A 55,287-nucleotide genomic window follows, 5' to 3' on the forward strand; every position below is an offset into this window, starting at 1 on the left:
GCCGGAGTCCTTTGGCCCGACGCCGAACGCCACATGGCCGAAGCCGCCTGCCGCCTCCGCATCCCTTACGGCCAGAGCACCGTCGCCGCAGCTTCCCCCGAAGACACAGGCCCCATCATAGGCGACCTCGGATGGTTCCAGCACTACCCCGTCAACGACCCCGAAATTCGCCGCGACATGCTGGCTCGCATCAAGGCGTCCGGCTGGCGCGTGTTGACCGTCACCGTCGACGTTCCGGGCGAAAGCCGTCGCGAACGCCAACGCCGTGCTCATGTATCGATGCCGCCGGTAATGACGCCCCGGATCGTCGCATCAATCATGGCATGCCCTGCATGGGCCTTGGGAATGGCGCGCAAGGGCAAGCCTGAAATGGTCTTCCCCGGCAGTTACACCAAAGGCGAAAAGGGGGCCGACAGTTTCACCCACGCGGGCCGACTCATCCGCGCCTTCCCCGACTGGTCGTATATCGAGGCAATCCGCGCCGAATGGGATGGGCCGCTGGTCGTCAAGGGTGTTCAGGACCCGGACGATGCGGCGCGCCTGATCGACATGGGGGTCGACGCGATCTGGGTGTCGAACCACTCGGGCCGCCAGTTCGAAGGTGGCCCCGCCGCACTGGATGCCTTGCCTCCGGTGGTTGAGCGGGTCGCAGGACGGGTGCCGGTTTATTATTGTTCAGGTGTTGAAAACGGACTGGATATCCTCCGCGCGATCGCCTTGGGCGCAGATTTCGTGTTTCTGGGCAAGGCCTGGTATTTTGCGCTCGCCGCTTTCGGGCCCCGTGGCATCGACCATCTGCACCATATCCTGACGGCAGACATGGTGGCGAACATGACGCAGATCGGAGCGCGGTCGCTCGCCGATCTGAAGGGTCGGCTGGTGACAGGCTAACGCGTCAAGGTGCGGGCGACGGCATCCTGCCAGCCCGCATATTTTTCGGCGCGGTCGGCTTCGTCCATCTTCGCCTCGAACCGTTCGTCCAGCGCCCAGGTCTCGGCGAAGCCAGCCTGATCCGGATAGACGCCCGCGCGCATCCCAGCCAGCCATGCAGCCCCCAGCGCAGTCGTTTCCAATACTTTCGGACGGTCGACCGGCGCGCCCAGGATGTCGGACAGGAATTGCATCGACCAGTCCGACGCGCTCATCCCGCCATCGACCCGCAATACGGTATTACCCAGGTCGCCGCCGACGGTGGCGTAATCCGCTTTCATCGCCTCCAGCAGATCGCGGGTCTGATACCCCACGGATTCGAGCGCGGCACGGGCGAATTCCGCAGGACCGGACCCGCGCGTCAGGCCGAAGATCGCGCCGCGGGCGTCCGGGTCCCAATGCGGGGCGCCAAGACCGGTGAAGGCAGGCACAAGATACAACCGCTGTTGCGGATCGGCCTTGTCGGCAAGCGGTTGTGTGTCTGACGCCTGCCCGATGATGCCCAATCCGTCGCGCAGCCATTGTACGACCGCGCCCGCCACGAAGATCGAACCTTCCAGGGCATAAGTCGGTTTGCCATCCAGTTGATAGGCAATCGTTCCCAGCAGGCGGTTGGTCGAGGTCACCGCAGTTTGACCCGTATTCAGAAGGGCAAAACAGCCCGTGCCATAAGTTGATTTCAGCATTCCCTTGTCGAAACAGGCCTGCCCGACAGTCGCCGCCTGCTGATCGCCCGCGACACCCAGAACCGGGATCGTGGGACCCAGCAGATCGGTTGTGCCGAAGTCGGCGGCGCAATCCTTGACCTCGGGCAGCATGTCCATGGGAATATCCAGAAGTTTGCAGATTTCGGCGTCCCAGCGACCTTCGTGGATATTGTAGAGCATGGTGCGCGCCGCGTTGGTCGCGTCGGTAACATGCGCACGGCCCTCGGTCAGCTTCCAGATCAGATAACTGTCGACGGTACCGAACAGCAGTTTGCCTGCCGCGGCCTTCGCGCGTGCGCCCTCCACATTCTCCAGGATCCAACGCAACTTCGTACCCGAGAAGTACGGGTCCATCAGCAGGCCGGTGCGCGCCGTCACCATCGGCTCGTGGTCTTTCATGTCACGGCAAAAGGCGGCAGTGCGGCGATCCTGCCAGACGATGGCGCGATAGACCGCCTCGCCGGTATCGCGATCCCAGACAACGGTCGTCTCGCGTTGGTTGGTGATCCCGATGGCCGCGATGCTGTCCGCATCGATATCGGCTTTGGCCACGACATCGCGACAGGTCTCGACCACCGTTCGCCATAGATCGGAGACGTCGTGCTCGACCCATCCGCTGTCTGGGAAATGTTGTGGGAATTCCTGTTGAGCGGTCGCGGTAATTTTCATCTGTGCATCGAAAAGTATGGCCCGACTCGATGTTGTGCCTTGGTCGATGGCAAGAATGTGGGTCATGTCGCGGCCTCCCTCTTTGCCAGTTGTTTGGCCGAGGTGGCGACGCGGAGCAAGGCAATCACCGCAGGTGGCACCTCCCGCCCTGTCAGATCGTTACCAAAATCCGGAAATTCTCACAGACCGGAGAGCCAGAAACCCCGTTTCGTGAACCCGGTGCGCAAAGACAATATGATTGTGCACATATGCACCATTACCAGCAAATTATCACGCTTCTGTTCATTGAAAATGAGCATGGCACCCCGCATTTTACCCTCACCAGCAGGGCAGTATCGCCCTTCATCACCACCAGGGCCCGCCGCAATTCACAGGGTCCGCACCATGAATAGGACATTCGTCATGAAAACCGTTTTCGCCTCCGCCCTGATCGCCGTCGCTGCGCTTGCTGTTCCGGCGACCGCAGAAGTTGCTTCCGGCTCAGCCGCCGCCGTCGCGCATTTCAATCAGGATTACGACAGCCAGGACAATCGCCGCACCCTGCGCAATGTCGACAACTCCACGTTTGTCTCGACCCGTTCGGGCAACCTCGATGTGGTCTATGGTAAGTTCAACGCCGACTATGACGGTCAGGATAACGTTCGCGGCCAGAACGGCGTGACCGTGATTTCGAACCAGCCGTCATACGGTGCCGGTATCTTCGCCGATATCCAACGCGCCAACGCGGAAGACGAATAATCCAGAGACCGGGCGTGTCTCTCCTCCCAGGTCGCCCGGTCTGGATTGAACCGCCCCCGTCAGAAATTACTGACGGGGGCGTTTTCAATTCTGCGCTGTCGCCTGCGCCGCAAGTTCCACGACGCGCGGTCCGAATGCCGCAACGATCAGGCCCACGCCTTCACGATTCGGATGAATCCCGTCGGCCTGCAGATACCGTTTCCGCGCCGTCGCAAGATCGACTTCGGCAACGAGGGGCGACAGGAAGCTCCGCTCCAGCAAAACGCCGTATTTCCTGGCCAGGTCAGGATACATCGCATTGAAATCAGATTGATAATCCGGGCCGTAATTTCCCGGTGCCTCCAATCCGATCAGCAGTACTGGCAGATTGGCGTCACCGGCAATTCGGCTCAGGATGGCGTCAAGATTTTTGCGAGAAGACGCGACCGGCAATCCGCGCAACAGATCGTTGCCGCCCAGCGCCACGATCATCGCGTCCGTATCGTCCGACAGTGACCAGTCCAGCCGCGCCAGGCCGCCCGCCGTGGTATCGCCCGATACGCCTGCGTTCACGATTTCGACATCCGCGCCCGCGTCATCCAGCCACGCTTGCAGTTGCGGCACGAAACCCTGACCGTCCGGAAGGCCGTATCCAGCGGTCAGACTGTCGCCCAGAGCCACCACCTGAACCGGCTGGGCCATCGCGGATGTGCCTAAAATCAAGGCAGCGAATGAAAACTGAACCGACTTGTTCATCCGGGTGAATACCCCATATGCCAAGGCACCCAACCGAAGGAGTTTCCCCATGGTCCTGTCACTGCGCGACGTCTCGCTGTCGCTGCAAGGTAACGCCGGTATGGTGGATATCCTGCACAGCATCTCGCTTGAGGTCGCACGCGGTGACACGCTGGGGCTGGTGGGTCCGTCGGGGTCGGGCAAGTCGTCTCTCCTGATGCTGATGGGCGGGCTGGAAAAGGCCACCGGCGGCGAGGTCATGGCACTTGGCAATGACCTGACCGAAATGGACGAAGACCAGCTGGCCCGCTTTCGCCGGTCACATATGGGGGTGGTTTTCCAATCCTTCCACCTGATCCCGACGATGACGGCGCTGGAAAACGTCGCCACGCCGCTGGAACTGGCCGGGGTGGTGGATGCGTTCGACCGTGCGCAGGCCGAATTGCAGGCCGTGGGCCTAGGCCATCGCACCGATCACTATCCCGCGCAATTGTCGGGTGGCGAGCAACAGCGCGTCGCACTGGCCCGTGCCGCCGCACCACGTCCCGATATTCTGTTGGCAGACGAACCGACGGGCAATCTGGATCAGGCGACGGGAGAGGCGATCATGGATCTGCTGTTCGGCCTGCGCGACCGGTATGGTGCCACGCTGGTTCTGGTGACGCATTCGACGGAACTGGCAGCGCGGTGCGACCGCACGATCCGGCTGGTCGATGGACGTCTTGATACAGAAACCGTGAACGCAAAGGCCGCAGAATGAACTGGCTGCGACAGGCCGCGACTATTGCACGGCGGGAATTGCGCGGCGGGCTATCGGGGTTTCGCGTCTTTCTGGCCTGCCTGGCGCTTGGCGTCGCGGCCATTGCCGCCGTCGGGTCTGTCCGGGTGTCAATTACCGACGGGCTGGCGCGCGAAGGCAGCGTCATCCTGGGTGGCGATGCAGAGTTGCAGTTCCACTATCGCCGCGCCAGCGACGAAGAACGTGCCGTTCTGGAGGGTCTGGGATCGGTGTCCGAAATCCTCGATTTCCGATCGATGGCCGCGACGGGCGACGGGCCCGATGCCGACCGCGCACTGACGCAGGTCAAGGCGGTGGATGACCTGTATCCGCTGGTCGGTCGGGTTGAGTTGTCCCCCGACATACCTTTGTCCGATGCGTTGGCCGACAACGGCATTGTGGCCCATCCGGTGCTGATGGATCGGTTGGGCATGGCTATCGGCGACGCGCTTTACCTTGGCACCAAGCGTTTCACCCTGCGCGCCGCGCTGACCCGCGAACCGGATGCTGGCGGTGCGGGCTTTGGCCTCGGGCCGCGCACCCTCGTGTCGCTGGCGGCATTAGACGGGTCCGGTCTGGTCTCCGAAGGCAGCCTGTTCGAAGCGCAATATCGCATCGACATGGGCGACGTGTCGGACGAGGTGCTGGATGCGACCGAAGTTCAGGTTGGAACCGCTTTCGCCGATGCAGGCGCGCGCTGGCGCGACAGGCGCAATGCCGCGCCGCAGGTGGAACGCTTCGTCGACCGCATCGGCAGCTTTCTGGTGCTGGTCGGGCTGGCCGGGCTGGCCGTCGGCGGCGTCGGTGTATCGGCGGCTGTCCGCAGCTACCTGGAGCGCAAGACCGGCGTGATCGCAACGCTCAAGACGCTGGGTGCCGAAGGGCGCGTGATCTTTGCGGCCTACATGATGCAGATCGGCGTACTGGCCGTGCTCGGCATCGCCATCGGTCTGGCACTTGGCGCCGCGATTCCCCTGGCCATCGGCCCGCTGATCAAGGCGCAGCTGCCGGTCCCGGTGGCCCTGGGCGTGCATCTTGGTCCGTTGCTGGAAGCGGCTCTCTATGGTGCGCTGACGGCTCTGGTCTTCACGCTCTGGCCGCTGGCCCGAACCGAACAGGTGCGCGCGGCGTCGCTGTTCCGCGATGTGTCCGGCGCGGTCCGCATCTGGCCGCGCAAACGGTATATCGCCGCTTTGACGCTGGCCGTAGTGGTGTTGATCGCGTCGTCGGCCATCCTGTCGGGCATTCCGACGCTGGCGCTTTATTCCGCGGGCGGAATTATCGTCGCATTGGCCCTGCTGATCGGCGCGGCCTGGGGGGTTCGGCGGCTGTCACGGGCCCTGGCCGGAACGCGCGCGGTGCGCGGGCATCCGGCGCTGCGCCTCGCACTCGGCTCCGTCGGCGGACCGGGGGGCGAGGCGACGGCAGTCGTTCTCTCGCTGGGCCTTGGCCTGACGGTTCTGGCCGCAGTCGGTCAGATCGACGCCAATATGCGCGCCGCCATCGACCGCGACCTGCCGGAAATCGCGCCGAGTTATTTCTTCGTGGACATCCAGCCGGACCAACTGCCCGTCTTTCTGGATCGGGTCGAGAACGATCCTGCCGTCAGCCGCGTCGATACCGCGCCGATGCTGGGCGGCGTTGTGCGGTCGATCGCCGGGAAACCTGCGTCCGAAATCGACCATTGGGTCACGCGTGGCGACCGTCGTATCAGTTTTGCGGACACCCCCGGTGAGGGCACCCGCGTTGTCGAGGGAGAGTTCTGGCCCGAGGGTTACACCGGTCCTCCGCAGATCAGCTTCGCCCGCGAAGAAGCGCAGGAGTTGGGCATCAAGCTGGGTGACGAGATCGTCATGAACGTGCTGGGCCGCGACATTACCGGCACAGTCACCAACTTCCGCGAGGTCGATTTCTCCTCGGGCGGGATTGGCTTTGTCATTATCTTCAATACGGCTGCCTTGCAGGGCGCGCCGCATACCTGGCTGTCGACCGTCTATGCCGAAGAAAGCGCCGAAGCTGCGATCCTGCGCGACGTGGCGGGCGACGCGCCCAATATCACGGCCATCCGTGTGCGTGACGCCATCGCCCTGGTGACCGAAGTCCTGGGTGCGCTGGCCGCGGCGACAAGCTGGGGCGCGGGGGCGACCCTGCTGACCGGCTTCATCGTCCTGATCGGTGCGGCAGCGGCGGGCGAGCGCAGCCGCACCTTCGAGGCCTCGGTCCTCAAGACGCTGGGCGCGACCCGCGCGACGATCCTGACCAGTTTCGCCATCCGGTCCGCTTTGCTGGGGGCAGCGGCGGGGACCGTCGCGATTATCGGCGGTGCGCTGGCCGGCTGGGGCATCCTGACTTTCGTGATGGAAGCGCCTTTTACCTTCGAATGGCGCTCGGCCCTGGCTATCGTGCTGGGCGGGTCCTTGGCCACGCTGCTGGCGGGGCTGGCGTTTGCCTGGCGGCCCTTGGCGGCGCGGCCGGCCGGCGTGCTTCGGGCGCAGGACTGACCGACGCACAATTATCGTGCAAATGCGCGATGGCCGATCTCGGTTGACGGGCACCCCAATTGCGGCGCCTCTCTGATCTGGACGGGGTGTGACGATATGGCATGGCCGCCGAGCAAATCGGCGTCGACGCGGCCAAGGCTTCGGCCTTCCGCTGGATTATGACACTGCCTAACCACCATGACGCTCTTTCCAGCGCCTGCCCGCACGTCTAGCGTCGCGGCGATGATGCACATGATCCTGCTCCGGCTGCTGTCCATGACCCTCTCGCTTCTGGTGGCGAGCGTGGTGATCTTCGTCATGCTGCAGGCCGTGCCGGGTGACCCCGCGGCCTTCATGCTGGGTCTGAATGCCCAGCCGGATACGGTTGCAGCCCTGCGCACGGAACTGGGGTTGGAAGGCGGGCTGATCCAGCGCTACGTCGCTTGGGTCGGCGGCATGGTGACCGGCGATTTCGGCACGTCCTATACATATCGCGTCCCGGTCGCCGGACTTGTGGCAGATCGGATCGTCGTGTCGGGACCGCTGGCGGCCTATGCCTTGATCTTGACCCTGATTATCGCAATTCCTGCGGGCGTGCTGGCCGCCGCACGCCGGAACCGGGTCTCCGACTGGGGCATCATGGGGTTCACCCAACTGGGCATCGCGGTTCCGAACTTCTGGTTCGCCATGCTGTTGGTGGCTTTTTTCGCGGTCTACCTGGGATGGTTCTCGGCAGGTGGCTTTCCAGGCTGGTCGACACCTGTGCAGGCGATCAAAGCGCTGACCCTGCCCGCCATCGCGCTGGCCCTGCCGCAAGCGTCGATCCTGGCCCGCGTATTGCGCGGCGCACTGATTGACACGCTGGATCAGGACTATATCCGTACCGCCCGCGCCAAGGGCCTGTCGCGGCGGGCCACTGTTATCCGCCATGCCCTGCGCAACGCCGCGATTCCGGTGCTGACGATCCTCGGCCTGCAATTCAGCTTCCTGCTGGCGGGCGCGATTATCATCGAGAATGTGTTCTTCCTGCCCGGTCTCGGGCGGCTGATCTTCCAGGGCATCACACAACGCGATCTCATCGTCGTGCAATCGGTGACAATGCTGCTGGTCTTCGCCGTCATCGCCGTCACATTCGCGGTCGAGATCGCATACACTCTTGCCGATCCGCGTCTGCGCCGCCGGTCCGCAACATGACGGCTACCGCATGAGACCGGCGATGGCACTGGGCGCGGCCCTGACTGCGATATTCACGCTGGCCGCTATGATCAGCGTTGTCTGGGTGCCCTACGACACCTCCGTTCTGACGATTGCGAACCGCACCCTGCCCCCGTCGCTAGCACACCCGCTCGGCACCGATCATTTCGGGCGGGACTTGCTCTCGATGCTGATGGCAGGCGCGCGCACCTCGATCGCCGTGGCGCTGGTCGCGGTCGGCATCGGCATTGGCGCGGGCGTGCCGCTGGGTCTTGCGGCAGCGGCCCGGCACGGTGGCTGGCTGGACGAAATCATCATGCGCGGCAACGACCTGATCTTCGCCTTTCCCTCGCTGGTCATCGCCATCCTGATCACCGCTGTCTTCGGCCCCTCTGCCTTCAATGCAATCCTGGCCATCGGCATCTTCAACATCCCGGTTTTCGCCCGTGTGGCGCGGGGCGGGGCGCTGCCGCTCTGGACACTGGATTACATCAAGGCCGCGCGTGTCGCGGGCAAAGGTCGCGGTCTCATCAGCGTGCAGCACATCCTGCCCAACATCGCCAGCCTTCTGATCGTGCAGGCGACGATCCAGTTCTCTCTCGGCATCCTCGCCGAAGCGGCCTTGTCCTACATCGGCCTTGGCGCGCAACCGCCGACGCCGTCCTGGGGCCGGATGCTGGCCGACGCCCAGACGCTGATCTATTCGGAACCGCAACTGGCGATCCTGCCCGGCCTTGCCATTGTCGGCATGGTTCTGGGCCTCAACCTGCTGGGCGACGGGTTACGCGATGCGCTGGATCCGCGTCTGCGGCGGGTGCGCGGATGATCGAGCTTGCCGACCTGTCGCTGTCGATCCACGGCATGCCGATCCTGCGCAACGTGGACCTGACGGTCGCGTCGGGAGAGATCACCGGGCTGGTGGGCGAGAGCGGCTCCGGCAAGTCGATGACCGCGCTCGCCATGATCGGACTGCTGCCGTCCGGGGCGACGACGACCGGGGCCATCACCCTGGACGGGCGCGACCTCACGCATCTGCGCGAACGCGACTGGCTGGGTATTCGCGGCACCGACATCGGCATGATCTTTCAGGAACCCATGACCGCATTGAACCCCGTTCAGACCATCGGCGCGCAGGTGAGCGAGACGCTGCGCCTGCGTGGCACCCCCCGGCCCGAGGCCCTGCGCATCGCTCGTGACCGGCTTGACCGGGTGGGCCTCGCCTCCATTCCCCTCGACCGCTATCCGCACGAATTGTCGGGTGGGCAGCGTCAGCGGGTTTGTATCGCGCTGGCCATCGCGCATCGACCCCGCCTGCTGATCGCGGATGAGCCGACAACCGCGCTCGACGTGACGACGCAGGCCGATATCCTTGATCTTCTTCGCGGCCTGGTCCGCGACGGCTCGGATGATGGGATGGCGCTTCTGCTCATCACCCACGATCTGGGCGTCGTCGCCGGACTGGCTGATCACGTCGCGGTCATGCGCCACGGCGAAATCGTCGAACGGGGCCGGACGGAAACCCTGTTCCGCACCCATGCGCATGCCTATACCCGCGACCTGCTCTCCGCCTCGCGCCCCCTGCCCCGCGCGGCCCGCACCATTGCTCCGTCGCCGGTCCTGCAAGCCACAGACATCACCCGAAGCTATGGCGGCTTTCGCGCCGTCGCCGACGTCAATCTGACGCTGAACCGGGGTGAGTGTCTGGGTTTGGTGGGCGAGTCGGGCTGCGGCAAGTCCACTCTCGCCCGCGCGCTTCTGGGGTTGGAGCCGGTGCAAGGTGGCCGAATCGACCTGCTGGGCAAACCTGGCGGCACCGCGATGACGCGGGCGGATCGCGCGAAGATCAGCGTCGTATTCCAGGACCCCTACGGCAGCTTCAACCCACGCTGGACCGTCCGCAAACTGGTGCAGGAGCCCTTTCACCTTACCGGTTGCCCCAGAGACGCGGAGGCGCGGGCCACCGACGCGCTGAACCAGGTCGGGCTGACGGTCGGAGATCTGGACAAATATCCCCACGAATTCTCCGGCGGCCAAAGGCAGCGTATCGCCATAGCGCGCGCCCTGATCACCGAACCCGAGGTTCTTGTGCTGGACGAGGCGGTTAGCGCGCTTGATGTCCGCGTCCGGGCGCAGGTTCTGGCCTTGCTCGAGAATTTGCAGGAAAGGCTGGGGCTGGCCTATCTGTTCATCACGCATGATCTGACGGTTGTGCGCGCGATTGCCGACCGTATTCTGATCATGCGCGCCGGCCGGATCGTCGAACAGGGGAAGACGGCACAGGTTTTCGACGCTCCGCAACACGATTACACCCGCACATTGATCGCCGCCGCGCCGGTGATCCCGGCAGATTGGCTGGCCGCATGACACTGCTTCGCGTTTCCATCGCCGCCCGCGCCCCTGCCGCAATGGCACAGACGCTGGCCCGCATCCTGGGCGGCGAAGCCCTGCCGTTTCCGCCCTGTCCCGGTGCATGGATCGCCTTCGCCAGGGACGACGGAGGCACCGCGGTCGAGGTCTACCCTGCCGGAACGCGCGTGACGAAAGGCCCGGACGCCGTGGCATTTCAAGGCGGCCCACCACGTCGCGCCGCCAGCGCGACGCATCTGACCGTTGCTTCGCCCCTTGCCGCCACCGAGATCGAGACCCTTGCAGACACCGCCGGATGGACCGCGCGGCCTTGCGAACGTGGCCCATTCACCTGCATCGAAGTCTGGACCGGCGAGGGCCTGCTGATCGAGGTGCTGGACGCCGCCATGCTGTCCGACTACCGCGATGGAATGGCGGCGGCGAATTGGCGCGCGATGTACGGCACGGAGGAATGACATGACGATCTGGTTCGACACCGAGGAAATGCTCATCGGCGGCCGCTGGCTGCGCGCCGCAGATACGCTGACGCTGGAAAATCCGTCGACGGGGCAACCGCTGGCGCAGATCGCGCGCGGCCAGTCGCGTGATATCGACGCCGCCGTCGCCGCCGCCCATCAGGCGCTGTCGGGCGATTGGGGCCGGATGCCGGCGTTGGAACGGGGGCGGGTTCTGACGCGCATGGGACAGATGGTGCTGAACCGCGCCGACGATCTGGCCGTGCTGGAAGCGATGGACGTCGGCAAGCCGCTGAAGCAGGCGCGGGCCGATGCCGTGGCGCTGGCCCGCTATCTGGAATTCTACGGTGGGGCCGCCGACAAGGTGCATGGCGAAACGATCCCTTATCTGGACGGCTATACCGTTTATACCCTGCGGCAGCCGCATGGTGTCACCGGCCATATCGTGCCGTGGAATTATCCGATGCAGATTATCGGGCGCTCCGTCGGCGCGGCGCTGGCGATGGGCAACGCCTGCGTCTTGAAACCCGCCGAGGAAGCATGCCTGACCGCACTGGCCTTCGCGCGTATCGCGACCGAAGCCGGATTGCCCGACGGCGCGCTCAATGTCGTGCCGGGTCTGGGGGGCGAAGCGGGAGCCGCGCTGACCGCGCATCCCGGTGTCCACCATATCAGCTTCACCGGGTCCGTGGCGACCGGCGTAAAGGTTCAGCAATCGGCGGGCGCGAATGTCGTGCCGGTGACGCTGGAACTGGGCGGCAAATCCCCGCAACTGGTCTTCGATGACGCCGACCTGGACGCGGCGCTTCCATTCCTCGTGAACGCGGGCATTCAGAACGCCGGGCAGACCTGTTCGGCGGCTTCGCGCATTCTGGTGCATCGATCGATCCACGATGACGTGGTCGCCCGAATGGCCGAGCGATATGGCGCGCTGAAGGTCGGCCCCGCGATGGACGACCTGGATATGGGGCCGGTCATCTCGGCGCGCCAGAAAGCCATCGTGGATGGATTCCTGGCACAGGCGGGCGACCTGACCGTGGCCGGACAAGGCGAAATCGTCGGGACCGGGGGTCACTACGTCGCGCCGACCCTTCTGACCGGAGCGACCGGGGCTCATGCGTTGGCACAGGCGGAAATCTTCGGCCCGGTGCAGGTCGTCATCCCGTTCGAGACCGAGGCCGAAGCGGTACAGATCGCCAATGGCACCGATTACGGCCTGGTGGCAGGTGTCTGGACCCGCGACGGGGGGCGTCAGATGCGGCTGGCGCGCGACCTGCGCGCCGGTCAGGTGTTTCTGAATAACTACGGCGCCGGCGGCGGGGTCGAATTGCCGTTCGGTGGGGTCGGCAAGTCGGGTCACGGACGCGAAAAAGGGTTCGAAGCCCTGTACGGCTTCAGCCAGTTGAAGACGGTGGCCGCGCATCACGGATGACGCGGAGCGGCCCTGTCATCCGCCGTAGAAGAATTCCTCCCGTACGATCTTGCCATCGGCGACGTGATACAGGCCAACCTCCTTGCCGTGATGCTCCTTGCCGGAATCCTTGTCGCGGGTGTGCATGGTGTAATAGACGGCGAACCGGTCGTCGCCGTGTGGAAACGGCCCTTCGACATCACCACCCAGCCATTCGACGGTATTTTGCCACCAGTCGTGCTTGGCCCTGATGGCGTCAACGCCTTTGACTTCGCGCCCGCCGCCCATATCCAGCGCTTCGACCGAAACGGCATCGGGCGCATAGAGCTTACCGAGATTTTCCTTGGCGCGGTTCTCGCGAACTCCGGCCACCAGTTCGTCAGCGATTTCCTGCAGTGTCATGTCCGATGTCCTTCCTGTGCGATGAAACGTCCCGATTTTATCCTATCACACATCGGGCACGACCACAGGACGGGCTGGCGCTGCAGTCAGGGGTCGGGCATCAAGTAAGAAAGGGAGGCTGCAATGCGATTAAGGGACAAGACGGCCATCGTGACCGGCGGCGCCTCGGGCTTCGGACGCGGCATCGTCGAGAAATTCGCGGCCGAGGGCGCGCGCGTTCTAGTGGCCGACATGAATGCGGCGGGCGCAGCAGAGATCGCGAAGAGCGTCGGCGGGACGTCCGCTCGGATAGACGTGTCGAAAGACGGCGATTGGGTCGCCCTGACGGCCCAGGCGATGGCCGACTGGGGACGGATCGACATTCTGGTGAACAATGCCGGCATCTCGCACCGGCCAATGGCAATGGAAGACGTGACCGAGGAGGATTTCGATCGCGTGCTGGCCGTCAACGCCAAGTCGGTCTACCTGTCGGCCCGCCATATCGTGCCTTTGATGAAGGCAGCGAAATCCGGCGCTATCCTGAATATAGCCTCGACTGCCGGGGTCAGCCCACGGCCCCGCTTGAACTGGTACAATGCCAGCAAGGGCTGGATGATAACCGCGACCAAGACGATGGCAGTGGAGCTTGCGCCCGCAGGGGTGCGCGTCAACTGCCTGAACCCGGTTGCGGGCGACACGCCCCTGCTGGCGACGTTCATGGGCGAGGACACGCCCGAAATGCGCGCGAAGTTCCTGTCGACCATACCGCTGGGCCGCTTTTCCACGCCCCAGGACATGGGCAACGCCGCATGCTTCCTGTGCTCGGACGAGGCTTCGATGATCACCGGCGTCGGCATGGAGGTGGACGGTGGCCGCTGCATCTGACGCAGGCAGGACCGGGGGGCGGGTAGGCGCGACATGAAATTCCGTGTGTCGATTGGCGTGTTTGCTGGCGATTTCCCGGCGCAGCAGCTCGTCTTCGCGCATTTGATGGACGTCTGCCCTGACGCCGACCTGGATCAGGTTGAAGTATTGGCCCGCCCCTTCGCCCCGCGTCTGGGCCACTTCTTCGACGCGGGCACGGTTTCCGACTTGCCGGAAGACACGCTTGTCCTGACGTTTCCCGGCGCGGGCGTGCCGCTGACAGCCACCGACCGATTGCGCGTCGTCGGACGGTTCACCGGCACGATTACCCGTGCCCTTCTGCCCGAGGATTGACCCGATGCGCCCCGGACCCAGAAACCTGATTACCGATGTCGCGGGCCTGCGGGTCGGCAATGCACATGATGTCACTCTGCGATCCGGCTCCACCGTCCTGCTGGGCGACGTGCCCTTCGTCGCGGGCGTTCATGTCATGGGAGGCGCACCGGGCACGCGCGAGACGGATCTGCTGGCACCCGACAAACTGGTGCAGGAAGTCGACGCGCTGGTGCTGTCGGGTGGGTCGGCCTTCGGGCTTGATGCGGCATCAGGTGTGGCGGACGGGTTGCGCGCTGCGGGACGAGGGTTCGCGGTCGGCGAACAACGGGTTCCGATTGTGCCTGCTGCGATCCTGTTCGATCTGCTGAATGGCGGCGACAAGGCCTGGGACCGCAATCCCTATGCGCCGTTGGGTCGGGCCGCGCTGGAGGGGGCTGCGGTGGAGTTCGACCTCGGGTCCGTCGGGGCCGGGTTCGGGGCGACGACAATGGATTTGGCCGGGGGGCTTGGGTCGGCATCGCTCGTTCTCGATTGCGGTATAACCGTCGGGGCACTGGTGGCGGTAAACGCCCTTGGCCGGGTCTGCGACGATAATGGGCGGTTTTTTGCAGCACCGTGGGAAATCGAGGGCGAATTCGGGGGACACGATGTCGGGCGTCTGTCCCCGACATGGGAACCCTATGGCGACACCACCCCCGGCCAATCGACCACCATCGCCATCGTCGCAACCGATGCTGTGCTGACCCAGGCACAAGCCACCCGGCTGGCCGTCGCCGCACATGATGGCATGGCGCGCGCGATCCTGCCCAGTCATACGCCCATGGATGGCGATCTGGTCTTCGCCGCCGCGACGGGCGCGCGCGATCTGCCCGATCCGGTCTGGGACGGATTGCGATTGGGTCATGCCGCCGCGGCCTGTTTGTCACGGGCGATTGCGCGGGGGGCGTTCACCGCACGCTCCGCGGCGTTGTCATCGTGGCAGGAACGGTTCGGGACGCGATAAGGCGAATCGCCTGACGCTAGCGCCGTTGCGCGAAGAATTCCTTAAGAAGTGCGGCACAGGCTTCTGCGTCGATGCCATCGTGAATATCGGGCACATGGTGCGTCTGGCGGTGTGTGAAAATTCGCGCACCGTGCAAAACCCCACCCGACTTGGGGTCGGAGGCACCGAAATGAAGGCGATCCAACCGGGCGTGTGCGATGGCCTGCGCGCACATCGCACAGGGCTCCAGTGTCACCCAGAGGTCGCATCCAATCAGACGATCCTGAGCCAGTGCCGCGCAGGCTGCGCGGATCGCAAGCATCTCGGCATGGGCCGTCGGGTCGTTCAATTCACGGGTCCGATTACCGCCCCGTCCAATGATATCGTTGCCACGCGTCACCACGGCCCCCACCGGCACTTCGCCGCGCAAGGCGGCTGCGCGGGCTTCGGACAGGGCATCGGACATGAAGGAACGGAACATGGCACCGGGATGCCGCGACGACCCGCGCGACGCAAGCCGCTTCCCCCCGTGCCCCAAGAGGCGTAGAGCGCGCCCATGACCGATGAACAGAACAGAGCCGGCGACCGGATCGCCAAGGTAATCGCCCGCGCGGGCCTTGCGTCGCGCCGGGATGCCGAGACTATGGTGACCGACCTTCGCGTCGCCGTGAACGGACGCACCGTGTCGAATGTAGCGACGAACATCGTGCCCGGCGACAAGATCACCGTGGACGGCGTGCCACTGCCCAAGGCGGACGGCGCGCGACTGTGGCTATACCACAAGCCCGCCGGTCTGGTGACGACGGAGCGGGACGAGAAAGATCGCGAGACGGTATTCGAGACGCTGCCCGAAGAATTGGGGCGCGTATTGTCGGTCGGGCGGCTGGATCTGAACTCCGAAGGGTTGCTGCTGCTGACCAACGACGGCGACCTGAAGCGTCAGTTGGAGCTGCCGTCGACAGGCTGGCTGCGCCGATACCGCGTGCGGGTGAACGGCAAACCTGCCGAGGCGGCATTGCAGCGTCTGCGTGACGGTATCACCGTCGAGGGCGAGGACGGCCCTGAGGATTTTGCACCCATGCAGGTCACGCTCGATCGCCAGCAGGGCGCGAATGCCTGGCTGACGGTGGGGCTTCGCGAAGGCCGCAACCGCGAGGTCCGCCGGGCGATGAATGCGGTCGACCTGTATGTGAACCGGCTGATCCGGATCAGCTATGGGCCGTTCCAGCTGGGCGAACTGCCCGCTGGCGAGGTCGAGGAAGTGAAGCCCCGCGTTCTGAAGGAACAGCTTGGCGGCACGTGGGATGGTGAATTGGCCGAAAGCCGGCAGGTTTCGACGGCGGCCGAAGACGAGAAAGCCGACCGACGCGGCATCAAGGGCGATAGCCCGCGCAAACCCCGGTCTTCGGGCGATCGCCTGATCGACAAGGGACGCGGGCGCGAGACGTCGGACGCACCGCGCGGCCCCGCCAAGGCCCGGACTGTCAGCCCCGCCGAGGCCCGGTCCGCGCGCGCCGCACGACCCGACCGTCCCCGCACCGGCAAACCGCCGGTGACACGCAATGACGGCGACGGATCACGCCCCGAGCGCACCGCGCGTCCGACCCGCGATGGGGACCGCAAACCTCGGTCGAAATTCGGCGACAAACCCAATCGGGATGGTACGAAACCGCAGCGGGATGGGGACAGACCCCAACGCGACGGCGGAAAACCTGCCGCCGCGCGCAAGCCCTGGGCAAAAGATGGCGACCGTTCGACCCGACCCGCCCGCGATGGTGATCGTCCGGGACGCAGCGGTCCAGGTTCGCGCAAGCCGTGGGACGGGAACCCCGATCGTCCGTCGCGCGATGGCGACCGCAGCCCGTGGGACAAGGGTGAAGGCCGGCGTGACGACAAGCCGCGCCGCGACGGGGATCGCGCCGGCAAACCCACGCACCGCCCCGGCCATCCGGATCAACCGAAGGAAACCAAGTCGGAACGCACCGCGCGTCTTCGGTCGGACAGTTCGATCAGTCTGCGCAAGGGCGGTCAACGCGGGCGCGGCGTCGCAAAACCCAAGAAGCCCCCTTCGACCAAGCGGATGAAAAAGCCCGACGACGACAGCAAGGACTGAAAGGGCTTCAGGCGGCGGGGATTACTCCTCCTCCACCTTTTCCTCAGGGGTATGTGCCTTGAGCAACCCTGCCTGCGCGATGAAGAATGCGAACATCGCCACCGGCAGGCCGAAGGTCTTGAAACTGACCCAGGCGTCCGTCGACATCGTGCGCCAGATGACTTCGTTCGCGACAGCCAGCCCGACGAAGAACCATGCCATTCGCTTGGTCAGAAGCATCCAGCCTTCATGCGTCAGCGGCAGCGTTTCGGACAGGACCATCGCCAGATAGCTGCGCCCGCGCCATAGCCCGAAAAAGAACACGGCGGCGAACAACAGATAGATCAGCGTCGGCTTCATCTTGAAAAACCGCTCGTCGTTCAGCCAGACCGACAGACCGCCGAAAACCGTCACCAGAACCGCCGTCACGATCTGCATCTGGCTCAGTTTACCGGTCAGCCACCAGAGCGCCGCCGTCGAAGCCAGAATCAGCGGAATGAACAGGGCCGTGACCACGATGAACCCGGCGTATTCGGTGCCGCCGACGGTGAAGGTCTCATCCTTCAGATATATGTACCCCAGGAAGAACAACGCGACCGGTCCAAGCTCCAGTGAGGGCTTGACCCATCCGGGGATCTGGCGGTCGGTCATGGCTGTCCTCATAAATATTGGGTGGCTTAAGTTGGCACATAAGGGCTTCAGCCCGCGAACTCCACCACCACCGCGCCCAGCGCGATCAGCGAGATCAGGATCAGGCGGCGGGGACCCACCGATTCCTTCAGCAGGACCCATCCGATCAGTGCGGCAAACACGGTCGAGGTTTCGCGCAGGATGGCCGCCTCGCCCACACTGTCGAGCCGCGTGGCCAGCATGATCGACCCGAACGACCCGAACGCGATAATCCCTCCGATCAGGCCGAGCCGGATCAGGTGCGGCTCGGGCCTGCGCCATTTTCCGCGGAAGGCTGCAATAAGTGGAAAGTCCCAGGATGTCAGCATGAAGAACCACGCGAGGAAAGTGAACGGATCGGCCACCGACCGGATGCCGAAGGCGTTCCACGTCGTATAGACGGCCACCATCAATCCGGTCAGCACGGCAAGTCCCAGTGCCGGTCCCAGCGTCGCCCGGTCGACGGTGATCTTCGCCAGATTATACGCCGACAGACCGAACAACCCGACAATCAGGATCGCGACGCCCAGCCATTGCGCCGCCGTAAACGTCTCGCCGAAAATCGCGCCTGCGCCCAGCACGGTAAACAATGGCCCTGTCCCGCGCACGACCGGATAGACGACCGTATAGGCGCCCCGCTGATAGGTCGCGCCCTGCAATGCCTTGTAGAGAAACTGGATCGCAACCATCCCGACCAGAACCCACCAAAGGCGCAGGGGTGGCCATGGCACGACGAACAGCGCCACAGGGGTTGCGATGCAGAAAATCGCCACGTCCATCGCAGTGCGCGAGGTCCATGGGTCATAACGCCCCCCCTTTTGCAGTGCACCGAACAACGCATGCAGAAATGCCGCCGCCAGGGCCAGCCAAAGTGCCGCGTTCCTTCCCGCCGGGGTGCCTTCAATGGCAAATATCCATTCAGTCATCGGAAAGCCGCTTCCGTCAGTCCAGGCGCCCGTCCCTCCAACTCTGTCTTGCAGTAGCTGGGGCGCACGACCGGCAGATCGCGGTCATGCGACGGGATGGCGAAATGGCCCATGAACCCGAGGGGACGATCGGCGCAGGCCGAAATGCCAGCAACCGCCAGAAGATCGTTGCGTTCCCTGGCGGTGCGGGGGGCCAGATTTTCCCCAAGGTGCAGGATCATGGGGCTTCGGGCGTGTCAGTCATACGGGCGGCCAAATCCGGGGCCATGCCACCGATCCCGACGTCCTGCAGACTGCGCGGGTGCGGCAGCATGTCTTGCATCGCTATCCCGCGCCCCGGCATTGTCGGCTTCGGCCTGCGTTGCTGCGACAGCCAGGGGGCCGACATCAAAGCGACCGATATGGCGCGGATCACACGTCCAGCCCCACAAGGGCAGAGGCGAATTCCTCGGGGTCGAAAGCGTCCAGATCGTCGATCTGTTCGCCCACGCCGATGGCATGGATCGGCAATCCGAAACGGTCGGCCAGCGCGACAAGAACGCCGCCCTTGGCAGTGCCGTCCAGCTTGGTCATGACAAGGCCGGACACATCCGACAGCTTCTGAAACACGCCCACCTGTGTCAGGGCGTTCTGTCCCGTCGTGGCATCCAGAACCAGCAGCGTGTTGTGTGGCGCGGTCGGGTCTTTCTTGCGGATGACGCGGACGATCTTGGCCAGTTCCTCCATCAGGTCAGCGCGGTTCGACAGGCGTCCGGCGGTGTCGATCAGCAGCAGGTCGGCACCGTCCGCCTCGGCCCTGGTCATCGCCTCGAACGCCAGTGACGCCGGGTCCGAACCCTGAGGCGCGACCATGACAGGCACACCAGCACGCTCGCCCCAGACCTGCAATTGTTCCACCGCAGCAGCGCGGAACGTGTCACCCGCCGCGATCACGACGGACTTGCCCGCGGCGCGAAACTGACTTGCCAGCTTGCCGATTGTCGTCGTCTTGCCCGAGCCATTCACACCGACGACCAGAACCACCTGCGGGCGGTGCGCAGTCAACGGCATGGGACGGGCGACCGGGTCCATGATCCGGGCGATCTCGGTGGCCAGAAGACGTTTGATCTCTTCCGATGACAGGCGCTTGCCCATACGGCCTTCGGCAAGGTTGGCGGTGACGCGCATCGCCGTCTCAACACCCATATCCGAGGCGATCAGCAATTCCTCCAACTGCTCCAGCATGTCATCGTCGAGGGCACGGCGCGGGGCAGACGGCGGCAGCGCGCGTCCCACCAGACGCCCCATCAGACCCGGTTTCGGCGCGTCCTGGCGCGGCGGGTCGGGTTCGTCGTTCGGGGACGCAGGTGCCGGTGCCGGTGCCGGTGGAACAGGCATCGGCACGGGGGTATTGTCCACAAGCGGTACGTGTGGGACGGGCGGCGAGGCTTGCGGTTCGGATGCGGCGGCAGGCTCGGCCGGCGGTTCCGGAGCCGGATCTGGCAATGGCTCGTGCACAGGCCGCGCTTCGACGGCATCGTCAGTCCCCGCATCGACGATCGCGTCCAACCCCTCTTCGAGTTTCGACGACGACCGCGTCAGACGATCTTTCAGCTTCTTGAAGAACGACATGGTACCGACCCTTTCACACCCCACCTAATATGCCTCGCGGTCCGGCGAAAGTGCGTCTGAAAGGCCAGTTGACAGCCCTGTCCCCAGACCCGACCGTTCGTGCATGTTGCGCGCCACTTTCTCTCTGTTTGCCATAACCTTGGCGCTTGCCGTCCCTGTCCAGGCCGACCCTCCGCCCGCCATCACCTGTTCCGAGGGCGCGAGCGGCAAGCGACACTGCATCCGGCCAGTCAGTTTCGAAGCCGACGTCTGCCTCCAGATCGAGGCCGAGGCGCGGCTGAACGGCCTGCCGCCGGGCTATCTCGCGCGCCTGTTGTGGCAGGAAAGCCGGTTCGATCCGAATGCCGTCAGCCCGGCCCGCGCGATGGGAATCGCGCAGTTCATCGCGCCAACCGCCCGGTTGCGGGGGTTGGCCGATGCGTTCAATCCGGCGCAATCCATCGAAAGCTCCGCCTCCTATCTGGCCGAGATGACGCGCCGGTATGGCAACCTCGGATTGGCCGCCATTGGCTACAACGGGGGTGAGCGGAGGGTCGAAGGCTGGATCGCGGGGACCGGCGGGCTGGCCCGCGAAACCGTCGATTATGTCCGCATCGTCACAGGCCATACCGCCGAGAGATGGCGCGACGATCCGCCGATCGGGCTGACCTTCGCCCTGGACGACGACAAACCGTTTCAGGCCGCCTGCATCGCGATGGCCGCCAACCGCAGGGTTACACCCTTGGCCGTCCCCGAACCGCCGTTGTCACCATGGGGGGTGCAGGTTGGATACGGGTTGAACCCCACCCGCGCCCGTTCTGCCTATGATGCGTTGAACCCGTCTTGCCGCCGCGTCGCGCCCGCCTCGCGGTTGCAGCTCGTCCCACAGCCCCGGCGGGGTTCTTTGCCACCGATTATCGCCGCACGGGTCGGAGCGGAGAACCGGTCGCAGGCGCTCGAACTTTGTCGCGCGATCAGCGCGGCGGGCTGCATCTGTCGCGCCTATCGTAACTGACGGGCTGCGGGTCAACCGTCCAGCGCATCGTTCGTATCATATCCGTCGCTGTCGGGCATTGGCGCGACGCCACCTCCGACTTCCTCGGCGAAGTGCCTCATCACCAGTTTGATCGGGTTTGGCGCGGCCTGCCCCAGACCGCAGATCGAGGCGTCGACCATGGCTTGACTGACCTCTTCCAAAAGGCCCGTATCCCAGATCTTGGCCTGCATCAGCTTGACGGCCTTTTCGCAGCCCACGCGGCATGGCGTGCACTGACCGCAGCTTTCCGCCTCGAAGAAGCGCAGCATGTTCAGCGCGGCATCCCGCGCCCGGTCGTGGTCGGACAGAACGACGACGGCCGCCGAACCGATGAAACTGCCCAGCGGTTGCAGCGTGTCGAAGTCCAGTGGCACATCGTCGATCGACGCAGGCAGCAGGCCCGACGACGGTCCCCCTGGTTGATAGGCCTTGAACACGTGGCCGTCGGCCATGCCGCCCGCCGCCGCGATCACGTCGCGGATCGTCGACCCGGCAGGCAGAAGGTGCACGCCCGGATCGGCCACGCGACCGGACACCGAATAGCTGCGCAGACCCTTGCGGCCATTCCTTTCGACCGATGACAGAATCTCCGGTCCTTCGCGCAGGATACGGGCGATCCAGTGGCAGGTCTCGATGTTGTGGACCAGCGTGGGTTGCCCGAACAGCCCGACCTGCGCCACGTAGGGCGGGCGGTGACGGGGAAGGCCGCGCTTGCCCTCGATGCTCTCGATCATCGCGGATTCCTCGCCACAGATGTAGGCACCCGCACCGCGGCGCAGATCGACGTAGCCCGGTTCGATCAGACCCGCCCTTTCGAGGGCCGCGATTTCGGTAGCAAGGATGTGCAGCACTGCCGGATATTCGTCGCGCATATACAGATAGACACGCTCCGCCTCGACCGCCCAGGCCGCGATCAGCATGCCCTCGAGGAAGAGGTGCGGCACACGTTCAAGATAGTAACGGTCCTTGAAGGTGCCCGGCTCGCCCTCGTCGCCATTCACGGCCATGTAGCGCGGGCCCGCATTGCCGCGCACAAAGCCCCATTTCTTTCCCGACGGAAAGCCCGCCCCGCCCAGGCCCCGCAAGCCGCTGTCGGCAATCGTCTGCTGCACGGCCTGCCAGTCGCCACCCGCGCGCAGGTCGGTCAGCCGCACGTACCCGCCCCCGGCGAGATAGGCGGCGAGGTCTTCGTAGTCTGGGATGACGGCGTGCAGATCGCCCGCCTCAAGCGTCTGGGCCACCAACTCCGGCGTCGCGTGGTCGATGTGGCGGTGGCCGATCTCCAGCACCGGCGCGGTATCGCAGCGGCCCATGCAGGGTGCGCGCAGCACACGAACCTTCGCGGGATCATGGCCCGATTCCAGCGCCGCGATCAGTGTCTCCGATCCCGCCAATTCGCACGACAGCGAGTCGCAGACGCGGATCGTCAGGTCAGGCGGCACCGGGTCGTTTTCGCGCAGCGGATCGAAATGGGCATAGAAAGTCGCGACCTCCCAGACTTCGGCCATCGACAGGCGCATGTCCTCGGCCAGCGCGCGAAGGTGGGCTGCAGATTGGTGACCGTATTCGTCCTGGATCAGATGCAGGAACTCGATCAGCAGATCGCGCCGTCGCGGCCGGTCGCCCAGAAGCGCCCGCACTTCGGCGAGTGCAACATCGTCGTATTGCCGCCCCTTCGGCGTCGCCCGCCCCCGACCCTTGCCGGATTTCCAGACGCCTTTTCCGGATTGGCCCGTCCCGTCGCCGTCTGTCTTATCGTGATCCAGCATGCCGCATCCTTCCTGTCGTCACCGCGAGCCTAGAATGGAGACGGCGCGTCCCGGCGCGCGATTGCGACGCCGAGCCTTCTGTTTGCGCTGTTCCCTGATGTGTCGCAAGACGCGTGGCGGCGATGCGCGCCAATCGCTCCGCAGAATACGCGCCTATCATACGCCGATGTCGCTGATCGGAGACTGCCATTTTCAATCGTTCTCAGCGGTGCCCTGCTGACGGTCGAGCCATGACAGTCCCGGAAATCACTCCAAGGCGGGCTGCCTGCGCCACCCTCGGGATGGACACGGCGGTCAGCTGCGGCAAAAGTGTTCACAAAGGAGAAGTCGATGCATTCGTTTCTAACCTATCCATTGCTGGTCAGCCTTACCTTGTTTGCCGCACCCGCTTTTGCGGAACGCACCATGACTGCGGATGAATTCGCCCAGATGGTGACTGGCAAGACATTGTATTTCAATCGCTTCGGGGAAGCATTCGGAGCAGAACAGTATTTCGACGACAAGCGCGTCATCTGGGCATTCGAGAATGGCCAGTGTCAGCGCGGCATCTGGTTCGAGAATGCAGCGGGCGAAATCTGCTTCATCTATGATAATGATCCAGGGTCGCAATGCTGGAACTTTCTGGAGGGCGACGGCGGCGAGTATCGCGCGCGCCTGGCCGGGGCCGATCCGTCGCAGGACCTCGTAACACGGAAGATCGGCACCGACGCGCTGGACTGCCCGCTGCCCGATCTGGGGGTCTGACGCCGCCAGGGACGCAGGTCCACCACGCGTTCAGTCCGGCTGTGCGGGCCGGGCCGCTAGATCTGCCTTTCCGGACGGTCAAGCGCGCCGATCCCCGCTCCCTGCGGAAGCACAGACGGCATCGCCGGTATCATCGGCGGCAGGCCACGGCATCTTTTGCCGCAGCGTTGGACCACAAACCAATTTCGCGCGCGCGGATTGTCCACCCGTCATAGGTTACGGCCAGCATCCGAGACCGGTCGGCGTCCGACAGAACGATTTCCGGTCCCTGCCCACAGTCGCGCAAGCCGCCGTGGATGACTTCATCGCCGATAGCATGACTGGTCAGCCCGGTTGCGGCCGCAACCTCGCGGAAGTCGCCGGCGGCATAACGCCAGATGCGCAGGATCTTGGCCAAATGGGGCCGGTCGACATAGGCGATCTCGACATATCCGTCGCCATCCAGATCGCCCGCTGCGGCTGGAGCCAACCAGCGATTGCTTTGCCCGATATAGGGAGTGGCGGCGATTTCGATCAGGGCGCGATCTCTGTGCTGATAGATGACCAGCTGCGCACCACGATCAAGATTGGACCGGACGGCGATGATTTCCGGGGTTCCGTCGCCCGTCACGTCGACCAGTCGCGGGGCAGTATCCTCGAATACGTGCCCATCGCCTGCTTGTGTTGTGACAATACGGCAGTCCCCATCTTCCGTCGCAATTTTGGCAACCAAATCACGTGCATCCGGGACCGACCCCATAATGCCATGACCATAGATGCCGGTCGGAGTGCTATACCACGCAGCATTGGGCTCTGCTTCTGCGGCCTCGACCAGACTGCCTCTGATGACGTCCGCAGGTGGCGGGGCAAGACATGCGGCGGCGGGCCGGGACAAGGCAAGCGTCGCGAGAACCGCCAGACGGATCAAATCTGCTTTTCCGGCATCTGTACCACCAATCCGTCCAGTGCATCCGTCACCTTTATCTGGCACGTCAGGCGAGACTTTGTGGCGTCAGGCTCGTAGGCGAAATCCAGCATGTCTTCCTCCATCGCGTCCTTGGCAGGCAGCTTCTCGACCCAGTCGGGCGCGATATAAACATGGCAGGTCGAACAGGCGCAGGCCCCGCCGCAATCGGCTTCGATACCGGGAATGTTGTTGTCACGCGCGCCTTCCATCACGGTCAGGCCGGTGGGGACGTCGACGACATGCTCTTTGCCGCCGTGCTCGATGTAGGTGATCTTGGGCATAGGAACTCCTGCGATTTTCATCTTGTGGGTTAGCGGGGTGGTGACGTATGCGCAACAACCCGCAGGGGCGATCCGGCCGATCTGACAACCTCGTATCTGCTAATGTTTGTCCTTGGCGGCACTTAGTTTAAGGTCGCATGAACGCGCGGCGACAGATCGCGCCTCGAGGCCCGTGCATATGCTCCGAACGACCCCCCTTCTCTTGCTGATGACGGCTTGCGGTATTTCCACGGTCGAGCCTGTGACCAGGACGATCGGTCCTAGCAATGCTCTGCCTGGCACTTGCCATGCGCTTGGTGTGACGCCCGCCATTCTGGAAACGGTGACAGAACAGCGGTTGGAGAGTGCCGAAGTTCGGAACTCCGACGGTATAGTGGTGGAGCCTGCGCGGTTCCGTACCTTGACGTCGACACGCATCGTGCAGGAACGGGGCGAAAACTGGTTCGAAATCCCCTGCGCGCTGCGCGACGGCGACCCGGCCTTCATTGCACAGATTCAACGCGCCCTGGCGGCTCGGGAATTATACGCGGGCGATATAAATGGCATGTACGATCCGCCGACCCGAAAGGCCGTGCGGACATTCCAGGCAGCTCGCGGTCTGGAAAGTGGAATGTTATCGAAAACCTCGGCACAGACACTTGGATTGGTCGAACTGGGACGGAACGGCATATGATTATCACCAAAGGGCGTCTGATCGCGGTCGATTGGATGCGGACGCTGGCTTTCGTTGCCATGGCCATCTTTCATTTCGGACGCGACTTCGAGGTGCTGGGACTGGTCCCGCCCGGCACGACCTTCGGCGGTCTATGGGACATCTCGGCCCGCACCATTGCCGGCAGCTTTCTGTTCTTGGTCGGGTTCTCGTTGTGGCTGGCGCATGGGTCGCGCTTCCGGGCCCGGTCCTATTTCAAGCGTCTGGCCGTGTTGATCGTGGCCGCGGCGGGGGTCAGTCTTGCGACCTATTTTGCTGTGCCCGGGGCCTGGGTGCGGTTCGGCATTCTTCATTCCATCGCTCTCACGTCACTTATCGGACTTCTGTTTCTGCGGGCCCACTGGGTCGTCACGCTGGCGGCAGCCGCAGCCGTATTCTGGCTGGCACCGATGTTGCGAACGCCCGCGCTGGACGGAGCATGGTGGATGTGGACCGGCCTGGGCACATGGGTGCCACCGTCAATCGACTATGAACCGTTGGTGCCATGGCTTGCACCTTTGCTGGCGGGGCTGGCCTTCGGACAGGCCGGGGGAGGCAGACTGATGCAGTGGGGGCCCAAGCAGCCGGGTCAATTGGCCGAAGCGCTGGCCTGGCCGGGGCGCCACGCATTGAGCCTGTATCTGATTCATCAACCAATTCTGGTGGCCGTCGTGTTCAGCGGGGCATGGGTCTGGCGCCAGTTGTGAAAACGGGCGCCCAAAGACGCCCGTTTTACACATTGCTTCAAACCCGAAGGCTGAAATTCATGGTATAAGGTTATTCCCCGTCCAGCGGCAGTGCCACGAACCGGGCGTCCTCCCCGCGACGTATCAGCAGAAGGAAAGACTTCTGGCCGGCATCGCGGGCTTCGGCAATCCTGTCTTCCAGATCGGAAAGGGTTCCGACGGCAACCTGTCCCGCCTCCTCGATCACGTCGCCGATGCGGAGGCCTTTTTCGAAGGCTGCCGAATCCTCTTCGATGTTGGATACGACCAGACCTTCGACATCGGCTTCCAGGCCAAGTTGCGACCGCAATTCATCAGTCAGGGTCGAGATGGTCAGACCCATGATCGTGCTTTCGGTTGCCTCATCAGGAGACTGCAGCGAAGCAGGAATCGTCCGTTCCGCATCTTCGCGACGACCCAGCGTAACCAGAAGGGTCTGCGTTTCGCCGTCGCGGAAGATCACGACCCGCACGGCGGTATCGACCGGTGCATTTCCGACGGTGCGAACAAGCTGCTTGGTGTCCACAATGTCGATCCCGTCGAAGGTCAGGATGACATCACGTGGTAATATCCCGGCCTCGGACGCAGGCCCCTCCGGCACATCTGTCACAAGGGCACCGCGCGCGGTTTCAAGACCCAGCGCATCGGCCAGTTCCGTATCCACATCCTGAATGCGCACGCCCAGCCAGCCGCGGCGGGTCTCGCCGAATTCCTGCAACTGGCCCACGACATTGTTGACGACATTTGACGACATCGCAAACCCGATACCGATCGAGCCGCCATTGGGCGACAGGATGGCGGTATTCACCCCGATCACCTGACCGTCCATGTTAAACAGCGGACCGCCCGAGTTGCCGCGGTTGATCGCGGCGTCGGTCTGGATAAAGTCGTCATATGCGCCCTGAAGTTCCCGTCCCAAAGACGATACTATGCCCGCACTGACCGAAAAGCCCTGACCCAGCGGATTGCCCATGGCCATGACCCAGTCGCCTGTCCGCATAGCCTTGCTGTCGCCGAATGAGACGAAAGGCAGCGGTTCGGAGGATTCGACCTTGAGCAGGGCAAGATCGGTGTTGAGGTCGGTGCCGATGATCTCGGCAGGCAGTTCCTGACCCGAGAAGAACTCGATCATGATCTCGTCCGCATTCGCGATCACGTGGTTATTGGTTACGATATAGCCGTCTTCACTGATCACGAACCCGGAACCGAGCGCACTGCCACGACGGCGAGGCATCTCGGGTACATTCCCGTCGGGCGAATTGCGGCGGCGGAATTCCTCGAAGAAATCCTCCAGCGGGCTGCCTGAATTCGGACCCTGATCGGCGGCGGCAATCGAGGTATTCGTAGTGATGTTCACGACCGCGCCAGAAACCTGATCGACAAGATCGGCGAATGTGTCGGGAGCGCGTTGCGCAACAGCCGCTAGGCTGGATGCGACCAGCATCGCTAGCCCCATCACGAGCGTCGTCAGCGCGCGAAGCGCAGCGGTGACTGACAATTGCGGATTCGTGTCTGTAGTCAAGGAAGGTCCCTCCTGAGATACCTGTTCATGCCCTTGGCAGAGCAAATTGGAGTCCCGATTGAACTGACGCTGCCGGGCCCCGGGTCCGTTGCATGTTCGCATCGGTTGCCAAACTTTCAACGCACTCGCCATCACACTCGCGTGAGAGGTCAGGTCCAAACTACAACCTTCGCATCCGCGCGCCAAGGGTGAAGAAAAAACGGCCGCCGCATTACGGAGCCGTGTCTGCCAGGTGGAACGGGCCGACCTGTGAAAGCGGCCCGTTCAGTTTGCCATGGTGACGGACTAGTTGCCGGAGCCAGCCGTGACACCTTCCGCAGGCACGGCAGCGTCGCCTGCGGGTGCAGTGGAATCGTCCGGTGCGATTGCGTTGTCCGCAGGTGCGGTTGCGTCATCTTCGGGCGCAGTGGAATCGTCTGCGGGGGCGGTCGCCTCCTGCGATGATGCTGGGAGAAGCGCGGGCTGAGCCGAACCGATCTCGCGCTGTGCAGCGCCGGAACTGCCCGCAATACCGTCTGTCTGCAGATAGTCGAAAAACTCCGAGTCCGGCGACAGAACGAGCGTCGAGTTCGAACCCTGCAGCGCCCGCGTATACGCCGTCAGCGAACGATAGAACTCAAAGAACTCCGGGTCGCTGCTGAAGGCTTCGGCGAAGATGCTGTTACGACGGGCATCTGCCTCGCCTCGGACGATCTCTGCTTCACGGCCTGCGTCGGACGTCAGCTCGATCACGGTACGGTCGGCCTGGGCGCGGATGCGCTGTGCGGCTTCTTCACCGCGCGCGATCTCGTCAGCAGCTTCGCGTTCGCGTTCAGCCCGCATCCGGGCGAAGGTCGCGTCGAGGTTCTGCGGCGGCAGATCGGTGCGCTTGAGGCGCACATCGATGACCTGCAACCCAAGGTTTGCCGCCCGCGTCCGCGAAGCCGATGCGATCCGCAGCATCAGCGCGGCCCTGTCTTCCGACAGGATCTCGTTCGAGGACACCGAACCCAGGACTTCGCGCATCTGCGACCGGATAATATCGTCCAGACGCTGTTCCGCCTGTTCGGTTCCGCCCGTCGGATTGGCCTCCCGGAACTGGAGCAGATCGGCGATTCGATAGCGCGCGAAAGCGTCGACCACGAGGCGACGATCGTCGCTGGGAGTGACCTCCATCGGGTCAATATCGCGCGACAGAATGCGGTCGTCATAGTAGGCGACGTCCTGGATCAAGGGGATCTTGAAGGCGATCCCCGGATCTTGCTTGACGTCAACGACGCGACCGAATTGCAGCACCAGCGCCTTCTGGCGTTCGTCGACCACGAAGACCGACGAGAAGATCGCCACGAGAATTACTGCTGCGATCGGCAGGAGATATGCTGTCCGTTTCATCAGTTGTTTTCCTCGTTACGCGTACCGCGCAGTTCGTTGAGAGGCAGATAGGGCACGATACCCTGACCGCCGCTGCCGCCGACACTGGTGTCGATGATGATCTTGTCGACGTCGCCCAGCACCTGTTCCATAGTTTCCAGATAGAGACGTTTGCGGGTGACCTCGGGCGCGGCGGAGTACTCCGTCAGAACCGAAGTGAAACGGCTGGCTTCACCGGTGGCTTCATTGACGACGCGGGCGCGGTAGCCTTCAGCCTCTTCGAGAAGCTGTGCGGCTTCACCCCGCGCGCCGGCGAGCACCTGATTGGCATAGCGGTCGGCCTCGGACTGGAGACGGTTGCGCTGCTGCTCGGCGGCCTGCACCTCGCGGAAGGCGTCGATCACCTGCTCGGGCGGGTCGGCCCGGTCGAAGTTGACCCGAAGGACCTGCATGCCCGAATCGTAGCTTTCGAGCGTGGCCTGGATCAGAGTCCGAAGTTCTTCGGCGATGATGCCCCGGTCCCGGTTCAGGACCGGTGCCAGATCCGACCGGGCGATGATTTCACGCATGGCGGATTCGGACACGGCGCGGATCGTCTGCTCCGGGTCGCGCAGATTAAACAGATATTCGGCCGGGTCATTGATGTTCCAGACGACCTGGAAGTCGATGTCGACGACATTCTCGTCGCCAGTCAGCATCAGGCCCTGTTCGTCGCGGTTGCCGCGGTTGACACCGATGGCCACCGTGCGCTCGGACGTGACCGAGAGAACTTCTTTGGTAACAATAGGCCACGGCGCGAAGTTCAGACCGGGTGCGCCCACATCGGAGAACTTGCCCAGGAACAGCTCGACCGAACGCTGATCGGCCTGCACGCGATAGAACGACATGAACAGCCAGATCAGGAGAACCCCCAGCAAGCCGATCACGATAGTCGCGCGGTTCAGTTCGAACCCGCCCCCACCGCTGCCACCGCCGTTGGGGTTGCCGCCACCGCGACCGCCCATGAGAACCCGGAGCTGGTCTTGCCCCTTTTTCATCAGCTGGTCGATTTCCGGCACGCCTTGCGGACCTCGGTTCGGGGGGCGGCGCCCGCCATTCGGACGCTGCGAGGCGTCCCGGTCGTCGCCGTCCCCGCCACCGGATTTCCCGCTGCCCCCCCAGGGGCCTCCGCTACCTGCCATCAGGATCGTCCCTTCATTCCATTTATTCTATCACGTGGTGTTACAGATTGGTCCCGCGACCTAACATATCAAGCAAGGTCCCGCACGGGGTGTGTCATCGTCACCAATTCCTCGGCCATCGTCGGGTGGACGGCGCAGGTCCTGTCGAAGTCCGCCTTGGTCGCTCCCATCTTCAGGGCAATGCCGATGAACTGGATCATCTCTCCCGCACCGGGGCCGACGATGTGGATGCCCAGTACCTTGTCGGTCTTTTTCGAGACCAGCATCTTGAACAGCATCCGCTCCTCTCCGCCGACGAAAGTCGTCTGCATGGGGCGAAAAGCGGTGGCATAGACCAGCGTCGGTTCCTGTTCGCAGGCTTCTTCCTCGGTCAGGCCAATGGTGCCCATCTCGGGCTGGGTAAAGATCGCTGTGGGGACAAGCGCATGATCGACGGGGGTCTTGTTGCCCTGAAACACGGTCTGGTGAAACGCGACACCATCGCGGATCGCCACGGGCGTCAATTCGACGCGGCCTGTCACGTCGCCAATCGCATAGATCGACGGAACGGCGGTCTGGCTGTACTCGTCGACGCAAATTTCACCCCGCCGCTCCAGCTCGACGCCCAACTCTGCCAGACCCAACCCGCCGGTATTCGGATTGCGACCCGTCGCCCAGACCAACAGATCGAACTCCTCTTCGTGGCCGTTGGAACCCTTTACCCAAATCCGGTCGCCGCGCTTTTCGATTTTCATCGGGGCGCAGCCGGTATGAATCCTGACGCCACGCTGCTGCATCGCGTCGCCGATATGGCCCCTCGCCTCCTCGTCGAATCCGCGCAGGATCTGTGCGCTGCGCACGAACATGCTGACCTCTGACCCGAGGCCGTTGAATATGCCCGCGAATTCGCAGCCAATATAGCCTGCGCCCACGATCAGCATCTTTTTCGGAAGCTCGGGCAGATTGAACAGGTCGTCCGACATAACCCCAAGATCGGCGTTCTTTATGTCTGGCAGTATCGGATGACCGCCCACGGCAACAAGAATGTGTTTGGCGGTGTAGGTGGTGCCGTCAGCCAATTCAACGGTATGCGCGTCCATCAGCACGGCACGCTGATCGTGGATCGTGACGCCTGCCTTCTGTAGATTCGTGCGATAGATTTGTTCGAGCCGATCCAGTTCGGCATTGAGATGCGTGATGAAATGCGGCCAGTCGAATTTACCGTTCGAAACATCCCAGCCGTACTCTTTCGCCTGCTGCATCAGTTCGGCATAGCCCGAGGCGAAGACCATGAGCTTCTTCGGAACGCAGCCACGAATGACACAGGTGCCGCCCATGCGGCTTTGTTCCGCCAAGCCGACCTTGTGTCCATCCTGTGCCGTCAGTCGCGCGGCCCGCACACCGCCCGAGCCGCCACCTATAACGAAGAGGTCATAGTCGAAGTTCATTGTAGATCCTTCCGGGAATGTCGCCGTGGTGGGATATCTGCGCGGGCGCGCACCGCACGCGGCCTCGTCGGATTACGGATGCGGCCTTGCCGCACCTCAGTCCGCGATCGCCACGAAGATGTTGTCATCGTCCTGGATATCGACCTTTTCGTAGGTCACGGTTCCATTGTTGATATCGCGCACTTCGACACCGCCATCCGCATCGCCCATGATCACCACGTCGCAGATATCCAGAAACAGCCCATTCTCGACCACACCGGGTATCTGGTTCAGCACAAGCGCAAGTTGCCGCGGATTACCGATACGACGCAGATGAAGATCGAGGATCAGGTTGCCCTCGTCTGTGCGATACGACGCATCGCGGTTCAGGCGCAGGGTGACCGACCGGCCCGCGACGTCCATGCCGATCAGCGATTCCTCGATCAACGCCTTGGTAGTCTGCCAGCCGAAGGGAATGACCTCCACCGGCAGGGGGAAAGCGCCAAGATGATCGACCTGTTTTGACTTATCGGTAATGACGACCATCATATCCGAGGCTGTCGCAACGATCTTTTCCTGCAACAGTGCGCCACCGCCGCCTTTGATCAACGCCAGATCGGGGTCGAATTCGTCGGCACCGTCAATCGTCAGGTCCAACCACTTCACGTCTTCCAGAGTGGCGATCGGAACACCGCATTGACGGGCCAGTTCCGCCGTGCGTGTCGAAGTCGGCACGCCGGTCACGCGCAAACCGTCCTGACGGATCATTTCGCCCAGACAGCGAACCATCCAGGCGGCGGTGGATCCGGTTCCCAGGCCGACCCGCATGCCGTCCTGAACATAGTCCAGCGCGCGGCGGGCCGAAACGTATTTGGCCATGTCGATAGGGTTCGGTGTGGCGGACATCGCTGCGCTCCTTAAGGTCGTCGCTGTCTTATAGACGGGAGATCGCCGCTCTGCGAGGGGTTGCGTCCAGCGATTTGAGCAGGGTTGGCAGTGCATCCGCCGGCAGGATCAGCGCCATCGGTCCATCCAGCCGCAAACGCACGTGCCCGATGACTTCATTCGAGGTTCCGGTACGCATGGTGGGACCGAACTCCAATCCGTCGATCGGCCAGAGCAGCCCCTCGGACGTGCCGCGCACCGGACCCATCGGCCAGAGCGACAGGCGCGTACCGGCCTTCAGTGCCAGATCAAGCGAAGGCGGCGCGATGCATATGCAGTCTTCTTCGCCCAAAAGCACGCAATTCTCACCGCTACGAACCATTTCGGTCAAACACGACAGAAAATGATCGACGCGTGCACCGATGAACCCCACCGCAATGGTTAGGGCTGCGGGACTGATGCGCAGCGCCTTGGCAAAATCTGTGCTATTCTGTTCGGCGATGTGATGCAGGCGGTCCGCAAAAGCAGAACGTGCGGCATCCGAGATCGAATCGAGGTCGCCGATCACTGTTTCGGGAACCATGCCTGCGGCCAGTGCGGCATCTGCACCGCCATCTACGGCAATGAGACGGGGCGCATGTCTTAAAGCTTCTTCAAGGGTTCGGATGGTAACAGGCGCCCCACCGACCAGTGTTTGCCCTTCCAGGGTTGGAGGTATGTCGTCAATGAGACCAATTCGTTTCGAATCTGGCAAGAATCCGCCCTCGGCATCGTCAAATGGTCCCGATCCGGGCACGATTTGAATGGAATCGTTTGTTTATGTGCAAGGTGAAGTGAAACAGGATTCCCTCGCGGGAATAAAGTGGAGGCGCCCCGATGGTCCCCGACAAAAAGATTCTCACTGTTGCCTACGGCACGTTTTCCTGCACCCTGGAAGGGTTTGACGATCCGTTCAGCACGATGACAGGCATCGCGGAATATTTCCGGGATCTTGCTGCGGATGACCGATTCTTCGGTGCGGAACCTCCTACCCCGGATATGGCAATGCTGCGCATGATTGCGGAAACCCGCGCCAAGCAATCGGTCGAGGCCAAGCCCGAAGACGGCGGCATCCTGCTGCGTCCGTCGGCGTTGCCTGCCGCCGATGCGGTTTCTGCCGCCTTCGATGCCCGCGAAGCCCCCGCCGATATCGCCGCGATGGTGTTGGCCGATAAGGCTGAAGCGGTATCCGAAGCTGACGCCACCGAAAAAGACGACGTCGCCACAGAGGACAGGGGCGACGAGATTGACACCGGACAGGACGATGCGCCTGAGGCTGATACCGTATCGGCAGGGCCGGACGAAGATGCAGTTCAAGCCGATGTTGCGGACGCTTCCGACAGTGTTGCTGCGAAACTGGCGCGTATCCGTGGTGTGGTCGAAGCTGATCGCCAGTCATCCGCTGTCTATGCCGAAGATGAACATGCCGACGACATGATGGATGATGCGTCCTACGAGGATGACGGCTACGACGACGCGCCGATGGCAGACGACACGCTTGCCGCTGCGTTTGCCGCCGATGCGCTGGACGATCTGCCGACCGATGCTACCGTGGAGGATGATGGGTCAGAGGAAGCGGACGGCGAGGACACGATGGCCGCTGATCTGGCTGCCATACTGTCGTCCGATCTGGATAAGCCTGCCGAAATCGAACCGACCGAGGAGGCGATTGAACCCGCCGCACCTGAGACAGTCATTACCGAGGACAGCACGCCCGTCGAAGCTGCCGGAAGCGGGACCGAGACCGACGATCAGGAAAACGACGCACAGGTCGAAGACGATACGGACCCCTCCAATGGGGAAGAGGCCGAAGCCGCCGTGCCCCGCCGGATACGGATCCGGAAAATTCGCCGCGCCGAGGCTGCGGCCAAGCGGGCCGCCGAGGAAGATGCCGCCGTCGTGGAAACAACCGAGCTTGAGGCAGAAGATGCGTCTTCCGTACAAGCTGCGCCGCCCGAAGTGGCAGAAGATGTTGCTGCATCCGACGAGGATGAAGGTGACGAGCTGATGGCCGAACTGGCCGCCATCGAAGCCGAACTGACCCTTGATCCGATCAATGCGACGGGCGAAACGGCGATCCCGGCCACGGAAAAAGCTGCCACGCAAAACGCGGCCGATGAAGACGATGACTTGATGGCCGAACTGGCCGCGATCCGTCTGGACGAGGGCGATGACCTGACGGCCGAAGATGAAAATGACGGTATCGTAAGCTCGATTCTCGGGATGGACGACGAGGACGACGACGCAGATCTCGTGGCCGCCCTGCAGGACGACGATGCCGAGCATGATGCCGTCATCAAAGACTCTGCGCCGAAGCATGACGATCCCGTCGTGGAAAATGCCGAGGAAGATCTTGCCCATCCGGTCGCCGAAAACGATCCGAGTTCAGAAAGCGGCGGCGATCTGGTGGAAGATGAAGAAGAACGCGCCGCAGTCCCTTCGGACCCCGACATGGAACGTCTGTTCGCCGCCACAGACAGCCGTCTGTCGGGCGAGGACACGTCGCGCCGCCATGCCAACATCTCGCACCTGAAAGCCGCCGTGGCCGCCCGTCGTGCCGACGGTCCTGTCGAGACACAAGACCAAGACGATACCGGTGCCTATCGCGCCGATCTTGCCAGCACAGTTCGTCCGCGACGCAAGGTCCCCGCCGAAGGCCGCTCCACCCCGCGCCCCGAACGCCCTGCACCGCTGGTCTTGGTGTCGGAACAGCGGGTCGAAGACGCCACACCTGCCGCCGAGCCCGCTCCGGTTCAGCCGCGCCGCGCGCCGCGCACCGCCGAGATGGAAGTTCGTGACGACGCGCTGATGGGAGCTGAAGACTTCGAAGCCTTCGCAGCCGATGTCGGCGCCAGCGATCTGGCCGACATTCTGGAGGCCGCTGCGGTCTACAGCGCCAAGGTCATGGGGCAGGACAATTTCTCGCGCCCCCGTCTGTTGCATCTGGCTGCCGAAGCGGTCGACGACCTGAGCCGCGAAGATGGTCTGCGTGGTTTCGGTCAGCTTCTGCGTGACGGTACGATCCGCAAGGTTAGCCGGGGCACATTCGCCCTGGCCACCGACAGCCGCTATTCCGATCAGGCCGAGCGTCGCGCGGGCTGAACCTGCGGAAATCAACTTCAGAAGGCTCCGTCGTGCAACCGGCGGGGCCTTTTCATTTGTCCTATCGGGTTTCGTAGTTGGTCTTGTCAAAAGGTGGGTGCTGACTTGTGCCGCCCAGTCAAACCGGACTTGCAAACCGGTCTTTCGGATGTGTCAGGTTGACATAATCTCGCGCCAAATCAGCCTAAGGCGGCGACACGGTCTGTTGTCTTGGAAAAAATTCTCCTCGCCAGCCAAAAAACCGGATTGGCATACGACGTCTGGATAGTGTCGACGATTTCCGCATAGCGCCAGTTGCTGCTTGAATGGCCCGGACCCGTCGATCGTGGAGTGAAATCGCCGGACTTCTGGGCTAAAAGCGCCAAACTTCATGCGCGCTGCTCGGGAACTTTGCCTCGAGACGCTCATGATCAACGGGTCATTCGTGCTGTTGGAACACTCGCCATCGGGTATATGGATGCTGCTGAACCCGATCGAGGCTTCGACATGCCGTAGCCGCAAGTCGACAACCGGGCAGAGCCCCTGCGCTGTGGATCTCGGGTGTATCCATCAAATATCCGACTGCTTCGCCCTTGTTGGCCGTCGATCACATCGGTCAGCGGGTTTGCCATGGCAGACAGCCCAGGTGGAGTCGCCCGCAATCAGCAACCGCATCGCGCCCATCAACTCCAGGCCTGCAAACCGGCAAAATCAGCAGTTTAAAGGTGAGGCTCTGGCCTTGATGTCGGGCAAGACACAAGACACCCGGGCCACTGATCGCAGCATAACGGCACATCCATGCAACGGATCAATCGGCATCACCTTCAGACGCATCCGGATCTTCGCGACTTGTGCCCAGAAAGATCGGTTTCAACGGGAAGAACGCCACCACGCCCAGCACGATATAGATTGCCAGCTCGATGAGCAGCGGCGGTTGCCCCCAGCGGTCGTAGATTATCCCCATGATCCCGACGACCAACACGATATACAGCGGCAGCCCGACGACGAGGATGAGAAGCGAAAGACGCTTTCGGGTCTTGTGTGACAAGGCCATGGGTCAGTCCTCGAACGGATCGGTTACCAGGATCGTATCCTCGCGTTCTGGCGAAGTGGAAAGCAGGGCGACGGGGCACTGGATCAACTCTTCCACACGGCGGACGTATTTGATCGCCTCCGCGGGCAGGTCGGCCCAGCTGCGCGCACCTTCGGTCGATTGCGACCAGCCGGGCATTTCCTCGTAGATCGGGTTGCACCGCGCCTGTGCGTCCGCCGCGAACGGCAGATGATCTATGGTCTTGCCGTCCAGCTCGTACCCGGTGCAGATTTTCAGCGTCTCGAACCCGTCGAGCACATCCAGCTTGGTCAGCGCGATCCCATTGACGCCCGATGTGGCGCAGGTCTGCCGCACCAGCACGGCGTCGAACCAGCCGCAACGGCGCTTGCGGCCTGTTACCGTTCCGAATTCGTGCCCGCGCTCGCCCAGACGCTGACCGTCGGCATCGTCCAGTTCTGCCGGAAACGGGCCTTCGCCGACGCGGGTCGTATAGGCCTTGACGATGCCCAGAACGAAGTCGATCGCGCCCGGTCCCATTCCTGTGCCGGTAGCGGCCTGACCCGCGATGACGTTGGAGGATGTCACGAAGGGATAGGTGCCGAAGTCGATGTCGAGCAGCGCCCCCTGCGCGCCCTCGAACAGAATGCGTTTACCAGCGCGGCGCTTCTGGTCCAGCACCTTCCAGACGGGTGCGGCATATTCCAGAACGGCTGGCGCGACATCGCGAAGCGCAGTCAGCAGCGCATCGCGGTCGACGGGCTCCATGCCCAGGCCACGACGGAGCGCATCGTGGTGCGCAAGCGCGCGGTCGACGCGGGTTTCCAGCGTTGTTACATCGGCCAGATCGGCGACACGAATGGCACGGCGACCGACTTTGTCTTCATAAGCCGGGCCGATGCCGCGTCCTGTGGTGCCGATCTTGGTTCCCTTGGCCGAGGCCTCTTCCCGCGCGCGGTCCAACTCGCCATGGATCGGCAGGATCAGCGGCGTGTTTTCGGCGATCATCAGGGTCTCGGGCGTGACAGTGACACCCTGTTCGCGCAGCTGGTCGATTTCTTTGATCAAATGCCAGGGGTCCAGGACCACACCGTTGCCGATGACCGACAGCTTACCGCCCCGCACGATACCCGATGGCAGCAGCGACAGTTTGTAGACCTTGCCATCTATGACCAGCGTGTGGCCCGCGTTATGCCCGCCCTGAAATCGCGCGATCACATCCGCGCGTTCCGACAGCCAGTCGACGATCTTGCCTTTGCCTTCGTCACCCCACTGGGCACCGACCACCACTACGTTCGCCATTGCAGGCCCTCGATCCGGTTGAAACCGTTCCCCCCTAACCCGGCCCGCGGTGACAGGGAAGCCTTGCAAACACCCATCGCCGCGCAGGGCTTGCGGGGCCGCGCCGCAGACAATAGGTAGCCCAGCGAACAAGTCTGAGCGGGCCGCCATGGAAAACGTCATCCTCGTCATTCACCTGATCATCGCATTTTGCCTGATCGGGATCGTGCTTTTGCAGCGGTCCGAGGGTGGCGGCATGGGTATGGGCGGGGGCGGAGGCGGCGCGATGACCGGGCGTCAGGCAGCCACGGCGATGACCAAACTGACCTGGGTTCTTGCGATTTCGTTTCTGGTTACATCGGTGACGCTGACGATTGTGGCGGCACAGAACGCGGCCGGCGGATCGGTGGTCGATATTTTGCCGTCGACCCCCGAGAATAGTGTGTTGGCCCCGGCGCCGCCCTCGGGTGACAGCCTGCTGCCACCGACGGCGGGGGATTCTCCGGCAGTGCCCCCGCGTTCTGAATAAGACCCGACGGGCATATCTAGACAGGACGGGACGAAAACTCTCAGGATATAGCGGGCGGCGGTTGCGGCCCGGCATATTGTCCTGTTATTCTCAAATCCCGTGATTGACGATTTTGGGCCGTGATTCTCGGCCCCGGATTCAGGCGTATTCGCGGGGGCATCTGGCATGGCACGATTTATCTTCATCACCGGCGGGGTCGTATCTTCGCTGGGCAAGGGGCTTGCCTCGGCGGCCCTTGGTGCGCTGTTGCAGGCACGGGGATACACGGTTCGGCTGCGCAAGCTTGATCCCTATCTGAACGTCGATCCGGGAACGATGTCGCCCTTCGAACATGGCGAGGTCTTCGTGACCGACGATGGCGCGGAAACAGATCTCGACCTTGGACATTATGAGCGGTTCACGGGTGTGGCGGCGCGGTCGACCGATTCGATCAGCTCGGGCCGGGTCTATTCCAACGTGCTGGAGAAGGAGCGGCGGGGCGACTATCTGGGGAAGACAATTCAGGTCATTCCGCACGTCACCAACGAGATCAAGGATTTCATCCGCATCGGCGAGGATGAAGTTGACTTCATGCTCTGCGAGATCGGCGGCACCGTCGGCGATATCGAGGGCCTGCCCTTCTTCGAGGCGATCCGTCAGTTTGCGCAGGAAAAGGAGCGGGGTCAGTGCCTTTTCATGCATCTGACGCTACTGCCATTCATTAAAGCTTCCGGCGAATTGAAGACCAAGCCGACGCAGCATTCGGTCAAGGAACTGCGATCCATCGGCCTGGCCCCCGACATCCTCGTTTGCCGATCCGAAAGTCCGATTCCGACTAAGGAACGCGAAAAACTCGCGCTGTTCTGCAATGTGCGGCCGGATGCGGTGATCGCGGCGCAGGACCTGAAGTCGATCTACGAAGCGCCGCTAGCCTATCACCGCGAGGGTATGGATCAGGCCGTGCTGGATGCCTTTGGCATTTCGCCTGCGCCCAAGCCGAACCTGGACCGATGGGAAGATGTCGTCGACCGTATCCACAACACCGATGGCGAGGTGCGCGTCGCCATCGTCGGTAAGTATACGCAGTTGGAAGACGCCTATAAATCCATCGCCGAGGCGCTGACCCATGGTGGCATGGCCAATCGCGTCAAGGTCCGGATCGAGTGGATTGATGCCGAAGTCTTCGAGAATGAAGATGCCGCCCCGCATCTGGAGCGGTTGAACGCGATCCTTGTGCCAGGTGGCTTTGGCGAACGGGGAACCGAAGGCAAGATCAAGGCCGCGCAATTCGCGCGAGAGCGCAAGATCCCGTATCTTGGCATTTGTCTGGGGATGCAAATGGCGGTGATCGAGGCGGCCCGCAACATGGCCGACATGGGCGACGCCGCGTCCGAGGAATTTTCCGAGGGCGTCGATCCGCGCAATTTCACGCCCGTCGTCTATCACCTGAAGGAATGGGTGCAGGGCAACGCCAAGGTAACGCGCACCAAGTCCGACGACAAGGGTGGCACCATGCGTCTGGGTGCCTATGACGCGGTGCTGACCGAAGGATCTCGCGTTGCCCAGGCCTATGGCGGCATCGCCATCGAGGAGCGGCATCGCCACCGCTATGAAGTCGACATCAAATATCGTGAGCAATTGGAGAAGAATGGCCTGCTCTTCTCCGGCCTTTCGCCCGACGGTCGCCTGCCCGAAATCGTCGAGGCCAAGGATCACCCTTGGTATATCGGCGTGCAGTTCCACCCGGAGCTGAAGTCCAAACCTTTCGCACCGCATCCCCTGTTTGCCGATTTCGTGCGAGCCGCGAAGGAGCAATCGCGGCTGGTGTGACCGTCGCCAGAGAGAGTGGCTTACGCTGAAACCGGCCTATGGATTGCGCGTAACTCCAACACGGGAGAACACCTTGATAGACCTGCCCTTTCAAGTCTGGGACGTATTCACCGACGCGCCTTTCAGCGGCAACCCGCTGGCAATCGTCGAGACATCAGGCGACCTGACGGCGGCTCAGATGCAGTTGCTGGCGCGGCAGTTCAATCTGTCCGAGACGATCTTCCTGATGCCGCCTCGCGACCCGATGAACACGGCGAAGGCGCGCATTTTCTTTCCGACCGCCGAAATCCCATTCGCGGGGCATCCCACAATCGGCGCGTCGCTGTTCCTGGCCACGCGCGATGATCTGACCGATCTGGTGCTGGAAGAAAAAGCGGGCCTCGTGCCGGTCACCGTCCGCGACGGGATGGCGCAATTCACCGCGCCCGTTCTGCCCGCGCCGCATGGCGGGCCAGTGGCTGTGACGTTATGCGCCGAAGCTTTGGGCCTCTCGAAAGATGCAATCGGCCCGCATACACCCGGCACCTTCGCGGGCGGGCCGGCTTTCGTCTACATTCCGGTTCGCGACCGCGATGCGCTGGCCCGCGCCCGTCCGATGGAACCGGCATGGACGGGCCTCATGGATAGCGCCGGAGTGGATAGTGCCTGGGTCTACGATCCGGATCTGAACGCGCGGATGTTCTCGCCGACCGCGGGCATTCCCGAAGACCCGGCGACCGGGTCCGCCTGCGCGATCTTGGCAGCACAGCTTCTGGCAAACGGGGCTTTGCCCGATGGCACGACCGTGCGCACGATCCGGCAGGGCGACGACATGGGACGGCCCTCGCGCATCTGCTTCGAAGCAGACGTCGCAATGGGAAAATTACAGGCGGTCAGAATTTCGGGACGGGCCGTGCCCGTCGCCGAAGGGCGGATCAGAAGCCCAGGGTGAAGCGGCGTGTGATGCCGATGCTTGCCGAAACCTGATCGTCGTTCATCGTGATCGGGCTATCGGCGGCATCGCCCCGCAACTTATCGTAGCTGACGACAGCATCGATGCCCCAGTTGTTGTCAAAGCGATATCCCGCACCGAATTGGACCCCTGTGGAGATAAGCCCGCCACCGGCATTGAATTCGGTAAAAGCACCGCCGCTTGCCACTTCTTCCCCAGCGGTCACGCCGAAATAGGTCGAGGCATAATCGCTGTCGCCAAACAGGGCGCGCGGCCCCATACGCAAGGTCAGACGGTCGGTCGGGCGCGCAAAGACATCGGCCCCAAGCTCGCCCACGAAGGCTTCGTGGCCGACGACGCCATAGCGCACGTTGCCGAAAACCTGGTAATCACGTGTCGCATATCGCAGCCCTGCGCCCAATTCGAGTGAAGCGTCGACATCGTTGAGGCCGGCAAGCTCGGGGCTGTCTTCTGCCGTCCGCTCGCCGATGTAGCGGAACGAGCCGTTGATGCCGAAGCCGGTCGGAACGAACAGCGGGTCGGGGTCGCCGAAGGTGAAACCACCCAGACGCAGATAATTGACACCAAAACCCAGCGCCGGAGCCGCTTCGTTCGAGTCGGCACCGAAATATTCCGGCGCGGTCGCCACGCCGCCGCGCAGAGTGAATCCAAGGGCGGGGCCCTGACTTTGCGACGAAAAGACGGGCGAGGCCGGATCCTGCTCCTGCGCCGTGACAGCGGCGGAGGTTGCAATCAAAGCAAGGGCAGCGAGTGTTGGAATGAAGCGCGACATGCGAATCCAGATGCAGAAGGTTAGTTAGTGTCTGACTATCATATGGGGTCGGGATCGCACGAGCAAACTCGTCTCGCAGCTTGCGTCGTTGGTGCTCCGCCGATAGCCCACGGGCCATGCTGTCCTATCAACACGCCTACCACGCCGGAAACGCAGCCGATGTTCACAAACATTCGCTTCTTACCGTTGCGCTCAACTATCTGACCAAGAAAGATAAAGCTCTCAGTTATATCGAGACGCACGCGGGGCGCGGTTTGTATGATCTGACCGATGCGGCCGCACAGAAAACGGGTGAGGCTGCGCAGGGTGTGGCGCGAATGCTGCAGTCATTTCCCCGCGATCACGATTACGTTGAAATGTTGGGAACTTTTCGCGCGACCCATGGCCCGGATGCCTATCCCGGATCGCCCCTTATCGCGGCACAACTGCTTCGCCGATTCGACCGGATCGACCTTGCGGAACTGCATCCTGCGGAACATGCCGCGCTGGTTCAGACAATGCCGGTCAGCCCGAACACCCGTATCCACAAGCGGGACGGTCTGGAAATGGCCAAGGCCTTGACGCCGCCCGATCCGCGCCGCGGTCTGATGCTGATCGACCCGTCCTGGGAAGTGCGCGACGATTACGTCCGGCTGGCGACCTTGCTACCTTTGCTCCATCGCAAATGGGGCGTCGGAATCCTGATGATGTGGTATCCGCTGCTGGCCGACCGTCGTCATGCGCCAATGACCCGCGCCCTGCGCGAGGCCATACCCGATATCATGATCCACGAAGTCCGCTTCCCGCCCGCCCGCGACGGGCACGGCATGGTCGGATCGGGCCTTGCTGTGGTAAACCCACCATGGGGCCTGGACCGTGAGGCGGCCCGTCTGACAGAAATCTTCACAAGGAGCGGCTGAGCGATGACCAAAGGATATTGGATCTCCCATGGGCGCGTCGATGATCCGGCGAAATATGACCTTTATCGTGCTGCGAATGCAGCCCCGCTTGCCGAGTTCGGCGGTAGGTTCCTGGTTCGCGGCGGCGATCGCGTGACCAAGGAAGGCACGGCCAAGCCGCGCACCGTGGTAATAGAATTTCCCAGTTATCAGGCTGCCCTGGATTGCTACGACAGCCCTGCCTATCAAGAGGCGATCAAACTGCGCCAAGGCATCAGCGAAAGTGATCTGGTCATCGCCGAGGGCTGGGCCGGTTAACAGCTTCGATGCGGACTGGTCTCCGGGTGGTACTCGTTCTATATGGCCCGCCATGTTTGCTGACCTGCTGCGCCGCCTGACGGCCCCCGAACCCGATCGCCTGCCGGAACCCGATGCCCGCCTTGCGCTGGCCGCACTGATGGTGCGCGTTGCCCGCAGCGACGGCGATTATGACCCGGCCGAGATTGCCCGTATCGACCGCATTCTGACGAAACGCTACGGTCTCGGCCCCGAGGCTACGGCCAATCTGCGGGCGCAGGCCGAAGCGCTGGAGCAGGAGGCCCCCGATACCGTCCGCTTTACCCGCGCCATCAAGGGTGCCGTCGATCTTGAGGAACGCAGCGCGGTGATCGAGGCGTTGTGGTCTGTCGTTCTGGTGGACGGCGAACGCGACGCCCAGGAAGACAGCCTGCTTCGCCTGTTGGCGAACCTGCTGGGCATCAACGACCGTGACAGCAACATCGCCCGCATACGGGCCGAAGAGGCCATACATCCTCGCAACAGTCAGGCGTGATCGCCAGCCTCGCCTGGTATCCGGCCACGCATTCGGCGTGGGACCGGCTGTGGGATGCGACGCGGGCCGGACTGGGCCCGCATCTTTCGGATGCACCGACCCGACTGACATGGCCTGTTGATTTCGCCAGCCATTGGCGTGCCCCGGACCTGATCCTGTCGATGACATGCGCCCTGCCCCTGCAACTGGGCCTGTTCGACCGCGTCCACATTGTCGGCACTCCAATCTGGGATGTGCCCGGACTGCCCAAGGGGCATTACGCCTCGCACCTTGTGACACGCGCCGATGACGGACGCGCCCTTTCGCGGGCTGCGGCATCGGGCATTGCCGTGAACGCGCCCGACAGCCAGTCCGGATGGGGCACCCTTGTTGGCGCCGGATTAACGGGACCGTCCATCGTGACCGGCAGCCATGCCGCCTCGATGCAGGCCGTCGCCTGCGGGCGCGCCGATCTGGCCGCCATCGACGTCGTGACCTGGGCCATGATGGGCGGCGATGCCCGATTGGCAATCCGGGACACCACCCCACCTACGCCCGCGACACCGTTCATCACTGCGAGGGCCGACCTGGCAGCGCCTTTACATGTTGCGTTGACCCAGGCGATTGCGGATATGTCGGCGGCGGATCGGGCCGTGACGGGCCTGTCTGGCCTGACCCGCTTGTCCGACGCGGTTTACGCGCCCTTACTGCGTCGCAGCGCATGACGCACCGACTCCATTGCATTCCCGTGGAAATTGCGGCGTAAACATCAAGTCCAGAGACCCGAGGCCCGTTTGTCACAAGCCCCGCCCGTAATCGAAATCCGCTCCCTCCATAAGGCCTATGGTCAGCTGGAGGTTCTCAAGGGCGTCGATCTGACTGCGCGCCAGGGGCAGGTAATATCGCTGATCGGATCGTCCGGTTCGGGCAAGTCGACGCTTCTGCGCTGTGCCAACCTGCTGGAAGACAGCCAGCAGGGCGATATCCTGTTCTGCGAAGAGCCGGTGAAATGGCGCGGGACCGCCCATAACAGACGCCCTGCCGACGCCGCCCAGATTACACGGATTCGCACAAACCTGTCGATGGTATTCCAGTCGTTCAACCTCTGGTCGCACATGACGGTTTTGCAGAACGTGATGGAAGCGCCGGTCCAGGTTTTGCGCCGCGATCCGAAGGAGGTCGAGGAAAAGGCCCGCATGTATCTCGAAAAGGTCGGGATCGGCGACAAGGCCGACGCTTTTCCTGCGCAACTCTCGGGTGGTCAGCAACAGCGGGCGGCCATTGCACGCGCGCTCTGCATGGAGCCTAAGGCCCTGCTGTTCGACGAACCTACCAGTGCGCTGGACCCCGAGCTGGAGCAGGAGGTCATCCGCGTCATCAAAGATCTGGCTGTCGAAGGACGTACGATGGTCATCGTCACGCATGACATGGCGCTGGCCCGCGACGTGAGCGATCACGTCATCTTTCTGCATCAGGGCCTGATCGAGGAAGAAGGTACGCCCGACGCCCTGTTCGGCGCCCCGAAATCCGAACGGCTACGCGGGTTTCTGTCCGCCAAATCACACTAGTTCATCCGCCAACCCCGACCAACCGGGGGGGCTCAACATGGAGAAAGCGATATGAAACTGATCCTGACTGCCGCCGCCTTGGCCGTCGCCGCAACGGGCGCATGGGCTGATGCCCACGGCAAAACCATACGCATGGGCACCGAGGGTGCTTATCCCCCCTATAATTTCCTGAACGATGCCGGCGAAGTCGACGGCTTCGAGCGCGAAGTGGGCGACGAGCTGTGCGCTCGGGCTGAACTGACCTGCGAGTGGGTAACGAACGAGTGGGATTCAATCATCCCGAACCTGACCTCGGGCAACTACGACACGATCATTGCCGGGATGAGCATCACCGACGAGCGCGAAGAAGTCATTGATTTCACGCAAAACTACTTCCCCCCCGCCGCCTCGGCCTATGCGGCGATGTCTGGCGATGCCGATCTGACGGGCGGCGTGGTCGCGGCCCAGACCTCGACCATCCAGGCGGGGTACGTGGCCGAATCCGGCGCGACCCTGCTGGAATTCGCCACATACGATGAAACCGTCGCCGCCGTTCGCAACGGCGAGGCCGATGCAGTTTTCGCCGACAAGGACGCGCTGGTCCCAACCGTCGAAGAGTCGGGCGGCGAGATGGTCTTTGTGGGCGACGATGTGCCGCTGGGTGGCGGTATCGGCCTTGGTCTGCGCGAATCGGATGACGAGCTGCGCGAGAAATTCGACGTGGCCATCCAGTCCATGAAGGACGACGGCAGCCTGAATGAGTTGATCGTGAAATGGTTCGGCGACGACGCCAAAGTCTTCGAATAAGATTCGAACAAGACAATCGGGGCGGAAGCACTCCCGCCCCGATTTCTGAAGGTTATGCGAAGAAGACGTCCGAAACGGGCGCATGCGCCGGGGACATCTTACCATTTTCGCCTGCACGGACCCTGAAACGCTGTCCGGCCTGAACTGGCTGATCTGCTACCTGACGACGGGCAAGCACCTGTTGTTCTATGCCGCCTTTGGCACGGTCCTTCTGTTGCTGGCGATCACCGCGCCCGCCGCCATGGCCTTCGGGTTCGGCGGGGCGATGGCGGCGCGGTCACGGATCGCGCCGCTGCGCTGGTTTGGCAAGGGGTACATCGCCGTCGTGCGCGGTGTGCCCGATATCGCATTCTTTCTGTTCTTCGTGATCGCGCTGGATCAGGGCATCGAATATGTCCGCCACAAAATCAAATGTCCTGACTGGGATCAGCCCGTCCGGCAGGGTAGCGATTTTCTGGTTTGTCAGGCCGCCAAGATGCCCTTGGGTAACTCGCCGCAATGGGTTCACGAATCCTATGGGTTCGCTTTGGCCGTCCTGACATTCGCGATCGTCTTCGGAGCTTTTGCGGCCAACGTCCTGTTCGGTGCGATGGCCGCCGTACCGCGCGGTCAGGTCGAAACAGCCGAAGCCTATGGCATGACTTCTCGCCAGACGTTCTGGCGCATCACCGTGCCGCAAATGTGGATTTATGCCCTGCCCGGCCTGGGCAACCTGTGGATGGTTCTGATCAAGGCGACGCCGCTACTGTTTCTGCTGGGGGTCGAGGATATCGTCTACTGGGCGCGCGAGCTGGGGGCCGCCAAGACGCCGCGCTTCACCGACTATCCACACCCCGACTGGCGGATGTGGTATTTTCTGGCGCTGCTGGTGTTCTACCTGGCCTTCACCCGCGTGTCCGAGATCGTCCTCGCCCGCCTGACCCGCCGCCTGTCGTATGGGCAGGCGACCGCAGGCGGTGAAGCGATGCGACGGGCACAGGCATGATCGATTGCCTCGACACCATCGCCGACTATGGGCTGCGCAGTCTGGGATATGGCGAGCGTCTGCTGCCGCGCAGCGATTTCACGCTCTGCCAGCAGGTGACGCTGATCGGGTCGGGCATGATCTGGAATGTCTATTTCGGCCTGCTGGCCCTGATTGCCGGGTTCGGACTGGCGACGGTGGTGGCGGTCGGCAAAGCCTCGAGCAAACGCTGGGCACGCAAACCGGCGGAATGGTTCATATTCCTGTTCCGGGGCAGCCCTTTGTTCATACAATTCTTCTTCGGATATTTCCTGTTCCTCTCGCTTAAACAGGTATCATCCGCCTTCGACGCCTTCGCCTCCGCCTGGGCCGGGGCGCTGGTCGTCCTGTTTCTGAACACCGCCGCCTATACCGGCGAGATTTTCTACGGCGCGCTGCAATCCGTTCCAAGGGGAGACCAGGAAGCCGCCGAAGCATACGGCCTGACCGGCTGGCGCAAATTCCGGCGGATCACCTGGCCGACGATGCTGCGGCTGGCATGGCCCGCTTATACCAATGAAGCGATCTTCCTGTTTCACGCCACCACACTGGTCTTCTTCACCGGCTTCCCGGCAGTCCAGCAAAGGGGCGACGCGCTCTATTATGCCAGTTATTTTGCCGACAAGACGTTCAATCCCTTCGTACCCTATCCGATCCTTGCGGGGTTCTTCATCCTCTTGACCTTGTGCATTATCGCGATCATGGGCGCTGTGAACCGGCGCCTGAACCGGCACCTTCCCCAAGCCGCGACGCGACGTCCCCGGCTGCTTCCCCAGATCATCCGATGACAGATGCCGCACCTGACGGCTGGCTTCACGCCAACCCCCAGATCCACTCCGTTCGTGCCGCCGCCTGCGACCTGAATGCACAGGCGCGGGGCAAACGCATCCCCCGCCGCTTCGCGCACAAGCTGGAAACCGAAGGAACGCGGTTTCCCTTCTCGATCCTGAACCTCGACATCTGGGGCGAGGATATCGAGGACAGCCCGCTGGTCTTCGACACCGGCGATGCCGACGGCATTCTGAAACCCACCGAACGCGGCTTTGTCCCGATGCCGTGGCTCGATACGCCGACAGCCCTGTTGCCGGTCTGGATGTATCACCACGACGGGCGGCCCTTCGCAGGCGATCCCCGTCATGCGCTGGCTGCCGTATTGGCCAGATACGCCGCGCGCGGACTGACGCCCGTCGTGGCGACCGAGATGGAATTCTACCTGATTGACGACAGCACGCGGCAGTTGCGCGTGCCCAAGGCCCCCGGTTCGGGCAAGCGGCGACCGGGGGCCGAGACGCTGTCGATGCGGGCGCTGGATGCCTTCGATCTCTTCTTCACGCAGCTGTATGACGCCTGCGAAGCGATGGATATTCCCGCCAATACCGCCATTTCCGAGGCAGGCATCGGCCAGTTCGAGATCGACCTCGCCCATCAACCCGATGCCTTGAAGGCTGCCGACGATGCGTGGTTCTTCAAGCTTCTGGTGCAGGGTCAGGCGCGCAAGCATGGCTTCGCGGCAAGCTTCATGGCGAAACCCTATCCCGACTATGCGGGCAACGGGATGCATGTGCATTTTTCGGTCTTGGACGCAGACGGAAAGAACATTTTCGATGACGGCACGCCTCTGGGGTCGGATGCGCTGCGCCATGCGGTCGCGGGGCTGCTGGCTGCCGCGCCCGCGTCGACTCTTGTCTTCGCCCCGCACCTGAACAGCTATGACCGCTTGGTGCCCGACGCCCATGCGCCCACAGGGTTGAGTTGGGCATATGAAAACCGCACCTCCGCCGTTCGTATCCCCGCCTCGCCCAATGTCGCGCGCCGGATCGAACACCGTGTATCGGGCGGCGACGTGAACCCCTATCTGCTGCTCGCGACGATCCTGGGCGCGGCCCTTCACGGGATCGAGGATGCGGTCGAGCCGCCCGCCCCGATCACTGGGAATGCCTATGCCCTGGATCTGCCGCGTGTGCCGTCCAGCTGGCCCGAAGCCGTGGACCGGTTCGAGCGCGATCCCTGGACCGCGCGTCTTCTGCCGCCCCCGCTGATCGCGAACATGGTCCTGACCAAACGACAGGAGATCCGCGATATCGAGGAGCTGTCAGAGGCGGAGCGGATCGACCTTTATCTCGATACGGTCTGACATCGGCGACCCCGCAGGTCCGGGATGCCCTGCCATATCCGACGCGCTTCCATGCCGACATCTTGCGGCGCGCGCTGGCGCGGAATAGCCTGTGCGCAACCAAGCCAAAGGGCACTTTACATGAAAATCGGTATCCTTCTGGCCGGGCACACGCGTCCCCAGCTTCTGTCGGCCCACGGCGATTTCGACGCGATGTTCCGGCAACTTCTGAACGGTCATGGCTTCGACTTTGTATCCTATGACGTTGAGAACATGATTTTCCCGGACAGCGTTCGGGACGCCGACGGCTGGCTCATCACCGGGTCGAAGCATGGCGCTTACGAAGACCACGCCTTCATCCCGCCGCTGGAGCGTTTCATTCGCGATGCCTATGCCGCGGACGTGCCGATGGCAGGTATCTGTTTTGGCCACCAGATCGTTGCCCAAGCCCTGGGTGGTCGGGTGGAGAAGGTCGATCGCGGCTGGGCCGTGGGGCGCGCTGAATATTCGACTGCGGGCGGAGGATCGCTGGTGCTGAATGCGTGGCATCAGGATCAGGTCGTGGAGGTGCCGCAGGGTGCGACCTGCCTTGCCGGCAATGCGTTTTGTGAAAACGCCATCCTCGCCTACGGGGACCGTGTCTTCACTGTTCAGCCGCACCCCGAATTTTCCAACGAACTGATCGCGGATTACGTCGATATTTTGCGCGGAACGGGTGATTATCCTGATGATCGGATGGACCTTGCGAAGGATGCAACGCTCACACCGGTCGAAAATGCCCGGCTGGCCACTTCCATCGCCCGATTTTTTCTGACGAGGACAGCCAATGTCGACGCTTGACTGGATCAACCGTGCACCTCCTCATGTGCGTGCCTTCCTCGACGGGCGCAGGCTGGACGAAGTGGAATGTATCGTCGCCGACATGTCCGGCATCGCACGCGGCAAAGCCATGCCCGCCGCCAAGTTCGCCAAGCAGAAGCATTTCTATCTGCCCAACTCGATCTTTCAGCAGACGATTACCGGCGAATGGGCCGACGACGGCGACACCGCATTTCTTGAACCGGACATGATCCTGACGCCGGATGTCAGCACCGCCTGCGCCGCACCCTGGACGGCAGACTGGACGATGCAGGTTATCCACGACATGCACGATCAAGCCGGAGCGCCGGTCGCCACGGCCCCGCGCAATGTGCTGAAACGTATCGTCGCCCTATATGAAGCTCGCGGCTGGACACCTGTCGTCGCACCCGAGATGGAGTTCTATCTGGTTGCCCGCAACACCGACCCCACGCAGCCCGTCCTGCCGCCGATGGGTCGGTCGGGACGACGAGCGGCGGCACGGCAGGCCTATTCAATGTCGGCGGTCGATGAATACGGCAAGGTGATTGACGACATCTATGACTTCGCCGAGGCCATGGGTCTGGAAATAGACGGCATCCTGCAGGAAGGCGGTGCCGGCCAGGTCGAGATGAACCTGCGGCATGGCGATCCGGTCAAGCTGGCGGACGAGATCTTCTATTTCAAACGGCTGATCCGCGAGGCGGCGCTGCGGCATGACTGCTATGCGACTTTCATGGCCAAACCGATTCAGGACGAACCCGGATCGGCCATGCACATGCACCATTCGGTCGTGGATCAGGCAACGGGACGCAACCTGTTCGATGGTGGCGACGGCACGGAAACACCAGAATTCTTGCACTTCATAGGGGGGATGCAGAAACACTTGCCGTCGGTGATCGCGCTGTTGGCCCCCTATGTGAACAGCTATCGACGGTATGTCCGCGACTTCGCCGCGCCGATCAATCTGGAATGGGGACGCGACAACCGGACGACGGGTCTCCGTGTGCCGGTGTCAGAGCCGGAGGCCAAGCGGGTCGAGAACAGGATCGCGGGGATGGATTGCAACCCGTACCTTGGAATCGCCGCCAGCCTGGCCTGCGGATATCTGGGACTTGTCAACAAGATAGACCCTGCACCGCAGTTTGCCGGCGATGCCTATGACAGTGCCGACGGCATTCCCCGCGATCTTTCGACGGCGCTGGACCTGTTTGACGCGGCAACTGAGATACACGAGGTGCTGCACCCGCACTTCGCGTCGATCTATTCCGCCGTCAAGCGTCTGGAAAATGGTGCTTTCTTGCAGGTTATTTCGCCTTGGGAGCGGGAACATCTTCTGCTGAACGTATGACGTCGTGGCTGCACGCGAACGGCGACCGGAGGTTCTGGCCTGCGACATGGTATGCGGAAGGTGTCCAGTTTCCTGAACCTTTTCCGCCGCTTGAAGGAAGAGTGAAGGCTGACCTATGTGTGGTTGGCGCGGGGATCACCGGGTTATCTGCTGCTTTGCACGGTGCAAAAGCGGGAATGTCGGTGATCTTGCTTGAAGCTCAACGGGTTGGCTGGGGCGCTTCCGGACGGAACGGAGGACAGGTCGGCTCCGGGTTCAACTGGTCCCAACGGAAGCTTGCCGCGAAGCTGGGTGCGCAAAAAGCGCGCAAACTGTGGAACCTGGCGGAAGAAGCCAAGGCCATGACGCGACAGGTTGCGGCGGTGCGGCCGGGAGTTCTTCATACCGTTTATAATAAACGACAATTGCAGGATATTCAGGCCGAAAACGACTGGATGATGTCGCATTACGGGACCGATGCACGGGTTCTGGATGGCTCGGAGGTTGCCGACAGGATTGGAAGTCCTGCCTATGCGGGCGGGGTCCTGGATATGTCGGCGGGAGTTTGTAATCCGCTGGCATATACGCTCGCCTTGGTGCGGGCCTGTGTGGCGGCCGGCGTGACAATCCATGAGGGGTCTGAGGTTCATCGCATTGATAATAAACACATTTACACGGCGAAGGGAGCGGTTACGGGGCGGTTCGTTTGCCATGCGACGAACGGGTATGGCGCTCATCTGATTGGAAAATCGGCGGCCCGGATATTGCCGATCAACAACTACATAGCGGTGACAGAGCCGCTGGACGTGCCGCCGATGCGGGAGCGGATGGCGGTTGCGGATTCCCGTTTTGTTGTCAACTACTTCTGGCAGACTGACGATAGGCGGCTGGTCTATGGCGGGGGCGAAAGCTACGGCAGGAAATTCCCCTCACGGGCCCGGATCGAGGCCAAGGTCCGGGAAAATTTATCGCGCGTTTACAATGATTTGTCCGACATTCGATTCACCCATGCCTGGGGCGGGACGCTGGCGGTGACGGCGACCCGGCTGCCGTATCTGGCGGAAGTAGCTCCGGGCGTGTACTCGGCGGGTGGGTACTCGGGGCACGGATTGGCACTTTCTGCAATGTCTGGAAAGCTTTGCGTGGAGGCCATGCAGGGGGACAGGTCCCGGTTCGACCTGATGGCAGGCCTGCCGGTGCCCGCCCTTCCGGGGGGCCGGATGCTGGGCGCATGGATGGCGCAGGCGGGGATGCTCTGGGGCGCAACGCGGGACAGATTCCATGGGTGATGCACGGGTGATCTATAGGTGATCCGGGTCGGACGTTGCAAAGGGTGGTCCGCGCCGCAGACGTGACCTTCGTGTTCTGGGGCGCTTCGGGTTTTAGGGGGTGAGGGACGGTCCGGGCAAAGCCCGGATCGGATCGTCCAGTTTACGATCCGAAGTCCCGAACGCGTGATCCGCAAGGATCGCGCCTGGGGTTTCTGGTTGGGTCTCTTGGGGTGGGGATTGGCAAGGTAATTTAGAAGTAAATTATTACCGCATCGTTCGCATCGCTGACGATGGCTGGCTTTTCGCATCTTTCAAGAGGTCATGAATATCAGGCGCCAATTTAGCCGCACCAGCGCTTTTCGTCCTGTCTTCAAAACGCTCCACTGCACCGTTTCGCCCGGCTATGCCGGGTTGCGCACGACCCCCATAAACTCCCGCCATTCCCCCTTGCTCATCCCGCTCGTCTCTTGCGTCACATCCTCCCCGGCGACCATGCGGCGGACGCATTCTATGCCCTTGCCGCTCAACTGCGCGCCGCCCAGCCGGTAGTCCTCGAACGCGCCGTAGGCCAGGGGCACCCAGTCCTTAACGATTTCGCAAATCTTTTCGGCGTAAACACGAATCTCCATCTGGGCGTGCGGGTCAGCGCGCAGGCGGAGGAAGTGAAACAGATTGTGGAGGTCCACCTTCCAGTACCATTGCGTATAGATATTCGCGGGCAGGTTCATGCGCGCCAGTTCGCGGGCCAGACCGGCCTGCGGGGTGCCGTCGGGGGCGGTCTCCGCGATCATCGCCTCGTAGTGGTCATAGGCGCGGTCGGAATCGTGGCGCAGGTGGTCGAGAACGCGCTGTGCCTCCTCGCCCGAAAGCGCCGCGCCCCGGCCCTGATTGTTGACGACGGACTGGGCGGCAAGGTCGTCGGTGGCGGGAATATAGAATTCGCGGTCGAGGATCGAATAGCGGGCGGAGTATTCGTTTACGTTGGCGGTGCGATGCCTGATCCACTGGCGGGCAACGAAAACCGGCAGTTTGACGTGCAGCTTGATCTCGCACATCTCGAACGGGGTCGAGTGCCAGTGCCGCATCAGGTAGCGGATCAGGCCCTCGTCGTTGCTGACGGCCTTGGTGCCGCGCCCGTAGGAGACGCGGGCCGCCTGGCAGATCGCTGAATCGTCGCCCATGTAGTCGATGACGCGGACGAAGCCGTGATCCAGCACGGGGTGAGCGGTATAGAGATGTTCCTCCATTCCCGGCACGGTGGCGCGGCGTGTCTGATGCGATTGCGCGCGTTGGTCGTCGATTTCGGCCTGTTGTTCCGGTGTCATGTCGTCCCCCGTCGATTCTGTCGCATCAGGTTAGCGCGGCGTTTGAGGGGTTGCACCGGGGGTCGGTCGGATTACCGTCTGCGCTGTCACCGAAAGGAAGCGAATATGTCGATCAAGTATCTGCACACGATGGTCCGCGTGAAGGATCTGGACGCGTCACTGGCGTTTTACAAACTTCTGGGGCTGGTTGAGCGGCGGCGGAGCGAGAACGAGGGCGGTCGGTTCACGCTGGTCTTCCTGTGCCCACCCGATCAGGCAGATGGCCATGCCGATCTGGAGCTGACCTACAATTGGGACGGCGACGATGCCTTGCCGGACGACAGTCGTCATTTCGGGCATCTGGCATACACGGTCGACGACATTTACGCGACCTGCGCCGAGTTGCAGGCGGCGGGCGTCACCATCAACCGCCCGCCCCGCGACGGCCACATGGCCTTCGTGCGCAGCCCCGACAATGTGTCGATCGAGTTGTTGCAGGCCGGCGACCGGAAACCCTCTGAGGAACCCTGGGCCAGCATGGAAAATACCGGCAAATGGTAGGAGCGTTATAAGGTCGGTAATTGTGGCGGCGTTCGGGCGAAGGTTCGGACGTTGCCTCGCATTTGTCTCGAAATGAATCAGAAGCGCGCATTTTCGCGCCAAATTCTGCGCTCATCCATGAGTCAACGACATGGAGCTGTTCAGATGCAAAAGATCACCGACTTTCTCCGCTGCGAAACCGGCGCCGTCGCCGTCGATGGTGTTGTTTTGATTGCCGGCGCGACCGGTTTGGCGATGGCCGCGATGGCTGCCTATTCGGATCAGCTGAGTCTGGTTTCCTTCAACGTCGGAGCCGGGGTCCAGCAGCGGGAAACACGGCCCTCGTATGCCTATGTGCCGCATGATGGGTTGGCATACAGCGCCTATACCCAGATGATCCTGGCCCTGCCCACGGACGATCTGGGTGTGTTGTCGGCCTGGGCCAATTCAGTGCGTGCCACGCGGGATCAGATGACCGATCCGGCTGCGATTGCATTCTTCGACGACTTCGAC

The 55,287-nt window shown here is 62.8% G+C and carries 57 protein-coding genes (2 of these 57 running past the window's edge); 35 read left to right on the plus strand and 22 right to left on the minus strand.

The features are described from left to right. Window positions 1-891: the 3' portion of an alpha-hydroxy acid oxidase gene (locus BMY38_RS16350; RefSeq protein WP_092764865.1), read on the plus strand. The gene continues 252 nt to the left of window position 1, outside the view; the window shows 891 of its 1,143 coding nt (coding positions 253-1,143); the start codon falls outside the window, past its left edge; its stop codon occupies window positions 889-891. Here the strand turns inward: BMY38_RS16350 and glpK are convergent. Continuing rightward, entirely contained in the window at window positions 888-2,372 is a 1,485-nt protein-coding gene (gene glpK / locus BMY38_RS16355) for a glycerol kinase GlpK (RefSeq protein ID WP_092764867.1), read from the minus strand. The two genes, BMY38_RS16350 and glpK, sit on opposite strands and share 4 nt — an antisense overlap. Before the next feature lie 336 nt (window positions 2,373-2,708). Here glpK and BMY38_RS16360 point away from each other — a divergent pair, with 336 nt between their 5' ends. Continuing rightward, complete coding sequence (locus BMY38_RS16360; protein WP_092764870.1) at window positions 2,709-3,044, plus strand: hypothetical protein; 336 nt, start codon at window positions 2,709-2,711, stop codon at window positions 3,042-3,044. An 84-nt stretch (window positions 3,045-3,128) separates the two neighbouring features. Here the strand turns inward: BMY38_RS16360 and BMY38_RS16365 are convergent, their stop codons facing one another. After that, complete coding sequence (locus BMY38_RS16365) at window positions 3,129-3,830, minus strand: arylesterase (protein WP_092764872.1); 702 nt, start codon at window positions 3,828-3,830, stop codon at window positions 3,129-3,131. Between BMY38_RS16365 and BMY38_RS16370 the strand changes: the two genes are divergently transcribed. From BMY38_RS16370 to BMY38_RS16400, 7 genes are all read left to right on the plus strand, one after another. Then, window positions 3,829-4,518, plus strand: a complete 690-nt coding sequence (locus BMY38_RS16370) for an ABC transporter ATP-binding protein (protein WP_092764874.1) — start codon at window positions 3,829-3,831, stop codon at window positions 4,516-4,518. The genes BMY38_RS16365 and BMY38_RS16370 overlap by 2 nt on opposite strands. After that, window positions 4,515-7,037: an ABC transporter permease gene (locus tag BMY38_RS16375; protein ID WP_092764876.1), complete on the plus strand. Its 2,523-nt coding sequence runs from the start codon at window positions 4,515-4,517 to the stop codon at window positions 7,035-7,037. The genes BMY38_RS16370 and BMY38_RS16375 overlap by 4 nt, the downstream gene beginning before the upstream one ends. Window positions 7,038-7,259: 222 nt before the next feature. After that, on the plus strand, window positions 7,260-8,210 hold the full coding sequence (locus tag BMY38_RS16380; RefSeq protein WP_092765036.1) for an ABC transporter permease: 951 nt from the start codon (window positions 7,260-7,262) through the stop codon (window positions 8,208-8,210). Between the two features lie 10 nt (window positions 8,211-8,220). Then, complete coding sequence (locus BMY38_RS16385; protein ID WP_092764878.1) at window positions 8,221-9,036, plus strand: ABC transporter permease; 816 nt, start codon at window positions 8,221-8,223, stop codon at window positions 9,034-9,036. Next, a complete protein-coding gene (locus BMY38_RS16390) occupies window positions 9,033-10,574 on the plus strand; it encodes a dipeptide ABC transporter ATP-binding protein (protein ID WP_092764880.1) in 1,542 nt (513 codons plus the stop codon). The genes BMY38_RS16385 and BMY38_RS16390 overlap by 4 nt, the downstream gene beginning before the upstream one ends. Then, window positions 10,571-11,032: a hypothetical protein gene (locus tag BMY38_RS16395; RefSeq protein WP_092764882.1), complete on the plus strand. Its 462-nt coding sequence runs from the start codon at window positions 10,571-10,573 to the stop codon at window positions 11,030-11,032. Before BMY38_RS16390 ends, BMY38_RS16395 begins: the two co-directional genes overlap by 4 nt. 1 nt (window position 11,033) lies before the next feature. Further along, window positions 11,034-12,464: an aldehyde dehydrogenase family protein gene (locus BMY38_RS16400; RefSeq protein WP_092764884.1), complete on the plus strand. Its 1,431-nt coding sequence runs from the start codon at window positions 11,034-11,036 to the stop codon at window positions 12,462-12,464. A 15-nt stretch (window positions 12,465-12,479) separates the two neighbouring features. On the opposite strand, the gene BMY38_RS16405 is transcribed toward BMY38_RS16400, so the two are convergent. After that, complete coding sequence (locus tag BMY38_RS16405; protein ID WP_092764886.1) at window positions 12,480-12,845, minus strand: nuclear transport factor 2 family protein; 366 nt, start codon at window positions 12,843-12,845, stop codon at window positions 12,480-12,482. A gap of 123 nt (window positions 12,846-12,968) precedes the next feature. On the opposite strand from BMY38_RS16405, the gene BMY38_RS16410 reads away from it, so the two are divergent. The 3 genes from BMY38_RS16410 to BMY38_RS16420 are packed head-to-tail and all read left to right on the plus strand — an operon-like array spanning window position 12,969 to window position 15,027. After that, window positions 12,969-13,709: an SDR family oxidoreductase gene (locus BMY38_RS16410; protein WP_092764888.1), complete on the plus strand. Its 741-nt coding sequence runs from the start codon at window positions 12,969-12,971 to the stop codon at window positions 13,707-13,709. Between the two features lie 33 nt (window positions 13,710-13,742). Continuing rightward, window positions 13,743-14,042, plus strand: coding sequence for a hypothetical protein (locus BMY38_RS16415; RefSeq protein ID WP_092764890.1), 300 nt, complete (start codon window positions 13,743-13,745; stop codon window positions 14,040-14,042). A 4-nt stretch (window positions 14,043-14,046) separates the two neighbouring features. Next, window positions 14,047-15,027 carry a P1 family peptidase gene (locus BMY38_RS16420; protein ID WP_092764892.1) on the plus strand — a complete coding sequence of 327 codons (981 nt, stop codon included), beginning with the start codon at window positions 14,047-14,049 and terminating at the stop codon, window positions 15,025-15,027. 16 nt (window positions 15,028-15,043) lie between these two features. On the opposite strand, the gene BMY38_RS16425 is transcribed toward BMY38_RS16420, so the two are convergent. Then, a complete protein-coding gene (locus BMY38_RS16425) occupies window positions 15,044-15,487 on the minus strand; it encodes a nucleoside deaminase (RefSeq protein ID WP_092764894.1) in 444 nt (147 codons plus the stop codon). Between the two features lie 75 nt (window positions 15,488-15,562). On the opposite strand from BMY38_RS16425, the gene BMY38_RS16430 reads away from it, so the two are divergent. Then, the gene (locus BMY38_RS16430) at window positions 15,563-17,119 is read left to right on the plus strand and encodes a pseudouridine synthase (RefSeq protein ID WP_092764896.1); all 1,557 of its coding nucleotides are present in this window, start codon (window positions 15,563-15,565) and stop codon (window positions 17,117-17,119) included. A gap of 21 nt (window positions 17,120-17,140) precedes the next feature. Here the strand turns inward: BMY38_RS16430 and BMY38_RS16435 are convergent, their stop codons facing one another. The 5 genes from BMY38_RS16435 to ftsY are packed head-to-tail and all read right to left on the minus strand — an operon-like array spanning window position 17,141 to window position 20,304. Next, window positions 17,141-17,749, minus strand: a complete 609-nt coding sequence (locus BMY38_RS16435; RefSeq protein ID WP_092764899.1) for an inner membrane-spanning protein YciB — start codon at window positions 17,747-17,749, stop codon at window positions 17,141-17,143. A gap of 47 nt (window positions 17,750-17,796) precedes the next feature. Next, window positions 17,797-18,693, minus strand: coding sequence for an EamA family transporter (locus BMY38_RS16440; RefSeq protein WP_092764902.1), 897 nt, complete (start codon window positions 18,691-18,693; stop codon window positions 17,797-17,799). Next, entirely contained in the window at window positions 18,690-18,914 is a 225-nt protein-coding gene (locus BMY38_RS16445) for a hypothetical protein (RefSeq protein ID WP_092764904.1), read from the minus strand. Before BMY38_RS16445 ends, BMY38_RS16440 begins: the two co-directional genes overlap by 4 nt. Beyond that, entirely contained in the window at window positions 18,911-19,108 is a 198-nt protein-coding gene (locus tag BMY38_RS16450) for a hypothetical protein (protein ID WP_092764906.1), read from the minus strand. The genes BMY38_RS16445 and BMY38_RS16450 overlap by 4 nt, the downstream gene beginning before the upstream one ends. Next, window positions 19,105-20,304 carry a signal recognition particle-docking protein FtsY gene (gene ftsY / locus BMY38_RS16455; RefSeq protein ID WP_092764908.1) on the minus strand — a complete coding sequence of 400 codons (1,200 nt, stop codon included), beginning with the start codon at window positions 20,302-20,304 and terminating at the stop codon, window positions 19,105-19,107. Before ftsY ends, BMY38_RS16450 begins: the two co-directional genes overlap by 4 nt. 103 nt (window positions 20,305-20,407) lie before the next feature. Between ftsY and BMY38_RS16460 the strand changes: the two genes are divergently transcribed. Then, the gene (locus tag BMY38_RS16460) at window positions 20,408-21,298 is read left to right on the plus strand and encodes a lytic transglycosylase domain-containing protein (protein WP_092764910.1); all 891 of its coding nucleotides are present in this window, start codon (window positions 20,408-20,410) and stop codon (window positions 21,296-21,298) included. A gap of 11 nt (window positions 21,299-21,309) precedes the next feature. Here BMY38_RS16460 and BMY38_RS16465 read toward each other — a convergent pair whose 3' ends face one another. After that, entirely contained in the window at window positions 21,310-23,088 is a 1,779-nt protein-coding gene (locus BMY38_RS16465) for an NAD(P)H-dependent oxidoreductase subunit E (RefSeq protein WP_092764913.1), read from the minus strand. A gap of 330 nt (window positions 23,089-23,418) precedes the next feature. Between BMY38_RS16465 and BMY38_RS16470 the strand changes: the two genes are divergently transcribed. Beyond that, the gene (locus tag BMY38_RS16470; protein WP_092764915.1) at window positions 23,419-23,832 is read left to right on the plus strand and encodes a hypothetical protein; all 414 of its coding nucleotides are present in this window, start codon (window positions 23,419-23,421) and stop codon (window positions 23,830-23,832) included. A gap of 130 nt (window positions 23,833-23,962) precedes the next feature. On the opposite strand, the gene BMY38_RS16475 is transcribed toward BMY38_RS16470, so the two are convergent. Both BMY38_RS16475 and BMY38_RS16480 read right to left on the minus strand, forming a co-directional pair. Beyond that, a complete protein-coding gene (locus tag BMY38_RS16475; RefSeq protein WP_245737658.1) occupies window positions 23,963-24,739 on the minus strand; it encodes an FG-GAP repeat domain-containing protein in 777 nt (258 codons plus the stop codon). Continuing rightward, window positions 24,736-25,059, minus strand: a complete 324-nt coding sequence (locus tag BMY38_RS16480) for a 2Fe-2S iron-sulfur cluster-binding protein (protein WP_092764917.1) — start codon at window positions 25,057-25,059, stop codon at window positions 24,736-24,738. Before BMY38_RS16480 ends, BMY38_RS16475 begins: the two co-directional genes overlap by 4 nt. A 178-nt stretch (window positions 25,060-25,237) precedes the next feature. Between BMY38_RS16480 and BMY38_RS16485 the strand changes: the two genes are divergently transcribed. Beyond that, window positions 25,238-25,732 (plus strand): peptidoglycan-binding domain-containing protein, encoded by a 495-nt coding sequence (locus tag BMY38_RS16485; RefSeq protein WP_092764919.1) that lies wholly within the window; start codon window positions 25,238-25,240, stop codon window positions 25,730-25,732. Further along, the gene (locus tag BMY38_RS16490) at window positions 25,729-26,457 is read left to right on the plus strand and encodes a heparan-alpha-glucosaminide N-acetyltransferase (RefSeq protein WP_092764921.1); all 729 of its coding nucleotides are present in this window, start codon (window positions 25,729-25,731) and stop codon (window positions 26,455-26,457) included. The genes BMY38_RS16485 and BMY38_RS16490 overlap by 4 nt, the downstream gene beginning before the upstream one ends. A 70-nt stretch (window positions 26,458-26,527) precedes the next feature. Here BMY38_RS16490 and BMY38_RS16495 read toward each other — a convergent pair whose 3' ends face one another. The 6 genes from BMY38_RS16495 to BMY38_RS16520 form a co-directional block, all read right to left on the minus strand. Then, window positions 26,528-27,931, minus strand: coding sequence for a Do family serine endopeptidase (locus BMY38_RS16495; RefSeq protein ID WP_092765040.1), 1,404 nt, complete (start codon window positions 27,929-27,931; stop codon window positions 26,528-26,530). Between the two features lie 351 nt (window positions 27,932-28,282). Beyond that, entirely contained in the window at window positions 28,283-29,368 is a 1,086-nt protein-coding gene (hflC, locus tag BMY38_RS16500; RefSeq protein WP_092764923.1) for a protease modulator HflC, read from the minus strand. Continuing rightward, entirely contained in the window at window positions 29,368-30,528 is a 1,161-nt protein-coding gene (hflK, locus tag BMY38_RS16505; RefSeq protein WP_092764925.1) for an FtsH protease activity modulator HflK, read from the minus strand. Before hflK ends, hflC begins: the two co-directional genes overlap by 1 nt. A 68-nt stretch (window positions 30,529-30,596) precedes the next feature. Beyond that, the gene (gene gor / locus BMY38_RS16510; protein WP_092764927.1) at window positions 30,597-31,955 is read right to left on the minus strand and encodes a glutathione-disulfide reductase; all 1,359 of its coding nucleotides are present in this window, start codon (window positions 31,953-31,955) and stop codon (window positions 30,597-30,599) included. A 96-nt stretch (window positions 31,956-32,051) separates the two neighbouring features. After that, a complete protein-coding gene (rpiA, locus tag BMY38_RS16515) occupies window positions 32,052-32,840 on the minus strand; it encodes a ribose-5-phosphate isomerase RpiA (protein ID WP_092764929.1) in 789 nt (262 codons plus the stop codon). A gap of 28 nt (window positions 32,841-32,868) precedes the next feature. Further along, window positions 32,869-33,615, minus strand: a complete 747-nt coding sequence (locus tag BMY38_RS16520; protein WP_245737659.1) for a thiamine diphosphokinase — start codon at window positions 33,613-33,615, stop codon at window positions 32,869-32,871. Between the two features lie 80 nt (window positions 33,616-33,695). Between BMY38_RS16520 and BMY38_RS16525 the strand changes: the two genes are divergently transcribed. Continuing rightward, window positions 33,696-35,960, plus strand: a complete 2,265-nt coding sequence (locus BMY38_RS16525) for a hypothetical protein (RefSeq protein WP_092764931.1) — start codon at window positions 33,696-33,698, stop codon at window positions 35,958-35,960. Window positions 35,961-36,747: 787 nt separating this feature from the next. On the opposite strand, the gene BMY38_RS16530 is transcribed toward BMY38_RS16525, so the two are convergent. Together BMY38_RS16530 and BMY38_RS16535 are read right to left on the minus strand one after the other, a co-directional pair. Continuing rightward, complete coding sequence (locus BMY38_RS16530) at window positions 36,748-36,993, minus strand: DUF2842 domain-containing protein (RefSeq protein ID WP_092764933.1); 246 nt, start codon at window positions 36,991-36,993, stop codon at window positions 36,748-36,750. Window positions 36,994-36,996: 3 nt separating this feature from the next. Beyond that, the gene (locus tag BMY38_RS16535; protein ID WP_092764934.1) at window positions 36,997-38,292 is read right to left on the minus strand and encodes an adenylosuccinate synthase; all 1,296 of its coding nucleotides are present in this window, start codon (window positions 38,290-38,292) and stop codon (window positions 36,997-36,999) included. 148 nt (window positions 38,293-38,440) lie between these two features. Between BMY38_RS16535 and secG the strand changes: the two genes are divergently transcribed. From secG to BMY38_RS16550, 3 genes are all read left to right on the plus strand, one after another. Then, entirely contained in the window at window positions 38,441-38,800 is a 360-nt protein-coding gene (gene secG / locus BMY38_RS16540; RefSeq protein WP_092764936.1) for a preprotein translocase subunit SecG, read from the plus strand. Between the two features lie 165 nt (window positions 38,801-38,965). Further along, window positions 38,966-40,609, plus strand: coding sequence for a CTP synthase (locus BMY38_RS16545; protein WP_092764938.1), 1,644 nt, complete (start codon window positions 38,966-38,968; stop codon window positions 40,607-40,609). Between the two features lie 73 nt (window positions 40,610-40,682). Then, window positions 40,683-41,540, plus strand: coding sequence for a PhzF family protein (locus BMY38_RS16550; RefSeq protein ID WP_245737660.1), 858 nt, complete (start codon window positions 40,683-40,685; stop codon window positions 41,538-41,540). Here BMY38_RS16550 and BMY38_RS16555 read toward each other — a convergent pair. Beyond that, window positions 41,524-42,333: a MipA/OmpV family protein gene (locus tag BMY38_RS16555; RefSeq protein ID WP_092764941.1), complete on the minus strand. Its 810-nt coding sequence runs from the start codon at window positions 42,331-42,333 to the stop codon at window positions 41,524-41,526. The genes BMY38_RS16550 and BMY38_RS16555 overlap by 17 nt on opposite strands. A 116-nt stretch (window positions 42,334-42,449) precedes the next feature. Between BMY38_RS16555 and BMY38_RS16560 the strand changes: the two genes are divergently transcribed. The 12 genes from BMY38_RS16560 (at window position 42,450) to BMY38_RS16615 (ending at window position 52,948) form a co-directional block, all read left to right on the plus strand. Then, complete coding sequence (locus tag BMY38_RS16560; RefSeq protein ID WP_092764943.1) at window positions 42,450-43,232, plus strand: 23S rRNA (adenine(2030)-N(6))-methyltransferase RlmJ; 783 nt, start codon at window positions 42,450-42,452, stop codon at window positions 43,230-43,232. 3 nt (window positions 43,233-43,235) lie between these two features. Further along, on the plus strand, window positions 43,236-43,529 hold the full coding sequence (locus BMY38_RS16565; protein ID WP_092764945.1) for a DUF1330 domain-containing protein: 294 nt from the start codon (window positions 43,236-43,238) through the stop codon (window positions 43,527-43,529). A 52-nt stretch (window positions 43,530-43,581) separates the two neighbouring features. Then, on the plus strand, window positions 43,582-44,043 hold the full coding sequence (locus BMY38_RS16570) for a tellurite resistance TerB family protein (RefSeq protein WP_092764947.1): 462 nt from the start codon (window positions 43,582-43,584) through the stop codon (window positions 44,041-44,043). Next, window positions 44,040-44,747 carry a PhnD/SsuA/transferrin family substrate-binding protein gene (locus BMY38_RS16575; RefSeq protein WP_092764949.1) on the plus strand — a complete coding sequence of 236 codons (708 nt, stop codon included), beginning with the start codon at window positions 44,040-44,042 and terminating at the stop codon, window positions 44,745-44,747. The genes BMY38_RS16570 and BMY38_RS16575 overlap by 4 nt, the downstream gene beginning before the upstream one ends. A 69-nt stretch (window positions 44,748-44,816) precedes the next feature. Continuing rightward, a complete protein-coding gene (locus tag BMY38_RS16580; RefSeq protein ID WP_092764951.1) occupies window positions 44,817-45,590 on the plus strand; it encodes an ABC transporter ATP-binding protein in 774 nt (257 codons plus the stop codon). 51 nt (window positions 45,591-45,641) lie between these two features. Then, on the plus strand, window positions 45,642-46,376 hold the full coding sequence (locus BMY38_RS16585) for a transporter substrate-binding domain-containing protein (RefSeq protein ID WP_092764953.1): 735 nt from the start codon (window positions 45,642-45,644) through the stop codon (window positions 46,374-46,376). Window positions 46,377-46,458: 82 nt separating this feature from the next. Next, window positions 46,459-47,361 (plus strand): ABC transporter permease, encoded by a 903-nt coding sequence (locus BMY38_RS16590; RefSeq protein ID WP_425431637.1) that lies wholly within the window; start codon window positions 46,459-46,461, stop codon window positions 47,359-47,361. Then, window positions 47,361-48,167 (plus strand): ABC transporter permease, encoded by an 807-nt coding sequence (locus BMY38_RS16595; protein WP_092765048.1) that lies wholly within the window; start codon window positions 47,361-47,363, stop codon window positions 48,165-48,167. Before BMY38_RS16590 ends, BMY38_RS16595 begins: the two co-directional genes overlap by 1 nt. Then, entirely contained in the window at window positions 48,164-49,513 is a 1,350-nt protein-coding gene (locus tag BMY38_RS16600) for a glutamine synthetase family protein (protein WP_092764955.1), read from the plus strand. The genes BMY38_RS16595 and BMY38_RS16600 overlap by 4 nt, the downstream gene beginning before the upstream one ends. Window positions 49,514-49,633: 120 nt before the next feature. Continuing rightward, window positions 49,634-50,332 carry a type 1 glutamine amidotransferase gene (locus BMY38_RS16605; protein ID WP_092764957.1) on the plus strand — a complete coding sequence of 233 codons (699 nt, stop codon included), beginning with the start codon at window positions 49,634-49,636 and terminating at the stop codon, window positions 50,330-50,332. Then, complete coding sequence (locus BMY38_RS16610) at window positions 50,319-51,680, plus strand: glutamine synthetase family protein (protein WP_092764959.1); 1,362 nt, start codon at window positions 50,319-50,321, stop codon at window positions 51,678-51,680. The genes BMY38_RS16605 and BMY38_RS16610 overlap by 14 nt, the downstream gene beginning before the upstream one ends. Next, on the plus strand, window positions 51,677-52,948 hold the full coding sequence (locus tag BMY38_RS16615; protein ID WP_092764961.1) for an NAD(P)/FAD-dependent oxidoreductase: 1,272 nt from the start codon (window positions 51,677-51,679) through the stop codon (window positions 52,946-52,948). Before BMY38_RS16610 ends, BMY38_RS16615 begins: the two co-directional genes overlap by 4 nt. A 383-nt stretch (window positions 52,949-53,331) precedes the next feature. On the opposite strand, the gene thyX is transcribed toward BMY38_RS16615, so the two are convergent. Then, a complete protein-coding gene (thyX, locus tag BMY38_RS16620) occupies window positions 53,332-54,255 on the minus strand; it encodes an FAD-dependent thymidylate synthase (RefSeq protein WP_092764963.1) in 924 nt (307 codons plus the stop codon). Between the two features lie 105 nt (window positions 54,256-54,360). Here thyX and BMY38_RS16625 point away from each other — a divergent pair, with 105 nt between their 5' ends. Both BMY38_RS16625 and BMY38_RS16630 read left to right on the plus strand, forming a co-directional pair. Then, entirely contained in the window at window positions 54,361-54,795 is a 435-nt protein-coding gene (locus BMY38_RS16625; RefSeq protein ID WP_092764965.1) for a VOC family protein, read from the plus strand. A 144-nt stretch (window positions 54,796-54,939) separates the two neighbouring features. Next, window positions 54,940-55,287, plus strand: the 5' portion of a protein-coding gene (locus BMY38_RS16630; RefSeq protein WP_092764967.1) for a hypothetical protein. It continues 150 nt past the right edge of the window; the window shows 348 of its 498 coding nt (coding positions 1-348); it begins with the start codon at window positions 54,940-54,942; its stop codon lies off the right edge, out of view.

It is taken from the genome of Jannaschia helgolandensis, from assembly GCF_900109285.1.
Taxonomy (GTDB): domain Bacteria; phylum Pseudomonadota; class Alphaproteobacteria; order Rhodobacterales; family Rhodobacteraceae; genus Jannaschia; species Jannaschia helgolandensis.

What these genes read in the sequence shown, in the direction of transcription:
- hflK (WP_092764925.1), bottom strand. Translation starts at nt 30,528, where the DNA reads ATGGCAGGTAGCGGAGGCCCCTGGGGGGGCAGCGGGAAATCCGGTGGC.
- BMY38_RS16530 (WP_092764933.1), bottom strand. Translation starts at nt 36,993, where the DNA reads ATGGCCTTGTCACACAAGACCCGAAAGCGTCTTTCGCTTCTCATCCTC.
- BMY38_RS16615 (WP_092764961.1), top strand. Translation starts at nt 51,677, where the DNA reads ATGACGTCGTGGCTGCACGCGAACGGCGACCGGAGGTTCTGGCCTGCG.
- BMY38_RS16600 (WP_092764955.1), top strand. Translation starts at nt 48,164, where the DNA reads ATGACAGATGCCGCACCTGACGGCTGGCTTCACGCCAACCCCCAGATC.
- BMY38_RS16415 (WP_092764890.1), top strand. Translation starts at nt 13,743, where the DNA reads ATGAAATTCCGTGTGTCGATTGGCGTGTTTGCTGGCGATTTCCCGGCG.
- hflC (WP_092764923.1), bottom strand. Translation starts at nt 29,368, where the DNA reads ATGAAACGGACAGCATATCTCCTGCCGATCGCAGCAGTAATTCTCGTG.
- BMY38_RS16480 (WP_092764917.1), bottom strand. Translation starts at nt 25,059, where the DNA reads ATGCCCAAGATCACCTACATCGAGCACGGCGGCAAAGAGCATGTCGTC.
- BMY38_RS16555 (WP_092764941.1), bottom strand. Translation starts at nt 42,333, where the DNA reads ATGTCGCGCTTCATTCCAACACTCGCTGCCCTTGCTTTGATTGCAACC.
- BMY38_RS16560 (WP_092764943.1), top strand. Translation starts at nt 42,450, where the DNA reads ATGCTGTCCTATCAACACGCCTACCACGCCGGAAACGCAGCCGATGTT.
- BMY38_RS16360 (WP_092764870.1), top strand. Translation starts at nt 2,709, where the DNA reads ATGAAAACCGTTTTCGCCTCCGCCCTGATCGCCGTCGCTGCGCTTGCT.
- rpiA (WP_092764929.1), bottom strand. Translation starts at nt 32,840, where the DNA reads ATGTCCGCCACACCGAACCCTATCGACATGGCCAAATACGTTTCGGCC.
- glpK (WP_092764867.1), bottom strand. Translation starts at nt 2,372, where the DNA reads ATGACCCACATTCTTGCCATCGACCAAGGCACAACATCGAGTCGGGCC.
- BMY38_RS16375 (WP_092764876.1), top strand. Translation starts at nt 4,515, where the DNA reads ATGAACTGGCTGCGACAGGCCGCGACTATTGCACGGCGGGAATTGCGC.
- BMY38_RS16610 (WP_092764959.1), top strand. Translation starts at nt 50,319, where the DNA reads ATGTCGACGCTTGACTGGATCAACCGTGCACCTCCTCATGTGCGTGCC.
- BMY38_RS16605 (WP_092764957.1), top strand. Translation starts at nt 49,634, where the DNA reads ATGAAAATCGGTATCCTTCTGGCCGGGCACACGCGTCCCCAGCTTCTG.
- BMY38_RS16460 (WP_092764910.1), top strand. Translation starts at nt 20,408, where the DNA reads ATGTTGCGCGCCACTTTCTCTCTGTTTGCCATAACCTTGGCGCTTGCC.
- BMY38_RS16570 (WP_092764947.1), top strand. Translation starts at nt 43,582, where the DNA reads ATGTTTGCTGACCTGCTGCGCCGCCTGACGGCCCCCGAACCCGATCGC.
- BMY38_RS16435 (WP_092764899.1), bottom strand. Translation starts at nt 17,749, where the DNA reads ATGACCGACCGCCAGATCCCCGGATGGGTCAAGCCCTCACTGGAGCTT.
- BMY38_RS16430 (WP_092764896.1), top strand. Translation starts at nt 15,563, where the DNA reads ATGACCGATGAACAGAACAGAGCCGGCGACCGGATCGCCAAGGTAATC.
- BMY38_RS16445 (WP_092764904.1), bottom strand. Translation starts at nt 18,914, where the DNA reads ATGATCCTGCACCTTGGGGAAAATCTGGCCCCCCGCACCGCCAGGGAA.
- BMY38_RS16525 (WP_092764931.1), top strand. Translation starts at nt 33,696, where the DNA reads ATGGTCCCCGACAAAAAGATTCTCACTGTTGCCTACGGCACGTTTTCC.
- BMY38_RS16400 (WP_092764884.1), top strand. Translation starts at nt 11,034, where the DNA reads ATGACGATCTGGTTCGACACCGAGGAAATGCTCATCGGCGGCCGCTGG.
- BMY38_RS16370 (WP_092764874.1), top strand. Translation starts at nt 3,829, where the DNA reads ATGGTCCTGTCACTGCGCGACGTCTCGCTGTCGCTGCAAGGTAACGCC.
- BMY38_RS16425 (WP_092764894.1), bottom strand. Translation starts at nt 15,487, where the DNA reads ATGTTCCGTTCCTTCATGTCCGATGCCCTGTCCGAAGCCCGCGCAGCC.
- BMY38_RS16365 (WP_092764872.1), bottom strand. Translation starts at nt 3,830, where the DNA reads ATGGGGAAACTCCTTCGGTTGGGTGCCTTGGCATATGGGGTATTCACC.
- BMY38_RS16585 (WP_092764953.1), top strand. Translation starts at nt 45,642, where the DNA reads ATGAAACTGATCCTGACTGCCGCCGCCTTGGCCGTCGCCGCAACGGGC.
- BMY38_RS16385 (WP_092764878.1), top strand. Translation starts at nt 8,221, where the DNA reads ATGAGACCGGCGATGGCACTGGGCGCGGCCCTGACTGCGATATTCACG.
- BMY38_RS16545 (WP_092764938.1), top strand. Translation starts at nt 38,966, where the DNA reads ATGGCACGATTTATCTTCATCACCGGCGGGGTCGTATCTTCGCTGGGC.
- BMY38_RS16490 (WP_092764921.1), top strand. Translation starts at nt 25,729, where the DNA reads ATGATTATCACCAAAGGGCGTCTGATCGCGGTCGATTGGATGCGGACG.
- BMY38_RS16565 (WP_092764945.1), top strand. Translation starts at nt 43,236, where the DNA reads ATGACCAAAGGATATTGGATCTCCCATGGGCGCGTCGATGATCCGGCG.
- secG (WP_092764936.1), top strand. Translation starts at nt 38,441, where the DNA reads ATGGAAAACGTCATCCTCGTCATTCACCTGATCATCGCATTTTGCCTG.
- BMY38_RS16535 (WP_092764934.1), bottom strand. Translation starts at nt 38,292, where the DNA reads ATGGCGAACGTAGTGGTGGTCGGTGCCCAGTGGGGTGACGAAGGCAAA.
- BMY38_RS16470 (WP_092764915.1), top strand. Translation starts at nt 23,419, where the DNA reads ATGCATTCGTTTCTAACCTATCCATTGCTGGTCAGCCTTACCTTGTTT.
- BMY38_RS16410 (WP_092764888.1), top strand. Translation starts at nt 12,969, where the DNA reads ATGCGATTAAGGGACAAGACGGCCATCGTGACCGGCGGCGCCTCGGGC.
- BMY38_RS16625 (WP_092764965.1), top strand. Translation starts at nt 54,361, where the DNA reads ATGTCGATCAAGTATCTGCACACGATGGTCCGCGTGAAGGATCTGGAC.
- BMY38_RS16420 (WP_092764892.1), top strand. Translation starts at nt 14,047, where the DNA reads ATGCGCCCCGGACCCAGAAACCTGATTACCGATGTCGCGGGCCTGCGG.
- BMY38_RS16405 (WP_092764886.1), bottom strand. Translation starts at nt 12,845, where the DNA reads ATGACACTGCAGGAAATCGCTGACGAACTGGTGGCCGGAGTTCGCGAG.
- gor (WP_092764927.1), bottom strand. Translation starts at nt 31,955, where the DNA reads ATGAACTTCGACTATGACCTCTTCGTTATAGGTGGCGGCTCGGGCGGT.
- thyX (WP_092764963.1), bottom strand. Translation starts at nt 54,255, where the DNA reads ATGACACCGGAACAACAGGCCGAAATCGACGACCAACGCGCGCAATCG.
- BMY38_RS16465 (WP_092764913.1), bottom strand. Translation starts at nt 23,088, where the DNA reads ATGCTGGATCACGATAAGACAGACGGCGACGGGACGGGCCAATCCGGA.
- BMY38_RS16495 (WP_092765040.1), bottom strand. Translation starts at nt 27,931, where the DNA reads ATGGGGCTAGCGATGCTGGTCGCATCCAGCCTAGCGGCTGTTGCGCAA.
- BMY38_RS16395 (WP_092764882.1), top strand. Translation starts at nt 10,571, where the DNA reads ATGACACTGCTTCGCGTTTCCATCGCCGCCCGCGCCCCTGCCGCAATG.
- ftsY (WP_092764908.1), bottom strand. Translation starts at nt 20,304, where the DNA reads ATGTCGTTCTTCAAGAAGCTGAAAGATCGTCTGACGCGGTCGTCGTCG.
- BMY38_RS16380 (WP_092765036.1), top strand. Translation starts at nt 7,260, where the DNA reads ATGATGCACATGATCCTGCTCCGGCTGCTGTCCATGACCCTCTCGCTT.
- BMY38_RS16390 (WP_092764880.1), top strand. Translation starts at nt 9,033, where the DNA reads ATGATCGAGCTTGCCGACCTGTCGCTGTCGATCCACGGCATGCCGATC.
- BMY38_RS16440 (WP_092764902.1), bottom strand. Translation starts at nt 18,693, where the DNA reads ATGACTGAATGGATATTTGCCATTGAAGGCACCCCGGCGGGAAGGAAC.
- BMY38_RS16590 (WP_425431637.1), top strand. Translation starts at nt 46,459, where the DNA reads ATGCGCCGGGGACATCTTACCATTTTCGCCTGCACGGACCCTGAAACG.
- BMY38_RS16485 (WP_092764919.1), top strand. Translation starts at nt 25,238, where the DNA reads ATGCTCCGAACGACCCCCCTTCTCTTGCTGATGACGGCTTGCGGTATT.